Source organism: Rhodoferax sp. GW822-FHT04A08, from assembly GCF_058801025.1.
This window is the reverse complement of sequence record NZ_JBXAMW010000012.1, coordinates 55022-112566: the sequence shown is the minus strand read 5'-3', so window position 1 is coordinate 112566 and position 57545 is coordinate 55022. Positions and strand designations below refer to the sequence as shown.

The 57545-nt window shown below is 61.5% G+C and carries 47 protein-coding genes (1 of these 47 cut by a window edge); 24 read left to right on the top strand and 23 right to left on the bottom strand.

Annotated elements, in window-relative coordinates; translation table 11 throughout:
- The 4 genes from AC1RMF_RS20250 to AC1RMF_RS20235 all read left to right on the top strand — a co-directional run.
- Positions 1-907: the 3' portion of an amino acid ABC transporter permease gene (locus tag AC1RMF_RS20250; protein ID WP_342618272.1), read on the top strand. It extends 269 nt beyond the left edge of the window; 907 of the gene's 1176 nt are visible here — the last part of the coding sequence; the start codon falls outside the window, past its left edge; it ends in the stop codon at positions 905-907.
- 9 nt (positions 908-916) lie between these two features.
- Positions 917-2017, top strand: a complete 1101-nt coding sequence (locus AC1RMF_RS20245) for an amino acid ABC transporter permease (RefSeq protein ID WP_342618273.1) — start codon at positions 917-919, stop codon at positions 2015-2017.
- 9 nt (positions 2018-2026) lie between these two features.
- Complete coding sequence (locus AC1RMF_RS20240; RefSeq protein ID WP_342618274.1) at positions 2027-2770, top strand: amino acid ABC transporter ATP-binding protein; 744 nt, start codon at positions 2027-2029, stop codon at positions 2768-2770.
- A gap of 161 nt (positions 2771-2931) precedes the next feature.
- Positions 2932-3450, top strand: a complete 519-nt coding sequence (locus AC1RMF_RS20235; RefSeq protein ID WP_342618275.1) for a flavin reductase family protein — start codon at positions 2932-2934, stop codon at positions 3448-3450.
- A 24-nt stretch (positions 3451-3474) separates the two neighbouring features.
- Here the strand turns inward: AC1RMF_RS20235 and AC1RMF_RS20230 are convergent, their stop codons facing one another.
- The 8 genes from AC1RMF_RS20230 to AC1RMF_RS20195 form a co-directional block, all read right to left on the bottom strand.
- On the bottom strand, positions 3475-4293 hold the full coding sequence (locus tag AC1RMF_RS20230) for an ABC transporter ATP-binding protein (protein ID WP_493143872.1): 819 nt from the start codon (positions 4291-4293) through the stop codon (positions 3475-3477).
- Between the two features lie 3 nt (positions 4294-4296).
- Positions 4297-5076 (bottom strand): ABC transporter permease, encoded by a 780-nt coding sequence (locus AC1RMF_RS20225; protein ID WP_493143870.1) that lies wholly within the window; start codon positions 5074-5076, stop codon positions 4297-4299.
- 2 nt (positions 5077-5078) lie between these two features.
- Positions 5079-6098: an ABC transporter substrate-binding protein gene (locus AC1RMF_RS20220; RefSeq protein WP_493143868.1), complete on the bottom strand. Its 1020-nt coding sequence runs from the start codon at positions 6096-6098 to the stop codon at positions 5079-5081.
- 199 nt (positions 6099-6297) lie between these two features.
- Positions 6298-6708 carry a response regulator gene (locus AC1RMF_RS20215; RefSeq protein WP_493143866.1) on the bottom strand — a complete coding sequence of 137 codons (411 nt, stop codon included), beginning with the start codon at positions 6706-6708 and terminating at the stop codon, positions 6298-6300.
- Positions 6705-12524 (bottom strand): PAS domain S-box protein, encoded by a 5820-nt coding sequence (locus tag AC1RMF_RS20210; protein WP_493143864.1) that lies wholly within the window; start codon positions 12522-12524, stop codon positions 6705-6707. The genes AC1RMF_RS20215 and AC1RMF_RS20210 overlap by 4 nt, the downstream gene beginning before the upstream one ends.
- 58 nt (positions 12525-12582) lie before the next feature.
- Positions 12583-14943, bottom strand: coding sequence for a DUF1631 family protein (locus AC1RMF_RS20205; RefSeq protein ID WP_493143862.1), 2361 nt, complete (start codon positions 14941-14943; stop codon positions 12583-12585).
- Positions 14944-14960: 17 nt separating this feature from the next.
- Complete coding sequence (gene ettA / locus AC1RMF_RS20200) at positions 14961-16622, bottom strand: energy-dependent translational throttle protein EttA (RefSeq protein WP_493143860.1); 1662 nt, start codon at positions 16620-16622, stop codon at positions 14961-14963.
- Between the two features lie 75 nt (positions 16623-16697).
- Positions 16698-18923, bottom strand: a complete 2226-nt coding sequence (locus tag AC1RMF_RS20195; protein WP_493143858.1) for a DUF1631 family protein — start codon at positions 18921-18923, stop codon at positions 16698-16700.
- A 312-nt stretch (positions 18924-19235) separates the two neighbouring features.
- Between AC1RMF_RS20195 and AC1RMF_RS20190 the strand changes: the two genes are divergently transcribed.
- A complete protein-coding gene (locus AC1RMF_RS20190) occupies positions 19236-20969 on the top strand; it encodes a DEAD/DEAH box helicase (protein ID WP_493143856.1) in 1734 nt (577 codons plus the stop codon).
- 82 nt (positions 20970-21051) lie between these two features.
- Positions 21052-22197, top strand: coding sequence for an HDOD domain-containing protein (locus tag AC1RMF_RS20185; protein WP_493143854.1), 1146 nt, complete (start codon positions 21052-21054; stop codon positions 22195-22197).
- A gap of 27 nt (positions 22198-22224) precedes the next feature.
- Here AC1RMF_RS20185 and AC1RMF_RS20180 read toward each other — a convergent pair whose 3' ends face one another.
- Positions 22225-22608: a cupin domain-containing protein gene (locus tag AC1RMF_RS20180; protein ID WP_342618286.1), complete on the bottom strand. Its 384-nt coding sequence runs from the start codon at positions 22606-22608 to the stop codon at positions 22225-22227.
- Between the two features lie 88 nt (positions 22609-22696).
- Between AC1RMF_RS20180 and gloA the strand changes: the two genes are divergently transcribed.
- Positions 22697-23089, top strand: coding sequence for a lactoylglutathione lyase (gene gloA / locus AC1RMF_RS20175; protein WP_342618287.1), 393 nt, complete (start codon positions 22697-22699; stop codon positions 23087-23089).
- Positions 23090-23105: 16 nt separating this feature from the next.
- On the opposite strand, the gene AC1RMF_RS20170 is transcribed toward gloA, so the two are convergent.
- From AC1RMF_RS20170 to edd, 4 genes are all read right to left on the bottom strand, one after another.
- Positions 23106-23558, bottom strand: a complete 453-nt coding sequence (locus AC1RMF_RS20170) for a bacteriohemerythrin (RefSeq protein WP_342621173.1) — start codon at positions 23556-23558, stop codon at positions 23106-23108.
- A 51-nt stretch (positions 23559-23609) separates the two neighbouring features.
- Positions 23610-24014, bottom strand: coding sequence for a bacteriohemerythrin (locus AC1RMF_RS20165; RefSeq protein WP_493143851.1), 405 nt, complete (start codon positions 24012-24014; stop codon positions 23610-23612).
- 150 nt (positions 24015-24164) lie between these two features.
- Positions 24165-24806, bottom strand: coding sequence for a bifunctional 4-hydroxy-2-oxoglutarate aldolase/2-dehydro-3-deoxy-phosphogluconate aldolase (gene eda, locus AC1RMF_RS20160; RefSeq protein ID WP_342618289.1), 642 nt, complete (start codon positions 24804-24806; stop codon positions 24165-24167).
- A gap of 31 nt (positions 24807-24837) precedes the next feature.
- On the bottom strand, positions 24838-26679 hold the full coding sequence (edd, locus tag AC1RMF_RS20155) for a phosphogluconate dehydratase (RefSeq protein ID WP_493143849.1): 1842 nt from the start codon (positions 26677-26679) through the stop codon (positions 24838-24840).
- A gap of 253 nt (positions 26680-26932) precedes the next feature.
- Between edd and AC1RMF_RS20150 the strand changes: the two genes are divergently transcribed.
- The gene (locus AC1RMF_RS20150; protein WP_342618291.1) at positions 26933-28141 is read left to right on the top strand and encodes a Do family serine endopeptidase; all 1209 of its coding nucleotides are present in this window, start codon (positions 26933-26935) and stop codon (positions 28139-28141) included.
- 139 nt (positions 28142-28280) lie between these two features.
- The gene (locus AC1RMF_RS20145) at positions 28281-31853 is read left to right on the top strand and encodes a DUF6701 domain-containing protein (protein ID WP_493143847.1); all 3573 of its coding nucleotides are present in this window, start codon (positions 28281-28283) and stop codon (positions 31851-31853) included.
- Here the strand turns inward: AC1RMF_RS20145 and AC1RMF_RS20140 are convergent.
- From AC1RMF_RS20140 to AC1RMF_RS20125, 4 genes are read right to left on the bottom strand one after another with little or no spacing between them, the layout of a single operon-like run.
- Complete coding sequence (locus tag AC1RMF_RS20140; RefSeq protein WP_493143904.1) at positions 31850-32410, bottom strand: nucleotidyltransferase family protein; 561 nt, start codon at positions 32408-32410, stop codon at positions 31850-31852. The two genes, AC1RMF_RS20145 and AC1RMF_RS20140, sit on opposite strands and share 4 nt — an antisense overlap.
- A gap of 37 nt (positions 32411-32447) precedes the next feature.
- Positions 32448-33458, bottom strand: a complete 1011-nt coding sequence (locus AC1RMF_RS20135) for an XdhC family protein (protein ID WP_493143845.1) — start codon at positions 33456-33458, stop codon at positions 32448-32450.
- A 19-nt stretch (positions 33459-33477) separates the two neighbouring features.
- Positions 33478-35604, bottom strand: a complete 2127-nt coding sequence (locus tag AC1RMF_RS20130) for a xanthine dehydrogenase family protein molybdopterin-binding subunit (protein ID WP_342618296.1) — start codon at positions 35602-35604, stop codon at positions 33478-33480.
- Between the two features lie 11 nt (positions 35605-35615).
- Positions 35616-36080 carry a (2Fe-2S)-binding protein gene (locus AC1RMF_RS20125; RefSeq protein WP_342618297.1) on the bottom strand — a complete coding sequence of 155 codons (465 nt, stop codon included), beginning with the start codon at positions 36078-36080 and terminating at the stop codon, positions 35616-35618.
- 160 nt (positions 36081-36240) lie between these two features.
- Here AC1RMF_RS20125 and pdxH point away from each other — a divergent pair, with 160 nt between their 5' ends.
- Entirely contained in the window at positions 36241-36879 is a 639-nt protein-coding gene (gene pdxH, locus AC1RMF_RS20120) for a pyridoxamine 5'-phosphate oxidase (RefSeq protein ID WP_493143842.1), read from the top strand.
- Between the two features lie 21 nt (positions 36880-36900).
- On the opposite strand, the gene AC1RMF_RS20115 is transcribed toward pdxH, so the two are convergent.
- Entirely contained in the window at positions 36901-37422 is a 522-nt protein-coding gene (locus tag AC1RMF_RS20115) for a DUF3299 domain-containing protein (protein WP_446737959.1), read from the bottom strand.
- Between the two features lie 92 nt (positions 37423-37514).
- The gene (gene msrA / locus AC1RMF_RS20110; RefSeq protein WP_493143839.1) at positions 37515-38057 is read right to left on the bottom strand and encodes a peptide-methionine (S)-S-oxide reductase MsrA; all 543 of its coding nucleotides are present in this window, start codon (positions 38055-38057) and stop codon (positions 37515-37517) included.
- 130 nt (positions 38058-38187) lie between these two features.
- On the opposite strand from msrA, the gene AC1RMF_RS20105 reads away from it, so the two are divergent.
- From AC1RMF_RS20105 to AC1RMF_RS20080, 6 genes are read left to right on the top strand one after another with little or no spacing between them, the layout of a single operon-like run.
- On the top strand, positions 38188-38886 hold the full coding sequence (locus tag AC1RMF_RS20105) for a TetR/AcrR family transcriptional regulator (RefSeq protein ID WP_493143837.1): 699 nt from the start codon (positions 38188-38190) through the stop codon (positions 38884-38886).
- A complete protein-coding gene (locus AC1RMF_RS20100) occupies positions 38883-40016 on the top strand; it encodes an efflux RND transporter periplasmic adaptor subunit (protein WP_493143835.1) in 1134 nt (377 codons plus the stop codon). Before AC1RMF_RS20105 ends, AC1RMF_RS20100 begins: the two co-directional genes overlap by 4 nt.
- Entirely contained in the window at positions 40016-43198 is a 3183-nt protein-coding gene (locus AC1RMF_RS20095) for an efflux RND transporter permease subunit (RefSeq protein ID WP_493143833.1), read from the top strand. Before AC1RMF_RS20100 ends, AC1RMF_RS20095 begins: the two co-directional genes overlap by 1 nt.
- 31 nt (positions 43199-43229) lie before the next feature.
- Complete coding sequence (locus AC1RMF_RS20090; RefSeq protein WP_493143831.1) at positions 43230-43892, top strand: protein-L-isoaspartate O-methyltransferase family protein; 663 nt, start codon at positions 43230-43232, stop codon at positions 43890-43892.
- Positions 43893-43919: 27 nt separating this feature from the next.
- On the top strand, positions 43920-44261 hold the full coding sequence (locus AC1RMF_RS20085) for a rhodanese-like domain-containing protein (RefSeq protein WP_342618305.1): 342 nt from the start codon (positions 43920-43922) through the stop codon (positions 44259-44261).
- 44 nt (positions 44262-44305) lie between these two features.
- Positions 44306-45646, top strand: a complete 1341-nt coding sequence (locus AC1RMF_RS20080) for a TolC family outer membrane protein (RefSeq protein WP_493143828.1) — start codon at positions 44306-44308, stop codon at positions 45644-45646.
- Here AC1RMF_RS20080 and AC1RMF_RS20075 read toward each other — a convergent pair.
- From AC1RMF_RS20075 to AC1RMF_RS20065, 3 genes are read right to left on the bottom strand one after another with little or no spacing between them, the layout of a single operon-like run.
- Positions 45624-46889, bottom strand: a complete 1266-nt coding sequence (locus tag AC1RMF_RS20075) for a 3-deoxy-D-manno-octulosonic acid transferase (protein ID WP_493143903.1) — start codon at positions 46887-46889, stop codon at positions 45624-45626. The genes AC1RMF_RS20080 and AC1RMF_RS20075 overlap by 23 nt on opposite strands.
- A complete protein-coding gene (waaC, locus tag AC1RMF_RS20070; RefSeq protein WP_493143827.1) occupies positions 46886-47953 on the bottom strand; it encodes a lipopolysaccharide heptosyltransferase I in 1068 nt (355 codons plus the stop codon). Before waaC ends, AC1RMF_RS20075 begins: the two co-directional genes overlap by 4 nt.
- The gene (locus AC1RMF_RS20065) at positions 47950-49332 is read right to left on the bottom strand and encodes a phosphomannomutase/phosphoglucomutase (RefSeq protein ID WP_493143826.1); all 1383 of its coding nucleotides are present in this window, start codon (positions 49330-49332) and stop codon (positions 47950-47952) included. Before AC1RMF_RS20065 ends, waaC begins: the two co-directional genes overlap by 4 nt.
- Before the next feature lie 161 nt (positions 49333-49493).
- Between AC1RMF_RS20065 and AC1RMF_RS20060 the strand changes: the two genes are divergently transcribed.
- From AC1RMF_RS20060 to AC1RMF_RS20045, 4 genes are read left to right on the top strand one after another with little or no spacing between them, the layout of a single operon-like run.
- Positions 49494-51065, top strand: coding sequence for a DNA-3-methyladenine glycosylase 2 family protein (locus AC1RMF_RS20060; RefSeq protein WP_493143824.1), 1572 nt, complete (start codon positions 49494-49496; stop codon positions 51063-51065).
- Complete coding sequence (locus tag AC1RMF_RS20055) at positions 51055-51576, top strand: methylated-DNA--[protein]-cysteine S-methyltransferase (RefSeq protein WP_493143822.1); 522 nt, start codon at positions 51055-51057, stop codon at positions 51574-51576. Before AC1RMF_RS20060 ends, AC1RMF_RS20055 begins: the two co-directional genes overlap by 11 nt.
- Complete coding sequence (locus AC1RMF_RS20050; protein WP_493143820.1) at positions 51573-52475, top strand: DMT family transporter; 903 nt, start codon at positions 51573-51575, stop codon at positions 52473-52475. Before AC1RMF_RS20055 ends, AC1RMF_RS20050 begins: the two co-directional genes overlap by 4 nt.
- Positions 52472-53332: an NAD(P)/FAD-dependent oxidoreductase gene (locus AC1RMF_RS20045; protein WP_493143819.1), complete on the top strand. Its 861-nt coding sequence runs from the start codon at positions 52472-52474 to the stop codon at positions 53330-53332. Before AC1RMF_RS20050 ends, AC1RMF_RS20045 begins: the two co-directional genes overlap by 4 nt.
- Here the strand turns inward: AC1RMF_RS20045 and AC1RMF_RS20040 are convergent.
- Positions 53326-54021 (bottom strand): 2'-5' RNA ligase family protein, encoded by a 696-nt coding sequence (locus AC1RMF_RS20040; RefSeq protein ID WP_493143817.1) that lies wholly within the window; start codon positions 54019-54021, stop codon positions 53326-53328. The two genes, AC1RMF_RS20045 and AC1RMF_RS20040, sit on opposite strands and share 7 nt — an antisense overlap.
- A 143-nt stretch (positions 54022-54164) precedes the next feature.
- On the opposite strand from AC1RMF_RS20040, the gene AC1RMF_RS20035 reads away from it, so the two are divergent.
- The 4 genes from AC1RMF_RS20035 to AC1RMF_RS20020 are packed head-to-tail and all read left to right on the top strand — an operon-like array spanning position 54165 to position 57263.
- Positions 54165-54899: a class II aldolase/adducin family protein gene (locus AC1RMF_RS20035; protein ID WP_493143816.1), complete on the top strand. Its 735-nt coding sequence runs from the start codon at positions 54165-54167 to the stop codon at positions 54897-54899.
- On the top strand, positions 54896-55780 hold the full coding sequence (gene cdhC / locus AC1RMF_RS20030; protein ID WP_493143815.1) for a 3-dehydrocarnitine:acetyl-CoA trimethylamine transferase CdhC: 885 nt from the start codon (positions 54896-54898) through the stop codon (positions 55778-55780). The genes AC1RMF_RS20035 and cdhC overlap by 4 nt, the downstream gene beginning before the upstream one ends.
- A 30-nt stretch (positions 55781-55810) precedes the next feature.
- A complete protein-coding gene (locus AC1RMF_RS20025) occupies positions 55811-56776 on the top strand; it encodes an L-carnitine dehydrogenase (RefSeq protein ID WP_493143814.1) in 966 nt (321 codons plus the stop codon).
- Entirely contained in the window at positions 56769-57263 is a 495-nt protein-coding gene (locus AC1RMF_RS20020; RefSeq protein ID WP_493143813.1) for a thioesterase family protein, read from the top strand. Before AC1RMF_RS20025 ends, AC1RMF_RS20020 begins: the two co-directional genes overlap by 8 nt.
- The last annotated feature ends 282 nt before the right edge of the window (positions 57264-57545 follow it).

The following is a 57545-nucleotide window of genomic DNA, read 5'->3' as shown; positions in this document are numbered from 1 at the left end:
CACGCTCAGGGTTGCCATCCTGGGCATCATCCTGACCACCATTCTGGGTACGCTAATCGGCGTGGGGCGCTTCTCCCGCAATGCGCTGGTACGTGGCATTTGCGTGTGCTACGTGGAGTTCTTCCGCAACATTCCGGTGCTGCTGCAGTTGCTCATGTGGTATCTGATGTTTACCGAAGTGCTACCCGAATCCGCTGAGCCGCTGGTGCTGGGACCGCTTTACTTGAGCAAGGGCGGCCTGAATTTTCCGGTTCCGGTATGGGGTACGGGCCAGTTGTATGCGGTCATCGGCATGGCAGTGGCGATTGTGGTTGCGTTGTTCTACCGAAGTTACGCCATCCGGTCGTTTGAGAAGACCGGTGTGCCCAAGAGCCTGTTCTGGGTGCCCGTAGGTATCGTCATCGGCTTTGGTGTGGTGGGCTGGATCGTAGGCGGTGCGCCCATGGAGTTCAACATGCCGGTCAAGGGCGAATTCGCCATTGAAAACGGTGGAGCGCTGACACCAGAGTTTCTCTCGGTGCTGTTGGGCCTGACCGTCTACACCGCCGCCTTTGTGGCAGAGGTGGTGCGCGGAGGCATCCAGTCGGTGGCCTTGGGCCAGTCGGAAGCAGCGGCAGCATTGGGTCTGAGCCGCGGCCAGACCATGCGACTGGTGACGCTGCCGCAGGCACTGCGCGTGATCATCCCACCGGTAACCAACCAGTTCCTCAACCTGACCAAGAACTCCTCCCTGGCGGTGGCCATTGGCTATCCGGATGTGGTGTCCATTTCCAACACGGCCATCAACCAGACCGGGCGGGCGGTGGAATGCATTGCCGTGATCATGCTGGTGTACTTGAGCACCTCGCTGTTCACATCCATCAGCATGAACTGGTACAACAACCGTTCGGCCATCAGGGAACGCTAGGGGCTCGCCATGACTGCAACCATTTTTCAACCTATTGCACCACGCCCCGCCCCGGTCAAGACCGAGGGGCTGGCCGCCTGGATCAAATTCAACCTGTTTGCCAACCTGCCCACGTCGATAGGCACCATCATCATCGGTCTAGTACTGCTGGCCATCGTGCCCCGCTTCATCAACTGGGCCTTCATCAACGCCGTCTGGGCCAAGGACTACGATGCCTGCCACGCGGCCGCAGGGGCCTGCTGGGGCGTGGTGGCAGAGAAGTACCGCATCATCATCTTCGGCCGTTATCCGTTTGAAGAACAATGGCGGCCACTGGTATCCGCGCTGGCGCTTCTGGGACTGCTGGTGGCCAGTTGCATGCGCGCGTTCTGGAAACCCTGGCTGGCGGCGCTGTGGATTGGCGTGCTGGCCTTCTTCTTCACGGTGATGTATGGCGGCGTTCTGGGCCTCTCACGTGTGGATACGGACCGCTGGGGTGGCTTGCCGCTGACGCTGTTGCTGGCATCCCTGTCGATGTCCATGGCCTTCCCGATTGCGCTGGTGATCGCGCTGGGCCGCCGCTCCAAGCTGCCCGCCATCCGCAGCGTGTGCACCATCTATGTGGAGCTGATTCGCGGCGTGCCGCTGATCTCGGTGCTGTTCATGGCGTCGTTCATGTTCCCCCTGCTCATGCCGCAAGGCTTCAGCATTGATGTGCTGGTGCGGGTGCTGGCCGGCATTACCCTGTTTGCCGCGGCCTACATGGCCGAAGTCATACGCGGTGGCCTGCAGGCGGTGCCCAAGGGGCAGGTGGAGGCAGCGGCCACACTGGGCCTGAGCTACTGGCAGACGCAGCGCAAAATCGTGTTGCCCCAGGCGCTGGCCATGGTGGTGCCCGGCGTCATGAACAACTTCATTTCCACCTTCAAGGACACCTCGCTGGTCACCATCGTGAGCCTGTATGAGCTTACCGGCGCCATGAGCATGGCGCTGAACTCGGATGCCAACTGGCGACCATTCAAGATCGAGGGCTACCTCTTCATCGCCCTGATCTATTTCATTTTCTGCTTCTCCATGTCGCGCTACAGCATCTGGATTGAAAAGCAGGTCAACAAAAGCAAGCTGCGCTAAGGATTCACCATGTCAGAACACATCATTACCTTCGACAAAGTCAACAAATGGTATGGCAACAGTTTTCACGTGCTGCGTGACATCGACCTGCAGGTCAAGACCGGCGAGCGCATCGTGGTTTGCGGCCCATCGGGCTCAGGCAAGTCGACCCTGATCCGCTGCATCAACCGCCTGGAAGAGCACCAGCAAGGCCACCTCACCGTGGACGGTGTGGAGCTCACTGACGACGTCAAGGCCATTGACGATGTGCGCAAGAAAGTCGGCATGGTGTTCCAGCAGTTCAACCTGTTCCCCCATCTCACGGTGCTGGAAAACCTCACGCTGTCCCCGATGTGGGTAGGCAAGATGCCCAAGAAGGAAGCCGAAGAACGCGCCATGGCGCAACTGGAGCGCGTGCGCATTGCCAACCAGGCCAGCAAGTACCCGCTGCAGCTCTCGGGTGGCCAGCAGCAGCGTGTGGCGATTGCCCGCGCGCTGTGCCTCAAGCCCAAGATCATGCTGTTTGACGAGCCCACGTCGGCGCTGGACCCGGAGATGATCAAGGAAGTGCTGGACGTGATGATCGAGATGGCCAACCAGGGCATCACCATGCTATGCGTCACACACGAAATGGGCTTTGCCAAAGCCGTGGCCGACCGTGTGATCTTCATGGACCAGGGCCAGATCGTGGAGCAGAACAACCCGCACGACTTCTTCAACAACCCGCAGAGCGACCGCAGCCGGGACTTTCTCTCCAAGATTTTGGGGCACTGATTCAACGCTTGCGCTTCAACTGCGCCAATCTTGCCCTTACCCCCGTCTGGGTAAGGGCGGGGCAGTGGGAACTTACAAACAGCGCCACAGGGAAGACATCGCAAAGGAGAAGAAAAACCTCTCCGTGGCGTGCCCCAATCAATCTGAGTTAAATTCCCCGCATGTTGTCTTCCGTCCGGCCCCAAAAGGCCAAGCCCCCTACTTTTTCCAAAGCCGAGTTCCGTACCGCCCTGGGCATGTTTGCCACGGGCGTCACAGTAGTAACCGGACGTGCCCCTGACGGCAGTCTGGTGGGCCTGACGGCCAACTCGTTCAACTCGGTTTCGATGTCGCCGCCGCTGGTTTTGTGGAGCCTGTCGCAAACTGCGGGTTCCATGGCCGCCTTCAGCACCGGCTCACATTACGCCATCAACATCCTGAGTGCGGATCAGCAGGAACTGGCGCGCCAGTTCGCCGCAAAAGATGTAGACCGCTTTGCCGGTGTGAAGTACCACCTGGGCGCTGCCGGTGCACCCCTGATCGAAGGCGCGGCAGCCACGTTTGAATGCTTCAACCGCAGCCGCTACGAGGAAGGCGACCACGTGATCTTTGTCGGCGAGGTGGAGCGTTGCACGACGCTGGCCGGTGCATCTCCCCTGCTCTATCACGGCGGCAAGTTCTACGCGGAGCACCCGCTGTAAGCGAGCGGCCTGGCAAGGGCGTAGTCACCGACGCACTTCGCGCTGGAAGATTTCCAGGCTCAGTTTCTTCATGCCCACAAAGCTGGGTTCACTCAATGTGGCCAGCGTACGCGGACGCGGATCGTCGTACCGGAGTATCTCGGCCACCTTGGTCGGTCGTTTGGTCAGCAGCAGCACTTCGTCGGCCAGATACACCGCCTCCTCCAAATCATGCGACACCAGCAGCATGGTGGTGCCAGTCTGCATGAAGACCTCCTGCAATTTCTCCCGGATGAACAAGGTCATCTCGAAGTCCAGTGCGGAGAAAGGCTCGTCCAGAAACAGCACCTCGGGCTTGGGCGCAAGGGCCCGCATGATGGACGCGGTCTGCTGCTGTCCGCCGGAGAGTTCATAAGGGTAGCGGTTCAGATCGAACTTGACGTCGAATGACGCCACCAGCTCGGCCATGCGCCTATCCACTTCCGCCTTGGGCTTGCCTTCGAGTTTGAGCGGATAGGCGATGTTGTCGATGGTGCGCATCCAGGGGAACAGGGCCTCGCGGTAGTTCTGGAAGACGTAGCCGATCTTGGTGTCCTTCAGGCTTTTGCCATCGAAAAGAATTTCGCCGGAGTCCATGGGGATCAAGCCCGCGATCATGTTGATGAGCGTGCTCTTGCCGCAGCCGTTGGGCCCGAAGACCGAAACGATCTTGTGCTTTGGAATGTTCAGATCGAAGTTTTCATACAAGGGCCAGCCGGCAAAATACTTGGTCAGGCCGCGAATCGTGATGTGGGTTCCGGCGGGTCCGGGTTGGAAGGGTGGCGTGGGCACATCGGCGACCACGGCTGCGTTGAGAACTTCCATGGCTTACCTCCCACTCCAGTGCACGATCTTGCGTTCTGCAACCAAGAACAAAATATTCAGGGCGTATCCCAGGGCCCCCGCGGCCAGAATGGCTGCGTACATGCTCTTGACGTTGAGCACCTGCTGCGCATCGATGATGCGGTGGCCCAGCCCCGAGTCGGAACCAATGAACATCTCGGCAACAATGACAATCACCAGCGCCATCGACACTGCCGAGCGCAGGCCTACGAAAGACGGCTGCAGGCTCTCCCATATCAGCACATCCTTGAATACCTGCCAGCGCGAGGCGCCCATGACCTTGGCTGCCATGACGCGCTGTTTGCGTGCATTGATGACGCCGTATGCGCTGTTGAACACCACGATGAGCAGCGCACCAAATGCCGCAATGGCCACTTTGTTGACGTCGGATACGCCAAATATCAGGAGGAACAGCGGGATCAATGCGGAAGACGGCGTTGAACGAAAGAAGTCGATGAGGAACTCCACACTGCGGTAGGCCTTCTCGTTGCTTCCCAGCAAGACACCCAGTGGCATACCGACCACCGCCGCGATCAAAAAAGCTTCCAGTGTTCGCATGACGGTCACACCAAAGTCGGCCAGCAGCGGTCCGCCAGCCAGCCCCGTCACCATGGTGAAAATCGTGGCAAAGGGACTGGGCAATAAGATGGCCTTGATGAGACCGAAGCGCACCACCAGGTCCCAGATGATGAACAACACGATCGGGCCGATGAAGGGAATGAACCCTTCCCATCTGGATGGCTTGGGCAATATCCGGGTAGACATAGTCAGGCCTTGTAGAGCAGACCTTCGACCGCGACCTTTCGCTCGAAGATTCCCTTCTCCGTAAACAGGTCGTAGAACTTCTGGAAGTAGGCCACGTCGGCAGGCTTGAACTCGTTGTAGAGCATGTAGGACGCCAACGGCACCTCGCTGGTGAGCGGGCCTTCGATGGCGGTGTAGCCTTTCATGTATTGGCGCGCTTCATCCGGTTTGGTGCGCACCAATTCAATGCCGCGTGCATAGGCTGCGATGTATTTCTTGGCCACGTCCGGGCTCTTCTTGATGAACTCCGAAGTCAGGCTGGCCGATCCGCCATGCCAGGGAGCCATGGGGTCGCCCAGGATGTAGTGGGCCACTACGCCGGCTTCAATCACCCGCGCGGTGCCATTCATGCGCCCCACCGTACCGGTGGGCTCCAGCGTGTAGCAGGCATCCACCTGACCAGCCACCAGCGCTGCCACATGCTGCCCAATGGGCAACTCCATGACCGTGGCGCCCGAGGCACCGGCGCGCTCCAGCATGGTCTTGCACAGGGTCACATTCTGGATGCCGGGACCGGACGCGACCTTCTTGCCCTTGAGTTCGGACACGGCCTTGACCGGGCTGTCCTTGGGCACGATGAACTCGTCCAGCACATGCTTGGCATTGCTCGGGTTGGTGGCAAAGATCTTGAACAGGCCTGGCTGCGCAATCTCTCCGATGGCCAGGTTGGCGGAACCCGTCCCGTTGGAGCTGCCATCGCTGCGCCCGGACAGCATGGCCTCCATCACCTGCTGCGCACCCGCAAACTTCAGCGCTTCCACATCCAGGCCGGCCTCTCTGAAGTAGCCCTTCTCAATGGCGGCAAAAAAAGGAAGCCCGGCTGCGACCGGCCAGAAGCCAATGCGCACCTTGACGCCCTGCGCCCGCACGATGGCAGGCATACCGAGGGCGCCCAATGCGCCTGCGGTCGCCGCGGTCTTGAGCAGTTTGCGTCTGGAGGTATCCGCGTGAAGGTATTGCTGCGTACCGTTGGCGTGTGACATGAAGAACTCCTACAGTTTGACGATGAGACCGTTAACACAGAGGGAGTTCGGGTTACATGCACCCTGATGCAACGCTATGGCAGCGCAATCCGGGATCACCGGCGTTGCATTGTCTGGTTGCTCACACAAAGGCACCATTTTTGAACACCCCTTCTTGTATCCAAGAAGGAATGCAAACTACGTGCCAAATTGCCTTTGCCTAACGCCTGGACAGCACGCGCGTGATTTCCGCCTGCAGCCGATCCAGGTCCAGCGGCTTGCACAGATAGCCATCGGCTCCTGCCTTCTGGTAGCGCAAGGCCTCGCCCGGCTCATCGTGGGAGGTTGCCATGATGATGGGTAGGTGAGCACCCGTCACGGCCTCCTGCGCACGTATGGCCGCCAGCGCTTCCAGTCCATCCATGACAGGCATCATGACGTCCATCAGCACCACGTCCACCTTCATCTTGGCCAGGCACTTGAGCGCCTTCTCGCCATCCTTCACCACCATGCCGGTATGGCCGAGCTGGGTCAGCAAACCCACCACCACACGCTGGTTGATGATGTTGTCCTCGGCCACCAGTACCTTCAAGGAGCGGGGCGCAACGGTGTGCGGGTTGGGCAGGGTCATGTGGAAGCAGTGTCGGATACGTGGGGGGCAATCTGTTGCAGCAGCGTCTCGCAGGCAGTCGCTGCAGTGTCGAAGTCCAACTCCGCCATGGCTTCATCGAGTGCTGCCAGGGAATCGGCATGGGCTTCATTCAATTGTTGGCGCAACTGGGCATGCAACTCCATGGAGGCCATATCGGATGCCCGCAACGCAAGCAGCAGCTCGCGCAGTTGTGTGAGCGTTGCCTGCTCCCAGGCCGGGGAAGCTGCCGGCGCAGACACAATGGCAGCGGTGTGCCAGAGCGCAATGGCGGCGTCCAGCGCCCCAAGCGTCTGACTTAGCCGTTTCTGCAGGGCGTCACACGCCTGTGCAAAGCCTGGGGCCAGGCTGGTTGGGTACACCTGTTTTTCTGCCGCTGCGGCGAGAGCCGACAGTTCGTCCAGCCCCACCGTCGCCGACAGGCCTTTGAGCGAATGCAGCTCGCGTTTGAGTGCCTTCCAATCCGCCTGCGCCGTCCATTGCTCCAGCCGTTGCGGCAATATCCGGGCGTCGGCCGCAAAGGCGGTCAGCGAGCGTCGCAAAAGATCTGCATTGCCGCCCATACGCACCAGCGCCTTGTCCACATCCATCTCCGACGGCCAGGCGTCGCCGGTAGCACGCCTCTGCACCGGTACAGGTGCGGCCGCGACCGCATGCATGACCGGTGTCCAGAGCGTTTGCGCCACCAGTGTCTGTACCAACTGGTTCAAGTCAAAGGGCTTGCCCACATGGTCATTCATTCCCACTGCAAGACACTCATCGCGGTCCGAGTCCATGGCGTTGGCGGTCATGGCCACGATGGGAAGCTTGGCAAACCGGGCGTCGGCACGCAGAACCCGGGTGGCGGCAAGCCCGTCCATCACCGGCATCTGCAGGTCCATCAGCACGATGTCGAAGCCCGGTTTGGCCTGACGCACCGCGGCCACACCCAATGCGCCGTTGTCGGCCACTTCGACGTGCGCACCTTCGGAGCGCAGGAGCTCCTGCGCCACCTGCTGGTTGATGGCGTTGTCTTCGACCAGCAACACGCGCATGCCAGCCAGTCGGTTGGCGTGCACGGCAGTGGCATCCGAAGAGGCCTCAGGAAGATGACGCGCTCTTGCCAGGGCCTTGGCGAACATGGCGGCCGTCAGCGGCTTGACCAATACACCGTCGGCCAATTGCGATTCGCGGTCACTGCCTTCGTCAAAGGATTCGCGGCTGTGACGCACCATCAACACCATGCGGGGAACCGGGTGCCCCGCACAAAGGCGTCGGGCATTCCTGAGTGTTTCCCATCCATCCATATCCGGCATCTGCGAATCCACCACCATGGCATCCAGGGCGACGGCGCCCTGCTGCAAATGCGCACCCAGCATGCCAATCGCCTCGGCACCGGATGAAGCCTGCTCGACCACCCACCCCAGCGAGCGCATCATCGCGGCGCTGATGGTCAAGGCCATTGGGTTGTCATCGACCAGCAGCACACGCTTGGCATCCGGCGTGATTGCAAGAGCGGCTTGCGGGAGCGCAAGCAGTGCGGGCTCGACCGTTGCGAGCTGCATGACAAAACTGAAGGTACTACCCTTGTTCAGTTCACTCTGGAGCTTCAGCTCACCGCCCATCAGGCGTATCAGTCGGGTGGAGATGACCAGCCCCAGTCCGGTTCCGCCAAAGCGGCGTGTGGTGTCCGATTCGGCCTGCGTAAACGCATCGAAAATGCGCGACTGATTTTCCGGCGCAATGCCGATGCCGGTATCGACCACCTCTATCCCTATGCGAACCGAACCGAGCTCCTGGGTCAGCAACTTCCAGCGGATGACCACCTGACCCTGCTCCGTGAACTTCACCGCATTGCCGCCCAGATTGATGAGAACCTGCTTGAGACGCATGGTGTCGCCAATGAGCTCGTTCGGAATCGTGGGATCGATGTCGAACAGCAGGTCCACCTCTTTGGCCCCCAAATTGGCCGACAGGATGACGGACAGGTCCGACAGCAATTCCTCCAACACGAAGGGCTCCGGGTTGAGCTGCATCTTGCCGGCTTCCACCTTGGAGAAGTCCAGAATGTCGTTCAATAGCCCCAACAGGGAACGTGCGGCCCCGGCGGCCTTTTCGGCGTAGTCCTTCTGCCTGACGCTCAACTCGGTATTGCGCAGCAACTGCAACATGCCCAGGATGGCGTTCATGGGCGTGCGGATTTCGTGGCTCATGTTGGCCAGGAACTGGCTCTTGGCGGTGCTGGACTGCTCCGCCAGCAGCGTAGCCTTGCGCAGGGACGATTCGTATTCCTTCTGCTTGGAGATGTCGTACACCATGGCCAGGTGCCCCACCTGCACGCCCTGGGCATCGCGCATCTGCGAAAAGATCAGACTGGCCTTGAAGCGGGACCCATCTTTGCGCACCAGGGTCCACTCCTGCTCGTCACGGATGTCGAGCACGTGTGCGAACACTTCCACTGCATCAGGCTCGCGACCCCAGATCAACTCCAGGGTTTCACGCAGGGCACTAAGTTCGGCCGCGTCAAAGAAGATGCTTGCACTTTGCAGGTCAATGACCTCCGCCGCAGCAAAACCCAGCAGATTCTCTGCCCCCCGGTTGAACACGCTGATGAGCTGGTCCTGCCCCAGGGCGATCACACCTACGGCCGTGGCCGAGTCCAGCACGTTTTGCAGCATGGCCATGGTGTGCGCCAACTGCCGCTCGGCCAGCTTGCGCTCCGTGATGTCCATATGCGTTCCGTACACCCACAACGGCTTTCCGTCCTCGGATCGGCTGGTGAGTTTGCCCTTGGACAACACCCACACCCAATGTCCCTGTTTGTGGCGCATGCGCAGCTCGGCGTCGTAGCTGGCACGTGCTCCGAGCAGATGCTCCTGCAGTTTTTGCCGAGAAGAAGCCAAGTCGTCGGGATGCACCAGGCGCGACCAGTCATCCCGGATGAGGGGCGGCAATTCCTGCAATGTGTAGCCCAGCATCTGCACATACTGCTCGTTGTAGATGTTCTCGCCGGTCTGGACGTTCCACTCCCAGGTGCCGACCTGGGTGCCTTCCAGAATGCTTTGCATGCGCCTTTGCTCTTCACCACGTTGTGCGCTGGTGAGTTCCGCAGCAGCGGTCGCGAGCTTGAGCTCGGTGATGTCGATACGGAAACCCACATGGTGTCCGTCGGCCATGCGCCGCTCCACCACCTTGAGCCAGCGGCCATCGCTAAGCCTTTGCTCCGAGGTGGAGTGCTCCATCCGATGCAGCGCCATGCGCTCAGCCACCCATTCATCCACGCGACCCACGGCTTCGGTGTTTTGCCCGCGCTCAGCGCCCACACGCACAATGGTTTCGAAGCTGGTGCCCTCCACGATCAAATCCGCCGAAAGGGCGTACAGATCACGGTACTTGTCATTGCAAAGCACCAACCGGTCTTGCGGATCAAAGAGCACAAAGGCTTCGTCAATGGCCTCTATTGCGCCGCGCAGCAAGGCGCCGCTTCTTTCCACTTCCCGCTGAGCCAAATGGTCCTTGGTGACGTCCTGCATCGCGCCCACCAGACGTGCCGGCCCGGTCTCTCCGAACACGACCTCGCCAAAGACGCGCACCCAGCGCTGTTCTCCTTGGGCGGTGCGGAACTCCAGCACCAGGTCCCAGGGTGTGCCGTCGCGTCCGGCCAGCAGCATGACTTCGCGCAGCCGCTGGCGGTCAGCCTCGGGATAGAAGCTCAGTGCAACTTCTTCCGTGGGCTGGAAATCCGCGTCCAGACCATGGATGGCGCAGGTCTGCGGACTGAAGTGCACCTCCCGGGTGGCCAGATCCAGCTGCCAGGCACCCACGTTGGCAATTCGACCAGCCCGGTCCAGAAAGGCTTCGGCATCCCGCAGATTGATTTCCACCTGCTTGATTTCCGTGATGTCCGTGTGGATGCCGCCAATCCATTCGACGCGGCCATTCGGCGAACGGGACATGACCTTGGCGCGGCTGAGTATCCACATCCAGCTGCCGTCTTTGCGCTGCACCCGTACGTCGCACGAGTAGCCGTCCGTAACGCCCAGAATGCAGTCCGCCATGGCGTGATTGATGCGCGCCTGATCCAGGGGGTGCAGGCGCTGCTGCCAGAAGGTGTCGGCGTCGGGTACCACTTCTGCCTTGGAGAAGCCCATCATCGCGCCCCAGCGCTCATTCCATCGCTGCTCGCCGGTCTGCAGATTGCTTTCCCAGGTGCCCACGTTGGTACCCGTCAGGATATTCTCCGCACGCTCCTTTTCCAGTTGCAGATCGGCCTTCGCCAACACCTGCTCGGTAATGTCGCTTTGTACCGACAGGTAACCGGTGATCTTGCCCTGCTCATCCAGCACCGGCATGATTTCCAGATCAATCCAGTAGTCCTGCCCTTGCTTGTTTCGCTGCAGCACCCGGATTTTGGTCCGCTCACCGGACTCCACCAGACTATCGATGATGCCCGGCTTGGATGGGTCTTCCTTCGGGCTGTGCAGCAACTGGCTGGGGCGCTTGCCCAATGCCTCTTCTGGTGCGAAGCCGGTCATGCGGGTAAAGCCCTCGTTGACCCAGGTAATGCGCCACTCGGTGTCGGCAAAGTACACGGCATCAAAAGTCCGCCGGGCAACCATGGCCAGTCGGTCCAGGTCCTGGGTCAGGCTTTGCGCAAGAAGAATTGCACGCGACCGTCCCACCATCAGCAGCCACAGCACCGTGGCCACCAGCACGCTCAGCCCCGACCCCAGCAAGGCTCCGTGCAAAGGTTCTTCCAGATGCAAATTGGCCTCAAAGACTGGCGTGGAGTTGGCACGCAAATAGAACACCTTGTCGGCAATCAGCACCGGGCGTACCACCGAGAACATGCTGTGCATGTGGCGCACCAGACTTTCAGGCAGGTCGACCTGGCCAGAGGGCATTTCGCTGTCATAGACCAACGACTCGGCATTCAACTGGGGGCCGTCGTACAGCTGGAAGTTGGTCATCGATGACGCAGACTCCTGGCCATTGGCCATCAGCTCGGAAAACACCAGAGGCGCATAGGCCCAGCCCCGTAGCGTCTGCACGCGCGTGGCTTCGTCCTTGGGTACATCCGCACTTCCATACACCGGCACCAGGAAAAGAAATGCGGGACGCTTGCGGCCGTCCTGTATCAGGGCAATGCGCGGGGAGAACACTTCGCCGCCCGTGCGCATGGCGGCTTCGGCTGCGGCGCGGCGCCTGGGCTCAAAGCCTATGTCAAATCCAAGTGCACCCTGATTGAGGTCTGCCGGCTCCACCGCTTTGACAACGAAGAGCTCGGCCTGATCACCCGAGGTTTTCACCTCAAAATCGGTCCAACCGGATCTGCGCTGCAAGGCAACGAAGTCGGCCAGGTCTGCGCGCCCTATGCGGGCTATGTAGCCCAGCCCTCGTGCCCCGATATAGCCGCGGCGCAAATCATTGTTGAGTACAAAATTCCGGAATTCCTCCCGGGTGATGTTGTTCCTGGTCAGAAACAGCCCGCGCACGCCATGCAGCATCTGGCTGAGGCTGGCAACCTGGTCCTGGATATTGCCGTCAAGCAACTCGACCTGCTGGCCAAACCGCCGATTCGCCTCGTCCACAATGGAATTGCGGGCATTCATTGCGTAGCGTACCGACAAGCCCACGCCCAGCAGCACGCACACCAGGGTTACCAGCAGGGGACCGCGAAATTGCTCTATCTGCTGGCGTACATCGAACGTCTTGCCGCGTCGGATGTTGCGCACCAGCCATACCAGCGCCAACAGCAAGGCCACGCCAACCGGAGGGATGGCGGCGTACACAAAAATATCTACCAATCGGTAGTCCAAATCAGTGTCCCCACAATGTATTTATCCAATCCCAACGACCCAGGAATCACCAACCCTGCTATTCCACGCTCCCCACACTGTTGCGTATGGCAGTCTGCGCCACGGCGTCCAAAGCACCTTCCACAAACGCCTGCCCCACGAGCAGCCGCATCTTGCCGGATGACAGCAATTTGTCACGCAATCGCCTGGACATGGACTGGGTATTGCCATAGGCACCGGTGAACAAGTACAAGGTGCCATGGGGGCTGGCCCAAGTCAACTGGATGCGGACCCATTCTTCGTTCACCTTCAATTCCACCCATGAACCCAGCGGCATGTCCACCTCTGCCAAAGCAGCCTGTTCCGGCACGATATTCATTTCGGGCAACAGCGGCTCGAAGGACGGCTCCGACGCCAGCGAAATCTCCGTCAGCCCCACAAAATTGGAGGCTTGGGCTTCCTGTGGCGCAATCCAGGGGTCTCCGTCATCTGGCAGCCGGCTGCGCTGGGAGGATGCCTCAGGCTCTGTCACCGGTGCAGTAGAAGCAGGTCGGAATGCCTGCTGATGAATGGTCATCAGCGACTCCAAAAATGCATCGGTACGCGCGTCCGGGTACTGGATGGTCTGCAAGCCTTCGCGCAGCGAAATCACCAGCCGTGGCACCAGACGCGTCAGTTTGGCCGGATTGGCGCGAGCCAGTTCGGGATGCGCGCTCCACAGCATCGCGGGAATCAAGCCCTCGAACTTTTCGGCAGCGGCAGAGCCCGCTCCCTGCTTGATGCGCGCCTGCGCGACCACCTGGGACCATGGGCCGCACAGGAAGTCCATCACGATTGCAGGCACTTGTGCCGCAGCGGAATGGCCTTCAATGCCACGTGCGATCTTTTCGGCCAGCAAATTGCGCGCTTCGGCATGGCTCAGCACCTCGACCGCAGCCAGATGGTCGCGCTCGGTGGTGTGCGCATCTTGTTTCCACTCCTGCTGCAAATCCGCCAACTTGCACTCGAATACTTCGGCGCTCTCTATAGGGGCCAGAAACAGAGGTCCCAAGGTGTCCTGCAGGCCCTTGTAAAAGGTCTCGAAGCCTGGCGCATGGATGGAATCGAAGGCCATGCTGCGCTGGCTCACTTCCTGCAATAGGTGCCGCGCCGGATGGTGCTTGTCGCTGAAGAAGCGCATGTCCACCAAGGCCAGACGTAACAACGCCGGCTCCAGATTGCGAATCACCTCACGTACCGGCTCCAACAAATGCGGATCATGCGCCATGTTGTCCACCATGAGCGTCACGACTTCCAGGCTCAGCGCCTGCGCCAGATCCTTAGCGCTTCTGCGCAACGCCAGCCGTTGACCTTCCAGCGTATGGGCCTGCGGCTGCGGCTGATTGCCGTTGATTTCGCGGCGCTGTTCCAGGCTTTGCACCACCCGCTCGACCTGCTTCATCTCGGTCAGGGCTTCCAGTGCAGCTGGAACGGTGGACTCAAATCCGTTATTCGGGGAATTGGCCGCCGCAAGGTCATCATCTTCGAATTGCCTGGAAAACTGCTCGGCAAACTGCTCCACACGGCCGGCGGGCTGGCTGGATATCGATTCGCCAGCCAGCAGCTTGCGCAACTTGTCCAGCGTCAGCAACGCGGAGTCGCTGCCAACGCCCTGCGCGGAAGGTCCCGAACCACCGGGCTGCGCACCGATGCCAGCCGCAGGCTTCTGGCCGCCATCAACAGCACCGCCCGGCACCGTCGCCGCCCCTCTGCCCCCGGACCGCACATTGGGCACGGCATAGGCCACGGAAACCACGCCTTCCTTGCGCAACTGGGCGCATAGAGCGGTGTAGAGCAAGCGCAGCTCCTGCCCCAGCGCAGCAGCCATTGCGTTGAACCACTGCGCCCGCATGGCCGCAGGAACCCGTGTCTCCTCCACCACCTCCTGCAGCGCCCGCACGTAGGACTCGGGCCGCAGAACGTTGGCCTCGACGCGCACCCGATCCATGCCCAGCACGCTGCAGATCAGCCGATCCAGGTCGGCAAGACTGGTCTCTGCGGCGAGCCTCACAACCTGCAAGACGCGTGCGATTGCCACGGTGCTGAGCACCTGGGTTTCGTCCATCAGCTCCAACTGGTCAAACTGCACCTCGGAGACGGACGTAGCCGATGCCTGTTTGGCGTTGTCCTGCCTGGAAAAGGCCCTGAGCAACGCTCCCGGATAGGCACTGCACAAAGCAGGTTCGTGTTTGCGCAGCATCTGGGCCGATTCGGCAATGGCCTGTCGATCGCCCAGGTCGCGCGATGCCGCTTCCTGCGTCTGCAAGATCTGACGGGCCAGGGCAATGATCTTGCCCAACAGCACCGAACCATCCGCTGAGGCCTGCTGCACCGTCTTGCGATAAATCTCCAGCCCGCGGGCTGCACCACCGCTGGAGACTTGGCTAGGCTCGGCTGGCACGTGTTAGCAGCGCAAGATTATTTGAGCGCCTTGTAGCGCATGCGCTTGGGCTTGGCGCCCTCTTCGCCCAGACGCTTCTTCTTGTCGGCTTCGTACTCCTGGTAGTTGCCGTCGAAGAAGGTCCATTGGCTGTCGCCTTCGGCGGCCAGGATGTGGGTCGCGATACGGTCCAGGAACCAGCGGTCATGGCTGATCACCAGCATGGTGCCGGCGAATTCCAGCAAGGCGTCTTCCAGGGCGCGCAGGGTTTCCACATCCAGATCGTTGGAAGGTTCATCGAGCATCAGCACGTTGCCACCGGCAATCAGCGTCTTGGCCAGATGCAGGCGTCCGCGCTCACCGCCGGAGAGCATGCCCACCTTCTTCTGTTGGTCGGAGCCGTTGAAGTTGAAGCGACCGCAATACGCGCGGCTGGCCATCTGGAACTTGCCCACATTGAGGATGTCCAGACCGCCGGAGACGTCTTCCCACACGGTTTTTTCGTTGGAGAGGTCATCGCGGTGCTGGTCCACGAAGGCCATTTTCACGGTCTGGCCGATCTTGACTTCACCCGAATCGGCCTTTTCCTTGCCGGCAATCAGCTTGAACAAGGTCGACTTGCCGGCGCCGTTGGGGCCGATGATGCCGACGATGGCGCCAGCGGGAATCTTGAAGCTCAGGTTGTCGATCAAAAGCCGGTCGCCAAAGGACTTGGACACGTTCACGAACTCGATCACCTCATGGCCCAGGCGGTCCGCCACGGGGATGAAGATTTCGTTGGTTTCGTTGCGCTTCTGGTATTCGTAGTCGCTTAGTTCCTCAAAGCGGGCCAGACGGGCCTTGCTCTTGGCCTGGCGCGCCTTGGGGTTCTGGCGCGACCATTCCAGTTCCTTCTTCAGGGCCTTGGCACGGGCCTCTTCACCCTTTTGTTCGGCTTCCAGACGGGCTTGCTTCTGTTGCAGCCAGTCGGAATAGTTGCCCTTGTAGGGAATGCCGGAGCCCCGGTCCAGTTCCAGAATCCATTCGGCGGCGTTGTCCAGGAAGTAGCGATCATGGGTGATGGCCACCACCGTGCCGGAGTAGCGCTGCAGGAACTGCTCCAGCCAGTCCACCGATTCGGCGTCCAAGTGGTTGGTCGGTTCGTCGAGCAGCAGCATGTCGGGCTTGGACAGCAGCAGGCGGCACAAGGCGACGCGGCGCTTCTCACCACCGGACAGCACACCAATGTTGGCTTCCCAGGGAGGCAGACGCAATGCGTCGGCGGCGATTTCCAGCTGGTGCTCGGAGTCGGTGCCCGCTGTGGCGATGATGGCTTCGAGCTCGGCCTGTTCGGCGGCCAGCGCGTCAAAGTCCGCATCTTCGGCGCCGTAGGCGGTATAGACCTCCTCCAGGCGTGCCTTGGCGGCAAAGACCTTGCCCATGCCGGATTCCACCGCTTCACGCACGGTCTGGGTCGGGTCCAGTTGCGGCTCCTGCGGCAGGTAGCCGATGTTCAGGCCCGTCATGGGAATGGCTTCGCCTTCGATTTCCTTGTCGATGCCGGCCATGATCTTGAGCAGGGTGGACTTGCCCGAACCGTTGGTTCCCAGCACACCGATCTTGGCACCCGGGAAGAAGGAAAGAGAGATGTCTTTGAGAATGTGGCGCTTGGGCGGCACGATCTTGCCGACGCGGTTCATGGAGAAAACGTATTGGGCCATTGCGATGCAGTGTGTTTGGAGAACGTAAAACCTGCATTATCGACTGCGCGGGGTCAAATGCCCCGCGACGCCCGCTTATTCGCCTTCTTTTCCGGACTTGGTGCGCAGTTCGTTATCCATGGCGGCCTGTGCCACGGCATCCAGTGCGCGGTCCATCACACGGGCATCCGTCACCAGACGGATGCGGCCAGCTTCCTTGAGCTTGTCCAGGGTGTGGCGCGACATGGAATGGGTGGTGCCTTTGCCGGAAATGAACAGGAACAAGGTGCGCTGCGGGCTGGCCCAGGTGAGCTGCGCCCGCACCCAGTCGTCACCCACCATCAAATCGACCCAGGCACCGGTCGTGAGGCGGTCCACCTGCCATACGCGCCGGTCGGCCCCCTCCAGATTTGCGATTGCGCCGTCTGAAGAAGCGGTGCGCAGTGCTGCAGCATCCATGTAGCCGGAGTCGGCCACTTCGGGCGCTGCCATCCAGAAACTGTCGGACACGTCCTCCGGCACCTTCTTGGCCGCCGGCACGGCTGCATCGTCCGAGCCTGCTGCCTTGGCCGCGTCTGCACCGTCCAGAACCTTTTCGTGGAAGGAGATCAACGCGTCGAAGAACGAAGACATGCGCTCCTGCGGAAATGAAATCAGGCCCAGGCCCCTGCGCAAGGTCACCAGCATCTCAGGCACCGTTGCCAGCAATCGCCCGGGGTTGTTCCGTATCAACTGCGGTTGAACACTCCAGAGCAACTCGTCCACCAGGGCCTGATAACCGCCCGGATCGACGGATCCATCGGTGAGATTGAGTTGGGCTTCGGCCACCACCTGCGCCCAGGGTCCGCGCACAAAGGCCGTCACAAAATGCGGCACCTGCATGTTTGCCATGCGCTCGGCAAATTGCTTGCTGTGGTTACGCGCCAGCAAATTGCGCTGCTCCGCTCGCAACAAACCGCGCGCCGCTTCTGCCGCGCGCTGCTGGCGCCCTCCCTCTTCCTGCGACCAGTCCTCTTCGATCTTGCGCAGAATGCGGGCAAAAGAGGCGGCTTCGGCCGCCGCGGTGGAGAGCACACGCACCGCATTGTCGAATGTCTTCTGGAAGGCCGCGTAGCCAGGTGCTACTTCATTGGCGAAGGCCAGGCTGCGATGGGTCATGCGGTCCAGAAATTGGCGTGCCGGATGGTGACGCTCGCTGAAAAAACGGCCGTCGTTCTGCGACAGCTCAATCAGCACCGGCTCCAGTGCCTGCAAGCTGGCACGCACCTGCGGCAACAGGCGGCGGTCCTTCATCAGGTTCTCCAGCATGAGCAACACGACCTCCCGCCCCAGTTGCTCACCCAGATGCCTGCGCTGTGTCTGTTCACTGGCAGGGTCCAACATATCCACCACCGGCATGGGCGCCGCCTTCGTCCGGCTGGCCTGGGTTTTGACGGCGCGATCGGACAGGCGCTTCATCATGGGCTCAACCAGCTTCAGGTCCTGCAGCGCTTCCAGCGAGGCCGGAATGGTGGCCGCGAAATCGACGCGATCATCGGGCACAGGATGGGGATCGAGCTCGCCACAGAGCAGACGCCGCAGTTTGTCCAGCGTCAGCATGGTGCGCGTCACGGTGCTGTCCTGGGATTTTTTCGGGTTCCACAGACCGGCAGTCTTGACCGAAGTCATATGCACCGGCTCCACTCCCTGAGAACGCAGCCACTCGATCACCTCGCGATACAGGCGGCTCAGACTCTGCCCCAGCAGGCCGGATGCGACGCCAATCATGCGCGAGCGGATGGCTGGCTCACCAATGAACTCCTCCAGGCAAGCGCGCAATGCCGCGCTGAAGGCTTCGGGCCTGAGCGGATTGAGCTGGGCCTGCACAGTGGACCACCCCATCAAATTGCTCATCATGGCGTTGAATCTGGGCAGCACCTCCTCCACGGCCATCATCACCGACTGCAGGCTGTGCGCGGCTTCGATGTTGGCATCGAGTTGCGCGGAGTCCAGAAACTGGAAGTCATCGAAATGCATGGCCTGGCGACCGGGCTGCACTTGGCTGCCGCCGCCCATGACCATTTGCCGCAAATGAGCAGCGTAGGAGGGCCGGACTTGCGCGGCCCGCTTGCATAAGGCGGCAATGGCTTCGCGGGTTGCGGCGTCCTTGATGGTGGCTGTCTGGCCCATGACTGGGTTCAGGGAAGCGTCGAGGCCAGTCAGCACATCGTCCATCAACGGCTCACTCTGCTCCAGCACCGCTTCCAGGCAGTCCTGCAATGTGGGCTGGTGAAATCCGGAATCGTGGGAGACGCCCAAACGGCGCAACTTGAATTTGCTCATCGTGAAGACATTTTGTCAGCACGCTGCAGCAGTGACTAGACCAGCCGCTCGGGCTTTCACAATAATTTACAAGCCGGCCCTCTCGCAGCCACAGATGCGCAGGCCGCAAACGTGTTTGCAAGCGCTCGTGCCCGCAACGTGCGACAATACGGGCATTGCGGCGCTTCAGTTGCCCGCAATGCCAGCACCTTGCTGGGGGCTCAACAACACATTGCGCCCCACCTTTTGAATCCATCTGCCTTTGACTGACCGCTTGGCTTTTCGCCAGTGGAACGGCCGGTACCCTGCGCCTGGAAAGGCGCCAAAAAACCAATGAACTTTGAAGAACTGAATCTGGCTGCGGCCATTCTGAAGGCCGTGCGCGAAGAGGGCTATGAAACCCCCACCGCCATTCAGGCACAAGCCATCCCCCTGGTCCTGGCCGGCCACGACCTGCTGGGCGGCGCCCAGACCGGCACCGGCAAGACTGCGGCATTTACCCTGCCCATGCTGCACCGTCTGACCATGAGCCGCAGCGCCCAGAACAAATTCGGCGGCACCGGCATCCGCGCCCTGGTGCTGACCCCCACACGTGAACTGGCGGCCCAAGTGGAAGAGTCGGTCCGCACCTACGGCAAATACCTGCAACTCACCAGTACCGTCATCTTTGGCGGCGTGGGCATGAACCCGCAAATCAGCAAGCTGAAAAAAGGCGTGGACATCCTGGTGGCCACTCCCGGCCGCCTGCTGGACCTGCAACAACAAGGCATGCTGGACCTGGGTCAGGTGCAGATGCTGGTGCTGGACGAGGCCGACCGTATGCTGGACATGGGCTTCATCCATGACGTCAAGAAGGTGCTGGCCCTGGTTCCCAAGGAAAAGCAAAGCCTGCTGTTCTCGGCCACCTTCAGCGACGAAATCCGCGATCTGGCCAACAACCTGCTCAAGAACCCACAGAGCGTGCAGGTCACGCCGCGCAACACCACCGTGCAGCGCATCACCCAGGTGATCCACCCCGTGGGTCGCGGCAAGAAGAAAGCTTTGCTGGCCCACATCATCAACCAGAACAACTGGAGCCAGGTGCTGGTGTTCACCCGCACCAAGTTCGGCGCCAACAACGTGGCCGAGTTCCTGGAGAAGAACGGCATCACCGCCATGGCCCTGCACGGCAACAAGAGCCAGGCCGCCCGTACCCAGGCTTTGTCGGGCTTCAAGACCGGTGCCGTGCGCGCCCTGGTCGCTACCGACATTGCGGCCCGTGGCATCGACATCGACGACCTGCCCCACGTGGTCAATTACGAGATCCCCAACGTCAGCGAAGACTATGTGCACCGCATTGGCCGCACTGGCCGCGCTGGCGCCGATGGTGCCGCCGTCAATCTGGTGTGTCTGGACGAAGAAGGCTTCATGCAGGACATCGAGCGCTTCACCAAGCAGAACATTGAAGTCAAGGTCGTTGAAGGCTTTGCGCCCGAACCGGGTGAAAAGGCCGAACCCATTGCCATGGGCCGCCAGACCATCTGGGGCGGCGCTGGCAAGCCGCCCAGCCGCGACGTCATGCAGGCGGCCGCCAAGGCAGCCCGCACCGAGATGCTGCAACGCGTACGCGACAACAAGGGTGCTGCAGGTGCCGGCAACGGTGGCGGACGTGGCAACAACGGCGGCCAAGGTGCCAGCCGTGGCCGCAACGGTGGCAATGGCGCAGGCCAGGGCGCACCGCGCGGCGACCGCAATGACCGCAATGACCGCAATGGTGAATTCCAACCCCCTCGCCCACAAGGCCAACGCCCGGCGCATGCGCAAGGCCGCGGTGGCCGTCCCGGTGGCGCCATGCCCCAGCCCGCAGGCTTTGCCAATGAACCACGTGAACCGCGCGTACCCGGCGGCCAGCCGGACCCAATGCGTACCAGCGTCGACATGATGGCCGAGCGCGGTGCCCGACGCAGCTATGGCGGTGGCAACCGCAATGGCGGCGGCGGTGGATATGCTGGTGGACGTAGTGACAGCTTCGGTCGCCCCAGCAATGGTCCGCGCGGCCCGCGCGGTCCGGGTTCGTCCAACCGCTAAAGAAGCAAGCTGCCAAAAATAGTCCAAAATCGGTTCCCATAAACGGCGCAATTTGCGCCTCAGGCCTAGGGAGCCGATTGACGTGACATATATAACTTTGGCGTTGGCCGTGCTGGCCGCCGTGGGGATTGTTTTTCTGCTCAAGAAAGGCGGATCCGCGCCCAAGGCGTCTGTACGGCATCCGGTGAGCGGGCCGGCAACGCCGCCGTCCATGCCGACTGCCAAAGTGCCCGCTGCGGCCCAGCCTGCCATGCGCAGCATCGTCCGCGTCGCCAATCCACACATCGAAGCCATGCTCAAAGGCTTTGAGTTCACCCGCAGCGCCGACCTTTCCGAGGAAGAGGCCCAAGCGGTGGTGGACATGCTGGTGCGCATACCGCGGCCGCCGAGCGCGTTGCACAAGCTGGTTTCACCAGAGTTCCTGGCTTCGGCCAACACCTCGGAACTGAGCGAGATCGTGATGGCCGAGCCGCAGATCGCCGCCAAGGTCCTGGTAGTGGTGAACTCCCCCTTCTACGGTCTGAAGTCGCCCTTGAGCAGTATTGGCCAAGCGGTGACCTTCATGGGCATGAACACGGTGCGCAGCATCTGCCTTCAGTACATGCTGGATGAGTCCTTCCAATCCGAGGACCCTGAAGTCAAGAAGATCTTCGATGGGCTCTGGAACGCCAGTGCCTTTGCCAGCGAGCTCTGCTACAAGTTGGCCCAACTGCTGCAGTTGCCCGAACCCGGTACCCTGGTAACCCAGGTCGTTCTGTCCTTTCTGGGCCATGTGGCCAGCCACTCCCTGCTGCCCAAGAGTCTGGTCATGCCCATGATGGCCAAGGGCATGCTGGAGCGCGCCCGCGTGGAGCAGCGTGAACTGGGGCTCAGTGCGGCCGAAATCGGCAGCCTGCTGATGCGCGAATGGGAGCTGCCCGACAGCATCGTGAACAATGTGCGTGACATTGATTCCGTGCTGGTCACACCCTGCGACAGCACCCAGCTGCAGCGCAGCACCCGCATGGCGTTTTGCTACGTGTGCGCAAGGCTGGGCGAACGCTTGGCTTACGGCGAGATCAAGGACCTGTCGACGTTCGATCTATCACAGGAGCACAGCGTGGAGTTTTTCCATGTGCACTCTTACCTGAGCCTGCCCACTCTGACGCGTCTCAATGAGTTCCTGCATTTGCCGGAGGTAGTCGCTTCCATTAACGCCATGGTTTTCAACATGCAATTGCGCAAGTGAGACGCCCTCTGGCATGCCCGTGAGCGGCTAGCCCCTGACGAACAGAGTCTGCAAGGGCTCAGCGCCAACTTGCCGGCTCCAGTGTCCGTGTACCGTCGGGTCGAATACAGCACCCTCGGGCAACACGTCTGCCGAATAGAAATGCTCACCCGGCTTGAAGATGCGAGACTCTCCGCCCTGGATACCAATTTCCATCTGACCGGCCAGGATGAAAACCCATTGGGGTGCTCCGGTGCAATGGAAGGAGCTGCGAAACCCCACCGGACTCACACGCAGCTGAAAGCCGCCGGAAGCAAACACTTCGGTCAACATGGACTGCGGGTTGCCTTGCGTATAAGGTATGCGGTCCTCGCGAAAACGGGCACGTCCATCGACGTCGGTAAACAAAACAACTTGGGTGAAATAGGTCATCGCGTACTCTCAAGAATGGACTGGTCTGGCGTCCGACATTCTGCCGCACGGCATGCGCAGGGCAATGAATTGCGCCACAATCTGCGGCATGCAATTCCTACACACCATGCTGCGCGTTGGCAATCTTCAACGCTCCATCGACTTCTATACCCAGGTGCTGGGCATGAAACTGCTGCGGACTTCGGAGAATCCCGAATATAAGTACACCCTGGCGTTTCTGGGCTTTGAAGCAAACCCGGCACAAGCTGAAATCGAACTCACCTACAACTGGGGCGTGGAACAGTACGAGATGGGCACCGCCTACGGTCACATTGCGCTGGGCGTAGAGGACGCCTATGCGTCCTGCGAAAAGATCAAGGCTGCCGGTGGCAATGTGACGCGTGAAGCCGGGCCAGTCAAGGGTGGCACGACGGTAATCGCATTTGTCACAGACCCGGACGGATACAAGATCGAGTTGATTCAACTGAACTCGAGGAAGTAACTGCGACGCCCGGCGCTCAAGGTTCGCCACCCTGCAAGAGGAACTTTTCGTAAAGGTCCTCGCCAATAGGTCTTTGCAATGACGACTTCACGTAGGTGGCAATTTGCAGGTCTTCATTGATCACGTGCTTTGAAAACCATTCGTGGAGCTCATACAGAACGTCTTCCGGGAACTCGACGCCATGTTGAATTCTTGACAACTGCACCTGGATCTCGATCAGCAGTTCCGTGTGGATTCTTGCGTGCTTCTCCACATCGGGATAGCCGATCTCGTGCATGAGGTTTTGCTCGCTGATGAAGTGGAATTCGGTGAATTTCTTCACCTCCAGCAGCACCCGACGGACGGTGCGTTGCGGTTGCCCCGTCTTGATGGCGATATCCAGCTTTCGACACAGCAACATCAACATGCGGTGCTGCGTGTCTATCAGGGCGTTTCCCAGCGCAAGCTCTTCCTTCCATTGGATAAACATCAAGCCCTTTCGTTGTTCATTCTTGGTGCGGTCAGTGACGCGACTGCCAATTCAGCTCAATTCGCCCCGCATGGTCTCCTGGGTTTCCATATAGTCGGCAAGCTTTGAATCGTCGGCTGGAATATGTTCCAGGGCCCAGTGCCTGATGAACTCCTCCAGCGCTTTCTTGTCCAGAGAATCGTTCAGGATTTGCTCCTTCACTTCCTGCAAGCGGTGGGTCAGCACCTGATGCGAGCGCACATGCTGCGCATATCCGGGGAAGTTCACGGCCCGCATCAGCGACTCTTCGTACACGAAATGGCTTTGCGTATATTCAAATAGGCTTTCCGCACACTGCAACTGCTCTTCCTTTGAACTGGCTCCCAAAAAGCGGTTGGCGATCCTGAAAAGTTGCCGATGCTGGTGGTCAATCTGCTGATTGCCAATGTTGAAAGTGTCATTCCAGTGGATTGTCATGACTGCTCCTGATTCGAATGATTCATCACACTCTACGACATTTGGATGGCAATGACACTTGTTTGACGCCCGGGCGATGAGCCTCAGCTCCTTCTTCAATGAAAAAGGGGCCGCAGCCCCTTTTGAATGGATAGGTGCAGACAGAACCGCCTACTTGCGCAGGCTTTGCGTGTCCTTGGCCAGTTGGGTAATGCGCGCCCACTCGCCCTTTTGTACAGCATCGGCCGGCACCAGCCAGGAGCCGCCCACGCAGACCACATTCGGCAGAGCCAGGAATTCGGGGGCGTTCTGCAGCGTCACACCGCCGGTTGGGCAGAAGCGCACATCAAAGAATGGGCCGCTCCAGGCCTTGAGCATGGCAGGTCCACCAGCTTGCATGGCGGGGAAAAACTTGAGTTCGGTAAAACCGTCTTCCTGCGCCATCATGATTTCGCCGCCAGTCGCCACTCCGGGCAGCAGGGACAAACCGGCGTCGCGACAGGCCTGACCCACGGTGGAGGTGTAGCCGGGGCTGACAGCAAAGCGCGCGCCAGCAGCCGCGGCGGCCTGCGCATCGGCCTTGGAACGCACGGTTCCGGCACCCACCACGGCCTCGGGCACATCTCTGGCAATGGCTTCGATACAGGCCAGCGCCTGCGGCGTGCGCAGCGTCACTTCCAGCATGCGGATGCCACCGGCCACCAGGGCGCGGGCCATGGGAACGGCGTGCGCCACGTCGTTGAGGACGATGACCGGGATCACCGGTGCATCGGTCATCACTTGCAGGGCAGAAAATTTCTCGGAAGTGCTCATCTCGATTCCTTGGTCAAAAAAGTTCGGTGCATCAGAACCAGGTGCAGGCACCCTGCTCCGCTGCCAGCGCGTTGCGGCGCATATTGGCAAACAGTTCGCGGCCCATACCCACACCATTGGCTGCACGCAGCGCTTCGGGCATGGCAGCCAGGGGACGGGCTTCCCATTCGGCCGGGTCCACCAGGGCCTGAACCATCTCTGCATTGGCATCAAGGCGAATCACATCGCCATCGCGCACCTTGGCCAAAGGACCGCCAGCTGCTGCTTCGGGCGACATATGGATGGCTGCAGGTACCTTGCCAGAGGCGCCGCTCATGCGCCCATCCGTTACCAGCGCCACCCGGAAACCCTTGCCCTGCAACACAGCCAACGGTGGTGTGAGCTTGTGCAATTCCGGCATGCCATTGGCCTGGGGCCCTTGCCAGCGCACCACGCACACCACATCGCGGTCCAGCTCGCCCGCCTTGAAGGCTACGTGCAAGGCTTCCTGTGAGTCGAATACCCGACACGGCGCTTCGATAACGTGGCGATCTTCCGGCACCGCCGAAATCTTGATCACGCTACGACCCAGATTGCCCTGCAGCAGCTTGAGTCCGCCGCTGGTGCTGAAAGGTTGAGATGCGGGACGCACCACGCTCTCGTCCTTGCTGGCACCGGCTTCGGTCCATTGCAACTTGCCCTGCGCATCGGCCGCAGGAATGGATGCGAATTCGCGCAAGCCACCGCTGCGCACGGTGAGCACGTCGGCATGCATGAAGCCCGCGTCCAGCAGCTGGCCGATCACGAATCCAGGGCCGCCTGCGGCCTGGAACTGGTTCACATCGGCACTGCCATTGGGATACACGCGGCTGAGCAAAGGCACCACATCGGACAGCGCAGAAAAGTCGTTCCAGTCAATGATGATGCCGGCCGAACGGGCCACGGCCACCCAGTGGATCAGGTGGTTGGTGGAGCCGCCGGTGGCCAGCAAGGCCACCATGGCGTTGACGATGCAGCGCTCGTCCACCAGCTTGCCAATGGGCGCGAAGCGCTTGGCCTTGGTGATGGACAGCACGGTGCGCACGGCCTCGCGGGTCAGCTCTTCGCGCACCGCATTGCCAGGGTTGATGAAGGCAGTGCCAGGCACATGCAAGCCCATGGCTTCGAGCAGCATCTGGTTGCTATTGGCCGTGCCATAGAAGGTGCAGGTGCCGGGGCCATGGTAGGCGGCGGATTCCGCCGCCAGCAACTCCTCGCGGCCCACCAGACCCTGTGCTGCCTTTTCACGCACCTTGGATTTTTCATTGTTGGACAGGCCCGATGTCATCGGCCCGGCAGGGATGAACACGGTCGGCAGGTGACCGAAGTGCAAGGCGCCAATCAGCAGGCCTGGCACGATCTTGTCGCACACACCCAGCATGAGGGCCGCATCAAACACATCGTGGCTGAGCGCAATGGCGGTGGCCATGCCAATGGTGTCGCGGCTGAAGAGGCTGAGCTCCATGCCTTCAAAGCCCTGTGTCACGCCGTCGCACATGGCGGGCACGCCACCTGCCACCTGAGCGGTGGCGCCCAGGTGGCGGGCTTCGGTCTTGATGATGTCGGGATAGTGCTGCAGCGGTGCGTGGGCGGAAAGCAAGTCGTTGTAGGCGGTGACGATGCCGATGTTGGGAGCCTTTTCTGCCACCACCTTGAACTTGTCGTTGCCGGGCAAGGCAGCGAAGGCATGCGCCACATTGGCGCAACCCATGCGCTCGGCGCCGGGCTTGCGCTGGATGGCCGCATCCACTTGCGCGAGGTAGGCACCGCGCGTCGGTGCACTGCGCTCCTGGATGCGGCGGGTCACCGCTTCAACGACGGGGTGGAGTGCGGGTGCGGAGTTGGATGTGGCCATGGCGGGTTTTCCGGAAAGGTTGTAACTAAATTACATGATGGATGGTAACTTGGAAATCCCTGCTTGGGAATGCCTGGAGTTACCAGCGGGGTACAGAACCGTGGGCTCCAGCGGGCCCACGTCCTCGCTTTTTCGTTCACAAAACTTTGCAAAACCCTTGCCAAAGTTTGACGCATTGGCGGCATCTTCAACCGTTGCAAAAACTGAGGCCAGACCCTATCTGATCCGTGTTTTTGGCAAAGGAGCATCCACCATGGAAAGATCACGCACATATCCCTTGTTCCGCATGACCATTGCCGCCCTGCTGGTCGCCACGTCCTTCATTGGCGGTTACGCCTATTCGCAGCGCAGTACCGCCACGGCAACAGTTGCCGCCCCAACTGAGCAGAGCGTTGCGGCAGGCACGCCAACCACGCGTTACGCCATCGGCGCCGACTTTGCCGACCTGGCCGCACAGCAGGGTCCGGCCGTGGTGAACATCAGCGTGTCCGGCAAGGTAAAGACCCGCTTTTCCGGCTGGCAGCGCGGCATTCCCGACGGCGACCCCAATGACCCCTTTGCCGAGCTGTTTCGCCGCTTCCAGGCACCTCAACCCAGCGAGACGCCGGTGCATGCGCTGGGCTCGGGCTTTATCGTGGACCCCAGTGGCTTGATCCTGACGAATGCCCACGTGGTAGCCAACGCCGATGAGGTGACGGTCAAGCTCACCGACACACGCGAATTCAAAGCCAAGGTGGTGGGCAGCGACAAGCTGTCGGACGTTGCCGTGCTCAAGATCGATGCCCGCAACCTGCCCACGGTACGAATCGGCGACCCGCAACGCGCACGCGTAGGTGAATGGGTAGTGGCCATCGGCTCGCCTTTCGGCCTGGAGAACACGGTGACTGCCGGCATCGTGTCGGCCAAGTCGCGCACCCTGCCCGACGAGGGCTATGTGCCATTCCTGCAGACTGATGTGCCCATCAACCCCGGCAATTCCGGCGGTCCGCTGTTCAACATGTCCGGTGAGGTGATTGGCATCAACTCGCAGATCTACAGCCGTAGCGGCGGCTACCAGGGACTGTCGTTTGCCATTCCGATTGATGTAGCGATGAAGGTGGAGCGCCAGCTGGTGGACCATGGCAAGGTCAGCCGCGGCAGATTGGGAATTGGCATTGAGCCGGTCAATGCCGAGCTGGCCAAAACCCTTGGCCTGGACAAACCCACCGGCGCCATGGTCGGCTCAGTGGAGCGCGGCAGCCCAGCGGACAAGGCCGGTGTAACGCCGGGTGACGTGGTGCTGCAATTCAACGGCAAGACCATAGACCGCGCCAACGAACTGCCTCCGATGGTCAGTGACCTGACGCCCGGCTCCAAGGTCAAGGTCCAGGTTTGGCACCAAGGCAAGAGCCGGGAACTGAGCGTCGTGCTGGGCGAGCTCAAGGTGGCCCGCAATGACGCTGCAACAGATTCCGACAACTGACGATCTTTGAGGCTGAGTGGCAGGGCAAAATCCTGCCACTCAGCCGTCGACCGGCCCGAGGAGAGGCATCTCCGAACGGTTTTGGCGAATGGCCCAGCGCATAGAATGACTCGCAAGATCAACCCAGGTATGCGCTGAAGTGAAATTGCAGATCAAGCTCTTCTTATTGGCGATTTGCTTCAGCTTTGCAGGTTCGATCTCTGCCGCCGTCAGCGTGGTGGCAGCGAACTCATCCACCACAGGGGCTACCGCCTCCACCACCTTGAGCATTGCACCGCTTGGCTCCGCCACCCGTGCGGATGTGATGCTGATGCAACTGACGATGGACAACGCAAGCACCAGCGTCACTGGCATAGGCGCTGGCTGGACCGAACTATCGACCATTGCACAGAGCACCACCGGCCTGCAGCAACGCATGTACTACAAGGTGCGCTCCAACACCGAGCCGGCCAGCTACACCTGGACCTTTGCCAGTGCGGTACATGCCACCTTGATACTGCTGGATGCCCGCGGCGTGGATACCAGCGTTCCCGTCAATGCCTACAGCTCGGGTACCAGTTCAGGGACCACCATCACGGCGCCGGAAGTGGCGGCGCAAAGCGCCAATTCACTTCTCGTTGGCTTTTTTGCGAGCGCTTCATCCTCCAGCGCCATTTCCATATCCACCGGGACCATGGTCATCCCCAGCAATGGCAGCGCAACCGCCGGGTCCGGAGTTGCTGCAGCGCTTGCCACCGAAACCTATGGTGCCAGCGGGCTGACCGGCGTCCGATCGGCAAGCGGCGCCAACGCAGCCAATATCGGGCAGATGGTCGCACTGACGGCAGCAAATGCGCCCACCTGCTTTACCGACAACTTCGCCCGCTCTTCGTTGGGCAGTGATTGGGTTACGAGCAACTCCAAAGGCGGGTTCAACCCGCTGATCAATACGAGCAAGAATCGGCTGCAACTGACTCAGAACACCGGCAACCAGGCCACACTGGCCATCCTTCAGCGCCTCTTCCCTGCAGCAGGCAATCTGGTGCAAGTCACGTTTCAGCATTACGCCTATCCCAACAGCAGTGGAGCAGACGGCATCGTCACGATCTTTTCAGACGCCAAGGTCAATCCGGTTGCCGGCGGCAGCGGCGGCTCTTTGGGCTATGCCCAATACAGCAGCCCTGCCAATTCACCGGGCTTTACCGGCGGATGGTTGGGTGTTGGTATTGACGAATTCGGCAACTTCTCCAACCCCACGGAAAACCGCTATCTGGGTCCGGGCGCCAAATCCAATTCGATCACCATCAGAGGACCGTCCAACTCTTTCTACACGTCAGGCACCGCAAGCAACTATGCCAATGGCTATCCGTACCTGACGAGCGCCAACAGCCTCTCCCCCGCCCTCAGCTCGTCCACTGCGAGCGGTGGCCCTGGTGACTATTTCCGCATCTCCATTGATTCGCGGGTTCCTGGTGAGCAATGGATTCAGGTGGAGCGCAGCACAGACGGCACGACGTACTCCACACCAGTCAACTATTTCAATCTGATGGCCGCGCTCCAAAGCGTATTTGGCGCCAGCACACAACTGCCCTCCATTCCAACGAATTTCTGGTTGTCGTTTTCCGGCGGCACGGGTGGCTCCACCAATATCCACGAGCTCACCAATCTGCAGGTCTGCGCCACCAAGATGGTTTCGGCCAGCCCGGTGATCAACCACTTCCGATTCGAGCTGCCCGTCCGGAACGGCGTGGTGGGATCGATGGATACCTGTCAAGCGGCAACCATGAAGGTGACCGCCTGCACGGCTGCCAGCCCGGCCTGCTCCCCGCTTACAGGAACAGATGTCTATGTGACCTTAAAACCGACTGGCTGGGTTGGCGGCGACTCTGTCACCCTGCTCAACGGCCAGGCCACCTTGCAGTTATCCCAGACCAGCAGCGGAACCATCACGCCCGACATCGACCGGACCAAAACCATCTTCCCAGCCATGGTCAACAGCAGTACCGCATCGGATTGCGTAGCACCAGGAGGCACCACTACCAACAACACCATACCCTGCTCCATCACGGTGAGCCAGTCCACTTCTGGATTTGGCGTGACGTTTCCAACCGCTTCGGTTCAGTCATGCGCGGATTCCGGATTGGTAACCATCAAGGCCTGCAGCGCGAGCTACGCCAGCACGACCAAAAACCTGCAGTACTGGTTCAGCTATACCGACCCCTCTTCCGGCACCTTGCCGGTCACACTGAGCACCGACAGTTGGGTGACGACCAAGACCTTGAGCAATGCAACGCCCACCAGCAACACCAGCCCGGCCACCATCAGCGCCACGTTTGACAGCTCGGCACAGGCCAAGGTACGCATCAAATACTCCGACGTGGGCAAGGTCACCCTGAACGTGCGGGACTCTGCGGCGACCACGGTGACGGGCAGCTCATCCGTCATTTTTGCGCCAGCCAGTTTTGCAATCACCGCCATCAAGGACATGGCGGGCAATTCCAACCCTGCTGCCGCCGATGCCAATGGCTCCAGGTTTGTGTCAGCTGGCTCGTCGTTTCGGGTGACGGCCCAGGCACTCAATGGCTGCGCCACACCATCGGTCACACCCAATTTCGGACAGGAGTCCGCCAAGGAAGGTATTGCGCTGGCCCAGTCCCTTCCTTCTGGCCTGAATCTGAACGACAACCCCGCCATCACTGTGGTGAGCGACTTCAGCTTTACCAATGGCGTAGGAACCGCCACTGTGAGCTGGTCGGAGGCCGGGATAGTGCAGCTCACACCCAATCTGAAGTCTGGCAATTACATGGGAACGGTCAATGTCACGGGCACTTCCAGCGGAAATATCGGGCGGTTTTATGCGGATCACTTCGATGTGAGTGCAAGCAACTCCTGCAACAGCTTCACCTATGACAGACAACCGTTCACCAGCGTCACTGTGACAGCCAAGTCCTCTGATGGCAGAACTCTGCTCAACTATGCGGGCAACAGCTCCAATCCGGCACTGAATTTCGCACGCGTGGTTACGCTTACCGACAGCACCGGGTATGGAACCCTGCCGCAGGTGCCCGCCGCCAACTTCAGCGGCAATGGCGTCGCGTCACTCACCGGTGCCGCTGCCGCCTACACCTTCAACGTCAACCCCACCGCGCCGATCACGGCGTCCATAGGTGCTGCAGATACCGACAATCCGACGTCTATCGGAGCGAAAGTCAATATGCCCATTCGCAGCGGCCGTGTGCGCATGTCCAACGCCTATGGTTCCGAGCTGCTGGATCTCGCCTTACCCATGTGGTCCGAGTACTACAGCGGAACCTACTGGACCAAAAATACAGCGGATACCTGCACCACGCTGGTGAGCCCGTACCTGGTTTTTTCAGGGACCAACACCACGCTGCAGGCCAATACCTGCGTATGGGATAGCGGCAGCCCCGGCGCTTCCGGCAAGGGTTGCACTGCTGCTGCAACCGGCTCCAAGGCCAACCGGAAATTTCTGCAAGGCGGTGTCACAGGTACCGACAGCAGTGGAACAGCAGGCTTTGCTGGCAATTTCAATGTCTGGCTCAAGGCGCCAGGCGCTGGCAATACCGGAGGCAGTAACAAGACCATGACGGTGACCGCGACAGTGCCGGACTGGCTGATGTACAACTGGGGCAGTGGCGTGGCCGCGCCTTCAGCGCGGGCCAGCTTCAATGTCTATAGAAACCCGCTGATCTACTCCCGCGAAAACTATTAGGGCTGGCGCAGCGCACCGGATTGCAGCAACTGCGCAGCATCAGCAAGGTCTTGCAGAGTGTCAATATCGGTCACACAACCCCGATCCCGCACCGACAACTCAACCGCATTGAACCGGGACACCAGGGGCGCAGCGCCTCGGCTGCCACTCAAACCCGCCAGTGCATCGCCGCAGGCACGCGCAAAACGCACCGGATGCCCACGCTGCCCTTCAAACAAGGGCACCAGCACCTCGGCGTCCGGATAGGAAGTCGCCAGTTCCAAGAGCGTTTGGGGAGCAATCAGCGGCAGGTCAGCAGGCAATATCAACCAGCCTGCCGCATCACGGGTGGCACGCACGGCGGCGGCAATCGAATCCCCCATGCCGGGGTGACCCGCATCCTCCAGGTGCCAGTGCAAACCGGTGGCGCGCAAGGCGTCCAAGGTGCGTTGCAACACCGTTTTCCCCACCAGGTCTGCCTGCAACTTGTGGACGCGGCCGCCCGACGCGGTGAAGCGCTCGCCCCGGCCGGAGGCAAGCACCAGCACGGTGGGTAGTGATGCACGGTCTACCGGCAAAGACAATGCGGCTCTTTCTTCAACCCTGGCAACAGGTTCACGCAACCGCGCAGGCGGACACACTGGAAGCCGCGGCGGTACTCACCGCGTTCTTCACCTGGACGATCTCGGCCAGGATGGACACGGCAATTTCCGCAGGTGTGCGCGCACCAATGCGCAAACCCACAGGACCATGCAGCCGTTCCAATTGGTGGGCCGTCATATCAAAGTGCTCGGCCAAGCGCTTCTTGCGCGCTTCCTGGTTGCGCCGTGATCCAAGTGCCCCCACGTAGAACGCCTCGCTGTCCAGGGCCTCCAACAGCGCCATGTCGTCAAGCTTGGGATCATGCGTCAGCGCGACGATGGCGGTGTGCGCATCGGGCTGAATTTCGCGCACCACGTCATCGGGCATGCCATGCACGCGGCGCACGTTGGCCATGGGCCGCTCGAACAGCGTGTGGGCATACTCCTCGCGCGGATCGCACACCAGCACCTCGAAGTCCAGCGCACTGGCCATGCTGGCAACCGTCTGCGACAACTGGCCTGCCCCAATGAGCAACAGGCGCCAGCGTGGCCCGAACAAGGTGGTCAGCACCAGGCCGTCGAATCGCATGGCCTGGCCACGCTGTGCCGGTTTCAGGACCACCTCACCGGTGGACAGCGTCAGCGAGCGCGACACCAACTGGTGCTCTGCCGTGCGTTGCAGCACCTCCTCAATCCAGCCAGTAGCCATGAGAGGCTCCTGCACCAGACGCAGGGTGCCGCCGCAGGGCAAACCGAAACGCGCCGCTTCTTCCTTGCTCACACCGTAGGCGATCATGCCGGGCTTGGTGGTGCGCTCGGCTTCAGGCTGGTTCAGCGAGGCCTTGGTCCGGCTGATCAGGTCGTCCTCCACACAGCCGCCGGATACCGAACCACTGACCACACCGTCGTCGCGCACCGCCAATAGCGCCCCGGGCGGGCGCGGCGCGCTGCCCCAGGTTTCCACCACGGTCACCAGCGTGACCGCGTGGCCTGCGCGGCGCCAGGCCAGCGCGTCCTCCAACACCCTCAGGTCAAGACTTTCCATGTCGTGCCTTTACACAGTCTCAGGCGGACTGGATGGCCTGTGCCGTCATAGGCAGCTTGCGCAGACGCTTGCCTGTCAGCGTGGCCAGCGCATTGGCCACTGCCGGTGCCACCAGCGCCGTGGCTGGCTCACCAATGCCGCCGGGCTTCTCGGTACTCTCCACCAGCACGATGTCCACCACCGGGGCTTGCGACATGCGCACGATGGGGAACTGGTGGAAGTTGGACTGCTGCACGCGGCCATCCTTGAGCGTGATCTCCTGCATGGTCGCAGAACCCAGGCCGAACATGACGCTGGACTGGATCTGTGCCTCCACCGTATCAGGGTTGACCATGCGGCCCAGATCAGCAGCGACAGTGACCTTGTGAACCTTGATTGCACCGTGCTCCAGGCTGATCTCGGCAACCTGGGCCATGTAGGTGTCATACCCTTCCATCAGGGCGATGCCACGGGCATGCCCCTGTGGCAGGGGTGTTCCCCAACCGGCCTTGTCGGCAGCCAGCTTGAGCACATTGGCAAAGCGCGGCTTGTCCGCCAGCAGGCTCATGCGGTAGGCGTACGGATCCTGGCCAGCTGCAAGAGCCAGCTCATCCACAAAGCTCTCATTGGCAAAGGCATTGAGCGCATGGCTCACCGAGCGCCAGTAGCCCACGCGCAAACCGGCGTCGTGTTTGACCACGTCATGGCGCGAGGCAGGGATGTTGTAGGCAGCAACCGCGGCCTCGGTCATCAACGGGTCTTGCACCGGTGCGGGCAGGCCGAAGACGCGGCCGGTAACCGACTGCGAGGTCAGGCGGAAAGTCATGGCGGTGGGCTTGCCGTCTGCTCCCAGGGCTGCGGCCATGGTGTGGATGGCCTGCGGGCGATAGAAGTCGTGGGTCATATCGTCTTCGCGCGACCACACCAGCTTGACCGGTTTGCCCACAGCCTTGGATATCTGTGCGGCCTGGATGATGAAGTCGATGTCGATACGCCGGCCAAAGCCGCCGCCCAGGAAGGTGGTTTCCACCGACACGTCCTCGGTATTGAGGCCTACGGCCTTGGCGATCTGGCTCTGCGCCGCGTCCTGCCACTGGGTGGGGCCGATCAGGCGCATCTTGCCGTTCTCGTAGTGCGCGGTGAAGTTCATGGGCTCCAGCGGCGAGTGCGACAGCAGCTGGCTGGCATATTCGGCGCGAATCACTTTGGAGGAAGCGGCAATCACAGCCTCCGGATCGCCTACAGCCTTGAGCGGAATAGGCGTTCCGGTCTTGGATGCTGCACGCAAGCCGTCCAGCATCGCCTTTTCATTCAGGCTGGCGCCAGGGCCCTCATCCCAATTGATGCTCAGCGCCTTGCGCGCCATATTGGCGCGCCACCAGCTGTTGGCCACCACCGCCACGCCGTCCGGGATCTCCACCACCGCCAGCACGCCGGGCATGCTCTTGGCCTTGGAGTCGTCATAGCTCTTGACCTTGCCGCCAATCACCGGGCACTGTTCCAGCGCTGCGTAGACCATGCCAGGCAAGGTGACATCGATGCCAAACTGGGCCTGGCCATTGACCTTGTCGGGCGTATCCAGGCGCTTGGTGCGCTTGCCCACAATGGTGAAGTCCTTGGGGTCCTTGATGGCCACGTTTTCCGGGACCGGCAGCTTGGAGGCCGCCGCAGCCAGCGAGCCATAGCTGGACTTCTTGCCATTGGCGCCCAGGATGAAACCGTCGGCAGCCGTCAGGGTGCTGCGGTCCACCTTCCAGGCATTTGCGGCGGCGGTGATCAGCATTTCGCGCACTTGCGCGCCACCGATACGCAGCTTTTCCCAGCCGTCACGCACCGAGGTGGAGCCGCCCGTAAGCTGCGGACCACCCAGCAGCGGGTTGCCGTACAGCTTGGCGTTGGGCGGCGCAATGCGCACCTTCACTTTGCGCAGGTCCACATGCAGCTCTTCGGCGATCAGCATGGGCATGGAGGTGTAAACGCCCTGCCCCATCTCAGATCTGGCCGAGATCAGCGTGATGGTGTTGTCATCGGCGATATGCACCCAGGCATTGGGAGTATGCACAGTGCCTGCCGCTTGCAGGGCGGTGGGAATGGAGATACCCATGAGCAGGCCGCTGCCAGCCAGCACGGCGGAGTTCTTGAGGAAGGTACGACGGGATGTAGTCATGTTGGTACTCCTCAGGCGCTGCGCATCATGGAAGCTGCGTCCTTGATGGCAGCCTTGATACGGGGATAGGTGCCGCAGCGGCAGATGTTGCCGCTCATGGCGTTGTCAATGTCGGTGTCGCTGGGGTTCTTGTTGGAAGCCAGCAGGGCCGCCGCACTCATCAGCTGACCTGACTGGCAGTAGCCGCACTGGGGAACATCGTGCTTGATCCACGCCACCTGCAGGGGGTGGTTGTTATCGGTGGACAGGCCTTCGACGGTGGACACCTTGGCGCCAGCCACTGAAGACAGGGGCGCCTGGCAGGAGCGTGCCGGCTTGCCATCGATGTGCACGGTACAGGCGCCGCACAATGCAGCACCACAACCAAACTTGGTGCCGGTCATTCCCAGCTCGTCGCGGATGACCCACAGCAGCGGGGTATCGGGCTCGGCGTTGGCGGTCACCGCCTTGCCATTGACTTGAAACGCAGTACTCATCGGCTTGTCTCCTGAATTTTTGTTACGTTACAGAGCGGGTCGTCGTCCGCTAGGAAGAGAATACGAGCCGGTGCTTGAAATTTCCCGAGGGTATGCCCTAGCCCATCGCATAAATTTCTCAAACAGTTGCTTCTTTTTTTCACAAAACCTCACACAACCTATGAAATCGATTGCAGAACTTCGCAAGAGTTATGAGCGCGCCGAGCTCGACGAGAACGCGTCGCATGCGGCCCCCCTGCAGCAGTTTGAGCAGTGGCTGCAGGAAGCCATTCACAGCGAGGTGCCCGAACCCAATGCCATGACGCTGGCCACCGTCGGTAGCGACCTGCGGCCATCCACGCGCGTGGTACTGATCAAGGGCTATGACGAGCGCGGCATCGTCTGGTACACCAACTACGAAAGCCGCAAAGGCCGCGAACTGGCGGGCAACCCATTTGCTGCACTGCAGTTTCATTGGGTGGAGCTGGAGCGCGTGGTGCGCATCGAAGGAGTGGTCGAGCGTGTGAGCGCAGAAGAAAGCGACGCCTACTTTCACAGCCGTCCGCTGGACTCCCGCATAGGCGCCTGGGCATCGCCACAAAGCGAGGTGATTGCGGGGCGCACCGTCCTGATGACCAACGCGGCCAAGTACGCTGCGCAATTCATGTTGCAGCCGCCACGTCCGCCGCATTGGGGTGGTTACCGTCTCAAACCGGATAACTGGCAGTTCTGGCAGGGGCGCAAGAGCCGCCTGCATGACCGGCTACGCTACACCTTGCAGGCCGACGGAGGGTGGTTGCGTGAACGCTTGGCTCCCTGAGCGGAGCCGGTCGGAGGCTGATTACTTGACCGCCACCGCATCCGTGATGCGGTAGAACAGCCCGTAGGGGTCGTCATTCAACACGGCAAACTGCCCTTCCACGACGACGGCTTCCAGGGAGTACTTCACCGGTGTCTTGGTCTTGACCTCCACCATGCTCTCAGGACCGCCGGGCACACAGAATGCGCAGGTCAGCGGCACAGAACTCAGCAGGAAGTGTTTCTGCTTCTCTCCCGGGTCCAGCGGCATCATGAAACCCTGGATGCGCTGGCTTTTCTGATTCAGCGCCTGAATATTGCCGGGAAACACCGGCAACACACGGTTCTTCTCAACCTTGGTCTTGACCGCAGTGAGTACCGACCAGGGCAGCACGTCAGCACGATCCTGCAAGGGCGCGAACGGACTGTTGGGGCTGTGCACGCCCGCCCCGGTACCCATGGGGATGCCTGTGTTTCCCAAGGGTGAACTAAGTTGCGCCATGGCAACAACACACGACAACGACACAGCGGCGGTCAGAAATGAGGTGCGAACAATATTTTTCATGGCTTCGTCCTGTCTACAAAAAAACGCATTCCATCTTATAACCGCCGCATATTAAGCACATATGAAGGCGCAGCGCCAGCCACCAGCCGCCCTCAGCTTTTTTGCAGGCGGGCAAAGGTCTTACGAAACTTGGCCACCTTGGGGGCGGCAACCGCCATGCAGTAGCCCTGGTTGGGGTTGCGTTCGAAAAAGTCCTGATGATATTCCTCGGCCGCTGCATAGCGCTGCAGCGGTTTGAGTTCGGTCACCACCGGGCTGCTGTAGACGCCACTGGCAGCCAGCTCGGCCAGGACTTCCCGCGCGACCTGCTCCTGCTCATCCGTAGTGAAGTAGATGCCGCTGCGGTACTGTGTGCCGACGTCATTGCCCTGACGATTGAGCGTGGTCGGGTCGTGGATGACTAAGAAGATTTCCAGCAGTTCGCGGGTGCTGACCTGGGCGGGGTCATACACCAGCTTGACCACTTCGCAGTAGCCGGAACGACCGGTACCCACCATTTCATAGGTCGGATTGGGGAGGTCTCCGTTGCAATAGCCGGACTCCACGTCCTGCACCCCACGCACCTGAACGTAGACCGCTTCCACACACCAGAAACAGCCACCGCCCAGCACCAGTGTTTGCAATGTATTCGACATCTTCTGATCGCTCTCATGTGAATTGCCAAGCGGGGATGGTACGCCGTACCTCTTGCCCTTGGGCCCAGCCATGGATTGACACCTGCAGGGGCGCAAAGCTACACTAATAACCCATCAGTCAGTAATTTTCATGTCAACCAACTGCCCCATCCGCAAGATCGCAAACACCGTGCGCGCCAAACGTGAGCGCCGCAAGGATGCCCGTCCGGGGGAACTGCTGACCGCCGCACTCGACCTGTTTCTGGAAAAAGGCTATGCCGCCACCCGCGTGGAGGAAGTGGCGCAGCGTGCGGGTGTGTCCAAGGGCACCCTGTTTCTGTACTTCAGCAGCAAGGCCGAGTTGTTCAAGGCGGTTGTGCGGGAGAACATCAGTGGGCGCTTTACCGAATGGGGTGAGGAGCTCAACACCTTCGAGGGCAGCAGCGAGGAACTCTTGAACTACTGCATGAACAGCTGGTGGGAACGGGTGGGTGCCACGCGCGCCTCCGGCCTGCCCAAGCTGATGATGAGTGAGGCCGGCAATTTCCCGGAACTGGTCCAGTTCTTCCAGCAGGAAGTGGTGCAGCCTGGCAACGACCTGGTCAAGCGCATCCTGCAGCGTGGAGTGGAGCGCGGCGAGTTCCGCGCCATCGATCCGGATTACAGCGTCTTCAGCGTCATTGCACCCCTGATGTTTCTGAACCTGTGGAAGCATGGTCGCGGCAGCTGCGGCGACGCGCGTCTGGAACTGGACCCGTCGCGCTATATCGCGTCGCAACTGCATATTCTTCTGCATGGACTGAGCTCGAACACGGGCGCCGACTCGACCGACAAGAAAATCAAGCAATGAAAATCTCCTTGAAATGGGTCGTGGCGGGAGTGGTCACGGCCTTGCTGGCGGCCGGTGTGCTGCGTGCCCTGTCTTCACGCGAGGCTGCCAAGCAGGCGCTGCAGGCGCAACAGACTGCGCAAAAGCAGCAAACCTTCGTAGAAATAGCGCCCAGCGACATGCTGCAGGCGCAGACGGTCGAGCTGACGCAAACGCTGCACATATCCGGCTCACTCAAGGCCGTGAATTCCGCCTTTGTCAAAGCCAAGGTGGCGGGCGAGCTGCTGGGGCTTAACGTTCGTGAAGGCGACTACGTCAAGGCGGGCCAGGTCATTGCCCGTGTGGACACCTCCGAATACCAGACCCGCCTACACCAGGCGCAGCAACAGGCCGAATCGGCCAAAGGCCAGCTCGACATTGCGCAGCGCACACTGGACAACAACAAGTCCCTGGTGGACCAGGGCTTCATCTCTCGCACCGCACTGGACAACTCGCTCAACAACCTGGCCTCCGCGCAAGCCACTTACAAGGCGGCGCAGGCCGGAGCCGATCTGGCTCTCAAATCGTTGGACGACACCATTCTGAAATCACCCATCAACGGTCAGATATCACAGCGTCTGGTGCAGAACGGTGAGCGTGTGGCCATCGACGCCCGCGTGGTGGAAGTGGTGGACCTGGGGTCGCTCGAACTGGAAGCGGCGCTGGGTGCGGCTGATTCGGTGCGGGTACAGACGGGGCAGACTGCACAGCTCGTGGTGGAAGGTCTGTCGCAACCTGTTACCGCCAAGGTCGCACGCGTCAACCCCAGCACGGTTGCCGGCAGCCGGTCGGTCATGGTGTATTTCTCCGTGAGCAACACACCGGGCCTGCGCCAAGGCCTGTTCGCACAAGGCACGTTGGCCATAGGAAATGCGAAAGTACTGGCTGTGCCCCTGGACGCGGTACGTACCGACAAGCCACAACCCTATGTCCAGTACATCGCCGATGGCAAAGTCGCCCACCAGAGCGTCAGGCTAGGCGCTGCCGGTGAACACGCCGGCATTGCCATGGTTGAAATCCAGGGACTGCCCGAAGGTGCCGCGGTACTGGCGGGCAATGCCGGTGCCCTGCTGGCAGGCACCCCGGTCAAGCGTTTGGCGGGAACTCCCTGATGTGGTTTACCCGCGTCAGCCTGAAGAACCCGGTCTTTGCCACCATGGTCATGCTGGCCCTGGTGGTGTTGGGCCTGTTTTCCCTGCAGCGCCTGCAGGTGGACCAATTCCCCAACGTCGACTTTCCGGTAGTGGTAGTTACAGCGGACTACCCTGGCGCTTCGCCCGAAGTGGTGGAAAGTGAAGTCTCCAAGAAGATCGAGGAAGGCGTCAATTCCATCGCCGGCATCAAGGCACTGACTTCGCGCAGTTACGAAGGCCAGTCGGTAGTGATACTGGAGTTCGACCTGTCGATCGATGGGCGCAAGGCGGCCGAAGACGTACGCGAAAAGGTCGCAGCAATCAAACCCCTGCTGCGCACCGAGGTCAAGGAGCCGCGTGTGCTGCGGTTCGATCCGGCTGCGCGTGCCGTCTGGTCAGTCGCCGTGTTGCCGGACGCATCCACTGCCAAGGGCAAGGTGCCGGATGCGGTGGAACTCAGCAACTGGGCCGAGCAGGTATTGCAGAAGCGCCTGGAAAACGTGCGCGGCGTGGGTTCGGTCACCACCGTGGGCAGCACCCACCGCGAGATCAATATCTACCTCAACCCACAGGCACTGGAGTCCTTGTCCATCACGCCCGATCAGGTGGAGGCGGCCGTGGCCAGCGAGAACCAGGAAATTCCCATTGGCACCATCAACAACGCGCAGCAGGAAAAAGTCATCCAGATCCAGGCGCGCATGAAGCGGCCGGAGGACTTCGGCCGCATCATCGTGACGCGCCGAAACGGCGTTCCAGTGCGGGTGGACCAGATTGCCCGGGTCGCCGACGGCGCTCAGGAAGTGGAAAGTCTGGCGCTCTACAACGGCCAGCGCACCCTGCTGATGAACGTGCAGAAGTCGCAGGATGAAAACACCATTGCCGTGGTCGATGGCCTGCAACGCACGCTGGCAGAAATGCAGCAGCAGTTGCCACCCGGCGTACGCCTGGAGCAGATCACTGACGGCTCGCGCCAGATCCGCGTCTCGGTGGAAAACGTACGGCGTACGCTGATTGAAGGCGCGGCGCTGACGGTGCTCATCGTGTTCCTGTTCCTGAATTCCTGGCGCTCCACCGTCATCACCGGGCTGACGCTGCCGATTGCGCTGATCGGCACTTTCTTCTTCATGAACATGCTGGGTTTCACCATCAACATGATCACGCTCATGGCCCTGAGCCTGTGTGTGGGCCTGCTGATAGACGATGCCATCGTGGTGCGGGAAAACATCGTGCGCCATGTGGCCATGGGCAAGCATGCTTACCAGGCCGCAATGGATGGCACTGAGGAAATCGGTCTGGCCGTGCTGGCAACCACCCTGTCCATCGTGGCGGTGTTCATGCCCATCGGGTTCATGGGCGGCATCATCGGCAAGTTCTTCCACGAGTTCGGCCTGACCATCGTGGCGGCCGTAGCCATTTCCATGTTCGTGAGCTTCACCCTCGACCCCATGTTGTCCAGCGTCTGGGAAGATCCAGACATCAACCATCCCGATGGCCCCAAAAACTGGTACGACAAGACCATTGGCCGTGTGACCGGCTGGTTTGACTCCGCCACCGAGCAAATGGCCCATGCGTACCAAGGCATCCTGCGCTGGGCCCTCTTGCACAAGCTGGCAACCGTGCTGCTCGCGCTGGCGGTCTTTGCCACCAGCATCCTGATGGTGCCGCTGCTGGGTACCGAATTCGTGCCCAAGTCCGACTTCTCTGAAATGTCGGTCAATTTCTACACGCCGGTAGGCTCCTCGCTGGAGGCAACGGAATCACGCAGCAAACAGGTGGAAGCCATACTGCGCGAGTTCCCCGAGGTGCGCTACACGCTCACCACCATCAACACAGGTACCGCACAGGGCAAGATGTACGCCAGCGTCTACGTGCGGCTGGTGGACCGCAAGGCGCGCAGCCGCAGCGTGGACCAGATGTCGGTGGTGCTGCGCAACCGGCTTTCCAGCGTGGCGGGCATCACGGTCACGCATGTGGGCCTGCTGGACCCCATAGGCGGTAACAAGCCGGTGACCTTCTCCATCCTGGGCTCCGACACCGCCGAGCTGGAACGCCTGACCTTGCTGGCCATGGGCAAGATACGCAATATCCCCGGGCTGGTGGACCTGGACTCCAGCGTGAAGCCCAACAAGCCTACGCTCGATGTACAGGTGCAACGCGATGCGGCCTCCGATCTGGGACTCTCCATTGGGCAAATCGGCAACGCATTGCGCACACTCGTGGCAGGCACCACGGTGGGCAACTGGCGCGCGCCGGATGACCAGACCTACGACGTCAATGTGCGCCTGGCGCCCGAGGCACGCAACAGCGCGCAGGACATGGAACTGCTGCCCTTTGCACTCACCAACCCGGATGGCAGCACCCGCATCGTCCGGCTCAACCAAGTGGCGCACGTGGTGCCTTCTACCGGCCCCAACCAGATCAACCGGCGCGACCTGACACGCGAGGTGTCCATCAATGCCAACGTCTCGGGCCGCTCCGCTGGCGAGGTGTCCGCCGACATCAAGACCGCGATGGATACCATCGCCATGCCGCCCGGCTACCGCTACCAGTTCAGCGGCTCCACCAAGGACATGGCCGAATCGTTTGCTTATGCGGTCTCGGCTCTGGCCATGGCCGTCATCTTCATCTACATGATCCTGGCCAGCCAGTTCAAGAGCTTCGTACAGCCGTTGGCACTGATGACCGCGCTACCACTCACTCTGATCGGCGTGGTGCTGGCGCTGCTGATGTTCAACTCCACCCTGTCCATGTTCTCGGTGATCGGTGTGGTGATGCTGATGGGTCTGGTCACCAAAAATGCCATCCTGCTGGTGGACTTTGCCATCCGCGCCCGCGACGAGCGGGTGGACGACACGGGTCAAACTGTCCCAGGCCTGCCACGCAACGAGGCATTGCTGATGGCCGCCCGGGTCCGGTTGCGCCCCATCCTCATGACCACGCTGGCCATGGTGTTTGGCATGGTGCCCCTGGCATTTGCGTTGACCGAAGGCGCCGAGCAGCGCGCACCGATGGGTCAGGCGGTAATAGGCGGGGTAATCACGTCTTCTTTGCTGACTTTGGTCGTCGTACCCGTGGTGTACTGCTACATGGATGATTTGGCGCAATGGGCCAAACGCATTCTGGGTGGGAGATCAGGTCCGCAGTCCCCTAGAATTGATTAGAATTCACCAATATACCCCCTAGGAGTATTTTATGCCTGCTTTTGACATCCAAACCGCCCGCTTCAACATGATTGAACAGCAGATCCGCCCTTGGAATGTGCTGGACTCCGGCGTTCTGGACCTTTTGGCATCGGTTCGTCGTGACGAGTTTGTACCGCCGGAACACAAGGCACTGGCTTACGCCGATCTGGAAATTCCACTGCCTGGCGGACAGTACATGCTGACTCCTCGTGTGGAAGCTCGTCTGCTGCAGGACGCAGCCGTGCAAAAGACCGACAGCGTGCTGGAAATCGGCACCGGCTCCGGTTTTTTGACCGCCCTGCTGGCCCGCCGTGCAGCGCGCGTGCTGTCACTGGAACTCTCGCCCGAACTGGTGGCATTCGCCAAGAGCAACCTGCAAAAGGCCGGCATTACCAACGCCGACGTGCGCCAGGGTGACGGCTCGCAAGGTGCTGCGGCACAAGGCCCCTTCGATGTCATCGTGCTGGGTGGCTCGGTGGCGGATGTGCCCCACAAATTGCTCGATCAACTCAAGATCGGTGGCCGCCTGGCAGCCATCGTGGGAGATGACCCGATCATGCGCGCCACCATCGTCACGCGCACCAGTGCCACCGACTTCCGTACCAGCCAGCCTTGGGATTGCGACGCACCGCGTCTGCAGAACTTTGCGCAGGTGTCACGCTTCACGTTCTGATCCGAACGTCTTATTCAGGCATATCCCATGATTTCTCAATTCCGTCCCAAGGACTTGTCCGCCTGGCTGGAACAGGCACGCGCACATGGCGAACCCGTCGTGCTGGATGTGCGCGAACCGGCGGAGCTGCAGATCGCCAGCGTCAAGCCCGACGGTTTTACATTGCTGACCATCCCCATGGGCACGATCCCGCTGCGCCTGGCCGAGTTGGACCCGCAGCAGCCGGTCGCCTGCCTGTGTCACCACGGCGGACGCAGCATGCAGGTCGCCCAGTTTCTGGCCAGCCGTGGTTTTGAGAATGTGGCCAATATTGCCGGGGGTATCCATGCGTGGGCAGCCGAAGTGGACCCCAGTCTGAATACCTACTGACATCCATTGCCTTAGCCTGAAATCCGCTCCATCGAAAGCACTCCATGAACCGTACTCGCAACCCACTCTCCACGAATCTCCTGCCACTGCTGGTAGCCCTGGGAGCCGGCCTTTCCGGCATGGCGCAGGCACAGAGCCTGGTTGACTTGTACGCGGCCGCCAAGAGCTATGACGCTACTTACCTGTCGGCTAAGGCGCAGGCTGATGCCAACATCGCCAAGGGTGATCAGGCCAAGGCGGGCATCCTGCCCACGGTGGGACTGGGCGCTAGTGCAAGCCAGACCAATCAGACCAGTAGCCTGGCATCGCTGGACGGCCGCAACTACAACACGCAGTCAGCAGCGCTGTCCGCAACGCAGCCCCTGTACCGCCCCGGCAACTGGGCTACCTATGAGCAAGGCAAGAAGCAGGCAGAAATTTCGCAGGCACAACTACAAGCCGCCGAGCAGGATCTGATCGTGCGGGTCAGCCAGGCCTACTTCGACGTATTGGCCGCCACAGACAACCTGACCTTTGTGCGCAGCCAGAAGGCCGCCACCGCCGAGCAATTGGCGTCTGCCAAGCGCAACTTCCAGGTGGGCACCTCCACCGTCGTGGACACCCGCGATGCACAAGCCCGCTACGACCTGGTCGTGGCCCAGGAGCTGGCAGCGGAAAACGACCTGCGTGTCAAATCCGTGGCGCTGGATCAGTTGGTGGGCAGAAGCGGCACGGCACCGAAGCCGCTGCGCGCCCCGGTCAAACTCAGCGATGTACAGCCAGCGGATGTGGAACCTTGGGTGCAGCAGTCCGAAGCCAACAACCCGGTGATCAAGCAGGCTCAGATCGCTCTGGATGTGGCTAAGCTGGAGACCGAGAAGGCACAAGACGGTCACAAGCCCACCCTGGATCTGGTCGGCAGCTACAGCGCTGCCAACAACAACGGCAGTTCCACCTCCAATACGTCCTACACCGCCAATGTCGCCAGCGTGGGCCTGAACTTCAACCTGCCGCTGTTTGCCGGTTACTCCATCCAGAACCGGGTCAAGGAGACCTTGGCCCTGGAGGAAAAGGCCCGCAACGACCTGGACGCAGCCAAGCGCTCCGTGGCACAGGGAACCCGCACGGCGTTCCTGGGTCTGCAATCCGGTCTGTCCCAGGTAAAGGCCTATGAGGCGGCTGAAATCTCCACGCAAAGCGCGCTGGACGCCAACAAGCTGGGCTACCAGGTGGGCGTGAAGATCAACATCGATGTGCTCAATGCGCAAAGCCAGCTCTACTCCACCAAGGCCACGCTGGCCAAGGCCCGTTACGACGTGCTGGTGGGCGGCCTCAAGCTGCGTCAGGCGACCGGTCTGCTCAACGAAGACGACCTGCAGCCCATCAACACCCAATTAGCGCCCTGAGCGCCTCCAGCGTTCGCCGCGTGGCTCCCCGGTGGGCCTGGCTCCAGGCAAGGGCCGTGTGACGCACGCGCTCCAGAGCCGGCCCATCGCTCACGATAGGCAGCGCCTTGCGTAACGCGTCTTCCATATCCGCGCAGCGCAGCGCAGCGCCCGCTTCCTCAGCCATTTCCGCAGCTTGCGCAAAATTGAAGGTGTGTGGCCCCATCACGATCGGGCAGCCACAGGCCGCCGCCTCAATCAGGTTCTGCCCGCCCAGAGGCGCAAAGCTGCCGCCCAACAAAGCCATGTCGGCCAGACCGAAATACAGCGGCATTTCTCCCAGTGAATCACCCAGCCATACATCGGCAGTCTGCGGTGCATCGGCCCAGGTTGAGCGGCGCGAGACGCTGAAACCTACAGACTGAAATAACTCCGCCACCGCGTCAAAGCGTTGCGGATGGCGCGGCACGACAAGCCACTGCACGGGCAGTGCGGGCTGGCGGCGCAGCGCATCGATAAGCATCTGCTCCTCGCCTTCACGCGAGCTGGCAAACATCAGCACGGGCTTGTCACTGCCTGCGCGCCAGCGGCGGCCGCGCAAGAGCTTGTCCGCATCGGGAGTGGCATCAAACTTCAGATTGCCAGTCACAGCCTGCACCGTGGCACCCAAGGCACGCAGCCGTGCCGCGTCTTCTTCGGTCTGCGCCAGAACCAGATGCAGCCCGGCAAAGGCCGACCCGGACAACCAGCTCAGCTGCCGCGCCTTGCGCTGGGACTGTTCACTCATGCGCGCATTGACCAGACACAGCGGCACCTTGGCCCGCACGCAGGCAGCCACCATATTCGGCCAGACTTCGGTTTCCATCAACAACCCGACGTGCGGCTGGAAGTGCCGCAGAAAACGGTGCACCGCTGCAGGCGTATCCCACGGCTGCCAGACCTGTACATCACCCGCTTTCAGCAGGCTGCTGCCCTGCTCCCATCCAGTAGCCGTGCCGTGCGTCAGCAGCAAACGCATACCGGGGTTATCTTGGCGCAAGGCCTCAATCAGTACGGCGGCGGCACGCGTTTCGCCAAGCGATACCGCATGCACCCATATCAACGGACCTCCCCCGGAGGCAGGTCGCGGCACCCCTTCGTAATGGCCGAAACGCTGCTCCACCGCATGACCGTATCGTGGCTCATCCACTGCACGCCGGCGCAGCTTGCGTCGCACCAGCGGCTGCACCATCCACATGGCCAGGGAGTAGAGCGAAAGAATCATTGGCACAGCACCGGGGTGTCCAGTGCATCCCATGCCCGCCACACGCTGTCCACGTCGGGCGTGGGCTGGGCATAGACGCTGACCTGGTGCGCGTTGTTCACACCGGTGCGCCAGGCGGTATCAAAGTTGTAGATCTGCACATGCTGCAGCCCCAGGGCCACCGCGATATGGCTCAGACCGCTGTCTACGCCAATCACACCGGCGCAATGGGCCATGGTATCGGTGAGCGCATCCAGTGGCATGCTGGGCCAGACCCAGGCATCCGCCAACTCCGCTGCGATCTTTTCGCTCACGGCCTTTTCTGCCGGGTTGCCATGGGCCAGGGCCACGCAGAAGCCGCTGTGGTTGAGCCGCTTGCCAAGCTCTATCCAGGACTGCAGCGGCCACTCCTTGTCGGCGCGGGAAGTGCCATGCACCAGCGTCACCACCGACTTGCGCGGCGCAAACGGGTTGACCGCCGCGCCCGGCTGGGCCAGCAAAGAGTTTTGAGCCCGCGCCTGCGGTTGCGCTGCGCCCATTGACCCGGCGCGCAATCCGAACACCGGCTCACCTTGCAGCTCATACCCCAGGGCCTGCGCGCACAGAAGGCGTGAGCGCTGCACCACGTGCACATGCGGCTCCAGCGTGATGGCTCGGTCCGCCACCCAGCGGGCTGGCGCTTCAAAGCTGGAACCATCGGTGCGGTTGGCCAGCCCAAAGCGCAAGCCACCCACCTTGATGCGGGTGAGCCAGGAAACCAATGCGGATTTGGTCAGGCCTTGCAGATCAATGACCGCGTCGTAAGCCTGTGCCTGCAGCTCGGTCTTGAAAGACCGCCATTCCTTGCGCGTCTGCACAGAAAAAAGAGCCTTGCGCCAGCGCCGGATTTCGCAGGGGATGACCCGCTGCACACCTTCGCAGCGCGCCACCAGGGGTGCAAAACCCCGTTCAACCACCCAGTCAATCTGCGCGCGCGGCAGCGCGCGCCGGATGTCCTGCACCGCCGCCATGGCGTGCACCACATCTCCCAAGGAAGACAGCTTGACGATGAGAATGCGCGGCGCCGAATTCGGATCCAGGCTCAATGCGCTGCTTCCTCGATTTTTGCGTCAGGCTTGACCGAGCGCAGCAGCTCCAGCATGGCGCTCTGGATGCGCTCCAGCGCGGCAGCCGTGTGGCCTTCAAAACGCAGCACCAGCACCGGCGTGGTGTTGGAGGCGCGCACCAGGCCAAAGCCATCGGGCCAGTCCACGCGCAGGCCGTCAATGGTGTTCACAACGGCCGGAGTCGGGAAATTCACCTTGGCCACCAGTTGGTCCACCAAGCCATGGGCCTGGCCTTCGGCGCAGGACACATTGAGTTCCGGCGTGGAGAAGCTGGTGGGCAAAGCGTCCAGCACCGCGCCCACATCGGCAGCGCGGCTGACGATTTCCAGCAGACGGCAACCCGCATAGGTGCCGTCATCGAAGCCGTACCAGCGCTCCTTGAAGAAGATGTGGCCGCTCATCTCGCCGCCCAGCGGGGAGCCGATCTCGCGCATCTTGGCCTTGATCAGGGAATGGCCGGTCTTGAACATCAGCGCCTTGCCGCCAGCCGCCTCAATGGCGGGCGCCAGACGTTGCGAGCACTTCACGTCAAAGATGATGGTGCCGCCCGGCACGCGCGAAAGCACGTCCTGTGCGAACAACATCATCTGGCGGTCCGGGTAGATGTTGTTGCCTTCGCGGGTGACTATCCCTAAGCGGTCACCGTCGCCGTCAAAGGCCAGCCCCAGGTCGGCGCCGCTGGTCTTGAGCGCGGCAATCAGGTCGCGCAGGTTTTCGGGCTTACTGGGGTCGGGATGGTGGTTGGGGAAATTGCCATCCACTTCGCTGAAGAGTTCGGTGACTTCACAGCCGATGGCGCGCAGAATGCCGGGCGCAGACGCACCGGCCACACCGTTGCCCGAGTCGACCACGATCTTGAGCGGGCGCGCAAGCTTGATGTCACCGACGATGCGTGCGGTGTAGTCGGCCAGCACGTTTACCTGCTTGCAGGAACCACCTGCCTGCAAGGTCCAGCCATCGCTTTCGATCATGCGGCGCAGCGCCTGGATCTCGTCGCCATAGATGGCCTTGCCACCCAGGACCATCTTGAAGCCGTTGTAGTCGCGCGGATTGTGGCTGCCGGTGACCTGGATGCCGCTGGCACACAGGGTATTGGCTGCGAAGTACAGCATGGGCGTGGTGACCATGCCCACATCAATGACCTGCACACCCGCTTCCACCAGACCACGGATCAATGCGGCGGACAGCATGGGGCCGCTCAGGCGCCCGTCGCGGCCCACGGCCACGGTGGTTTGGCCTTGTGCCATGGCAATGCTGCCAAAGGCACGTCCCAGGCCCAGGGCAACGTCTTCGGTGAGGGTGGAGGGGACAATGCCCCGGATGTCGTAGGCCTTGAAAATGCCGGCGCTGATTTGCATGAAGTTCCCTTGTAACGATGCTTTGGAGCTGTGGTCTTGATCGTCCCGCATTGTAGGTGCAGGGGACCTTGACATACCGCAGGACAAGGTAGGGGCAGACTGTGACAGGCACATGTCCGTAAACGGCGAGTTTTGTGACATGCCGTGCGTATCATGCAGCCATGTCCACCGCTTCCTCTACCCTTGATGACGATGCCTGCTACCTGGCCCTCAAGACCCGGGATGCGCGTTTTGACGGACGCTTCTTCACCGGGGTGCGCAGCACCGGCGTCTATTGCCGACCAGTCTGCAAAGTGCGCACCCCCAAGGCCGAGAACTGCCAGTTCTTCACCCTGGCTGCGCAGGCCGAATCAGCAGGGTTCCGCCCCTGCCTGCGCTGCCGGCCGGAGATCGCTCCGCACATGTCCCACGCCACCTGGTCCACACAGGACGCCTCCGGCATCCTGGCGCAGCAGGCTGCTGGCTTGCTGGACCAGTTGGCGCGCTCCGCGCAAGCCAGCAGCATGGCCGATGTGGCCGCCAAGCTGGGCGTGAGCGACCGGCATCTGCGCCGCATCTTTGAAGCGCAGTGGGGCGTGTCGCCATTGCAGTATCTGCAGACGCGGCGCCTGCTGAGCGCCAAGCAGTTGCTGACCGACACGCAGCTTCCCGTCACCCAGGTGGCAGCACTGAGCGGCTTTGCCAGCCTGCGACGCTTCAACGCTGCGTTTGTGGCGCACTACCGGCTGCAACCCAGTGCCCTGCGCAAAACCAGCAGGGCCATGACCCTGGACGTGGCAACCGGCAAGGCCACTGCGCGGGCCAAGACGGAGTCTCTTGGCGCTGCGGCGCATGGCATCTATCTCAAGGCCAGCTACCGCCCACCTTATGACGTTGACGCCATGCTGGCTTTTCTGCAAACGCGTGCCATACCCGGCGTCGAAATGGTGGACCGTGCCGCCCTCACCTACCAGCGCACCATAGCCGTGGATTGCAATGGCAACACGCTTGCGGGATGGGTGCAGGCGCACTTTGTGCCCGCGCAATGTGCCGTCGAATTTCTGCTCAGTGAATCCCTGGCGCCGGCCCTGCCCCGGCTGATGGCCGAGCTGCGCGACCTGCTGGACCTGGACGCCGAACCGCAGGCCATTGCCGCCATTCTGGGGGAGCGCTTTGCTGGCATGGAAGGGTTGCGCGTACCTGGCACGCTCAACGGACTGGAACTCGCCGTGCGTGGAATTCTGGGGCAGCAAATCACCGTGGCTGCCGCACGCACGCTCAGCAGCCGCCTAGTGCAGGCGCTGGGTGCGCCACTTGCAACACCCTTTGTTGCGCTCTCCCACCTCTTCCCCGATGCCCTTCGTTTGGCACATGCCAGCGGCGACACCTTAGGTGCACTGGGCATCGTCAAGCAGCGCCAGGCCGCCATCACCGCGCTGGCCCAGGCTGTGGCCAGCGGCCAGATTCTCTTGCAGCCGGGCGGCGACGTGGCCCGCACCATGGCCGCGCTGCAGGACTTGCCCGGCATCGGCCCCTGGACCGCCAGCTACATCGCCATGCGTGCATTGCGCTGGCCCGATGCCTTCCCTGCCGGTGACGTGGCTTTGCAGACCGCTTTGGACGTGCGCCAGCACGCCCATCCGGCGCGGGAAGCGGAGCGTCTGTCGCAAGCATGGCGCCCCTGGCGCAGCTATGCGGTGGTGCGCGCCTGGCATTCCCTATCCCAACAAGGAGACACACACCATGACCAGTAGAAACAACCCAACCGGCCTGGTGCGTTGCACCTTCGAGAGCCCACTGGGCCGCATGACGCTGGCGGCCAGCGACGCCGGGCTGGCCGGCGTCTGGTTCGATGGCCAGAAGCACATGCCCGACATCAGCAACTGGCCGGTGCAGGACGACCACCCCGTGCTGCAGCAGACCGCCGCGCAATTGCGCCAGTACTTTGCCGGTTCGCGCCAGCGCTTTGACCTGCCGCTGGACACATGCCAAGGCACTGCGTTTCAGCAACAGGTCTGGCAGGCGCTGCTGGATATTCCTGCGGGGCAAACCATTTCCTACGGAACGCTGAGCCAGCGCATCGGCAAGAGCAGCGCTGTGCGCGCCGTCGGTGCCGCGGTAGGTCGCAACCCGATCAGCATCGTGGTGCCCTGCCACCGCGTGGTCGGCGCCGATGGCTCGCTAACCGGCTATGCCGGTGGACTGGACCGCAAAACAACCTTGCTCCAGCTGGAAAAATCACAGCCAAAGACAATAGCCGCATGACAACCAACAACAACAAACCATGGGTGGTGGACTTCGTGCTCCTGGCCGCCATCTGGGGAGCATCCTTCATGTTCATGCGGGTGGCGTCCAAAGAGTTCGGCGTCTTTCCTGCGGCGGGTCTGCGCGTGTGCGTGGCCACCTTGTTCCTGGTGCCCTTGCTGCTGTTCAAAGGTCTGGGGAATTCTTTGCGCCAGCACTGGAAGCTCACCTGTGCCGTGGGTGTCATGAATTCGGCCATTCCCTTTGCCTGCTTCAGTTTTGCGTTGCTGTCCATCACCTCGGGCCTGTCTGCCATATTGAACGCCACCGTGCCGCTGTTCGGCGCGTTGATAGCCTGGATATGGCTGGGCGAGCGCCCCACCAAATCCCGCATGCTGGGCTTGGCCATCGGATTTGCGGGCGTGACCATGCTGGCCTGGGACAAGGCCAGCTTCAAACCCGATGCCAGCGGCCAGTCCACCGGTTGGGCCATCCTGGCCTGCCTGCTGGCGACCCTGTGCTATGGCCTGTCGGCCAGCGTGGCCAAACGCTGGATGGGTGGCCTGCCTTCATTGGTGTCTGCGACCGGTAGCCAGATTGGAGCCTCGTTGTTTCTCATTCCGTTGATGCTGACAACCTGGCCTGCGCAAACGCCCAGCCTGCAGGCCTGGATGGCAGTCGGCGTGGTGGGCGTACTCTGCACCGGGCTGGCCTATGTGCTGTATTTCCGCCTGATTGAGCGGGCCGGCCCCTCACGCGCCCTAGCGGTGACCTTTGCCATTCCGGCGTTTGCCGTGTTCTATGGTGTGCTGCTGTTGGGCGAGACTGTGACTGGATGGATGGTGGTGTGCGCGCTGGTCATCATCGCCGGAACATCCCTCTCCACCGGCCTGGTGGCTTTGGGCAGACGCAAGACATGAACCCGGCTGCGACCCTGGTCATAGGTGCCGGCCCCGCCGGATGCGCCTGCGCCATGTGGTTGCACCAGCTGGGTTGCCCGGTCACGCTGCTGGAGCGCTGTGCACAGGCCGGCGGCCTGCAGACTTTCAGCCCCTATGAAAACCGCTGGCTGCCGTCTTTGATGGACGCCACCGGCCAGGAGATTGCCGCGCGACTCGATGCACAGCTGCGGTTCGCAGGTGTGGACCTGCGAACCGGCGTTGGCGTGCGTGCAGTATCACCCAGCGCGACCGGCTTTGCCGTCGAGCTTGAAGATGGCGGCATCTTGCAGGCCCCGCAAGTGGTGCTGGCCACTGGCGCGCGCTTTCGTAGCGGCGGTTTCCACAACGCGGGCGCTGTGGCCATAGGACCTGGCCACAACACCGAGGCACTCGAGGTTCAAGGCAAGCGGGTTGCCATCCTGGGCGGTGGCGACAACGCCTTTGACCAATATGGCTTCATCATGCGGCGCGGTGCGCAGTCCGTCACCCTCTTTGCTCGGGCCGTGCGCGCCCAACATGTGCTGCGCGCAGCGGTGCCAGCCAGCGATGTGGTGGTGGGCCCGTTTGAAGCGCGCCAGAGCGACATGACGGTCAACGGACAAGCCTTTGATGCCATCAGCGTGCAGTTCGGTTTCGAGGCCGTGGTCCCCGATGGTCTGCAAGCACTGCAGCGCACACCGCTTGGTTTTGTGGCGGCCAACCTCTGGGGCGAAACCTCGGTGCCACACCTTTATGCAGCGGGTGAGATCAGCCAGACCTTTCACCCCTGTGTGGCCACGTCCTTTGCCCACGGCATCCAGGTGGCCAAACACATCCATCGCCAGCACAGTTACTGAAGCAGCAGACTCTCGTCCAGCGCAAACCAGGGCACGCCGTGCCACTGCAGCGCCTGATCTGCAAAGGCATAGCTGGCCACACAGTGCAGCGGCCCGCCAATGTGCGCGGCCTCGTAGCCCAGCAAGGACAGGCCTGTCACCGGCAGATGCAGGTCTGCAGGCAGCGCCACTGCCAGCAAGCGTTGCAGCACGTGCTGCATGGGAAAGACGTCGGCATACAGGCCGATGGTCACATGCGGCGTGTAATCGCCGTGGGCGGCAATGGCGGGCGTTTGCTGCAGACAATGGCGCAGGGCCTGCAGCTGTCCGGCCGTGTCGCGCACGGTGAAGTACGGCACGCTGGTAAAGCTGTCCAGGCCGCCTATGGCGATCTCGAAACCCGTAGGGTTTGTCTGCTGCAAGGCGCGCAACTGGGCTTGCACCAAGGCCGGTCCGAAATCATCGTCGAATTGCGGCTGGGCGCTGGGAAAGCCGCACAGGCTGAGCGTGACATGCGGCTGTCTTTCGTAGCCCGGCAACAGAAGATCGGCCAACGCCTCTTGCGCGGCCTGCATGCGTGGCTGCAAGGGCGTGGTGTCGAACTGCAGTGCCCATAGCGCGTAGATAGATCGGCCCCGATGCCATTCGGGGAAGTCGCGGCGCTCGTTGCGAATGGTGCTGTCTGCGGAAAAGGTGTGGTCGGTAGCCATGGGGCGCGATGCTACAGGCTGTGCTGCCTGCCCTCATCGCGTCTCCCCATGGAAAACCCCGATTCAAGTCTGTCGCTTTTCGTCAACAACAAGTCGTTGCACACGGAGACGGCACCCCGCGTCCGCCCTACGATGCCAGAACGATGACACACATTCACACCTTGCGACAAGACCTGGCAGCAGCCTTCCGCTGGGCAGCGCGGCTGAACATGCATGAGTCGATTGCCAACCACTTCAGCGTGGCCACCGACGACACAGGCCGGGAATTCCTGCTCAACCCGGTGGGCGCGCATTTCTCGCTGGTGCGCGCCAGCGAGCTGCTGTTGCTCAACGTGGACAAGCCCGATACCTACCTGGGCCCCAATGCCCCCGACCCCACGGCCTGGACGCTGCATGCAGCCCTGCACCAGAAGCTGCCACAAGCGCGCTGCATCCTGCACACGCACATGCACAGCGCCACCACGCTGTGCTGCCTCAAAGACTTCGAGTTCCTGATACTGGACCAGAACGCCTGCCGCTTCCACAAGCGCATTGCCTACGACCGCGGCTATGCCGGCATGGCGCTGCACACGGACGAAGGTGCCCGCGTGGCCGCCCTGATGGAGCACGGCAAGAGCGTGCTGTTCATGGGCAACCACGGCGTGATCGTGGTCGCTCCCACCGTGGCCCAGGCCTTTGACGAGCTGTACTACCTGGAGAAGGCCTGCGCCCTGCAACTGGCGGCCTTGGCCACCGGACGCGAACTGGCGCTGATCCCCGACGACGTGGCCGCTGTGGCCTGCAGCCAGTGGAACGACTACCCCACCGAGTTTTCCAACCTGCATTTCAACGCCCTCAAAACCATCCTCAACCAACAAGAACCGGACTACGCCCTATGAACCAGAACATCATCATTACCTGCGCCGTGACCGGCGCTGGCGACACCGTTGGCAAGAACCCCCACGTGCCGGTCACTCCGCGCCAGATTGCCGATGCCGCCATCGAGGCTGCCAACGCCGGTGCCACCGTGGTGCACTGCCATGTGCGCGACCCCCAAACCGGCAAGGGCAGCCGTGATCCGGCGCTGTACCGCGAGCTGATGGAGCACATCAAGGCCTCGGGCGTGGACGTCATCGTCAACCTGACCGCCGGCATGGGTGGCGACTTGGAAATCGGCCCGGGCGAAACCCCCACGCAATACGGCCCCGGCACCGACCTGGTTGGTCCGCTGACCCGCCTAGTGCATGTGGAAGAGCTGCTGCCCGACATCTGCACCCTGGACTGCGGCACGCTCAACTTTGGCGACGGCGACACCATCTACGTGTCCACGCCTGCTGCCCTGCGTGTGGGCGCCAAGCGCATCACCGAGCTGGGTGTGAAGGCCGAGCTGGAAATCTTTGACACCGGCCACCTGTGGTTCTCCAAGCAGATGATGAAGGAAGGCCTGCTGTTCGACCCGTTGTTCCAGCTCTGCCTGGGCATTCCATGGGGCGCACCCGCCGACACCACCACCATGAAGGCCATGGTGGACAACCTGCCCGCAGGCGTCACATGGGCCGGCTTTGGTATCGGCCGCCTGCAGATGCCCATGGCAGCACAGGCCATTCTGCTGGGCGGCAATGTGCGCGTGGGTCTGGAAGACAACCTGTGGCTGGACAAGGGTGTGCCCGCCAGCAACGGAACACTGGTGGAGCGCGTGATCAAGCTGATCGAATGCATGGGAGCCAAGCCCATGACGCCCGCCGAAGGCCGCGCCAAGATGAACCTCAAGAAACGCTAAAGCCCTCTTCACCGAACCACTGGACAACACATGACATTCAAGACCGACATCAAGACTTTTGCAGCACTGGGCACCGGCGTGATCGGCAGCGGCTGGATCGCACGCGCACTGGCCAACGGCCTGGACGTGATCGCCTGGGACCCGGCGCCCAATGCCGAAGCCAATCTGCGCGACCGCATCAAGAAATGCTGGCCAGCCCTGGTGGCCAACGGCCTCAAGCCTGGCGCCTCGCCGGAGCGTCTGCGCTTTGTGGCCACCGTGGAAGAGTGCGTGAAGGATGCCGACTTCATCCAGGAGAGCGCACCTGAGACGCTGTCGCTCAAGATCGACCTGCACGCCAAGATCAGCGCTGCAGCCAAGCCCGACGTGATCATCGGCTCCAGCACCTCCGGCCTGCTGCCCACCGAGTTCTATGCCAAGGCTGTAGCCCCCGAGCGCTGCCTGGTCGGCCACCCGTTCAACCCGGTCTACCTGCTGCCGCTGGTGGAAGTGGTGGGCGGTGAAAAGACATCCGAAGCAGCCAAGCAGGCCGCCATCACCGTCTACAAAAACCTGGGCATGAAGCCCCTGCATGTGCGCAAGGAAGTGCCCGGTTTCATCGCCGACCGCCTGCTCGAAGCCCAGTGGCGCGAAGCGCTGCACTTGGTTGACGAAGGCGTGGCCAGCACGGGCGAGATCGACGACGCCATCCGCTATGGCGCGGGCATACGCTGGTCCTTCATGGGCAGCTTCCTGATCTACACCCTGGCCGGCGGCGACGCCGGCATGCGCCACTTCATGGCGCAGTTTGGCCCAGCACTCAAGCTGCCCTGGACCAAGCTAGTGGCGCCCGAGCTGACCGACGCGCTGATCGACAAGGTGGTGGACGGCACCAAGGACCAGTTGGGCAGCCACAGCATTGCCGACCTGGAGCGCTACCGCGACGACTGCCTGATGGCCGTGCAAGCCGCCATCCGCGCCACCAAGATCAAGCACGGCATTTCGCTCGATGAGTAATCTGTTGATCAGTTGGCAAGGCCCGGTGCAGCCGGCCTGGGTGGACTACAACGGCCATCTGAACGACGCCTACTACCTGGTGATCTTCAGCCTGGCCACCGACGGGCTGATGGAGCGCATCGGGCTGGATGCGGCAGGCCGCAAGGCAACCGGCCACACCATGTACACGCTGGAAGTGCATCTGAACTACATCCAGGAGGTGCACGAGGGCGTGGCGGTGGAGGTGCGCACACAGATCCTGGGTGTGGATGCCAAGCGCGTGCATCTGTTTCACAGCCTGCACCGCCAGGACGACGGAACGCTACTGGCCACCAACGAGCAGATGCTCTCCAACATCGATGCGTCCAACGCCGAGACTGGCCCCAAGACGGCGCCATTTGCGCCGCAGGTTGCCGCCCAGTTGTTGCCGCTGGCACAGGCGCATGCGACGCTGCCTCGGCCTGCCAATGCCGGGCGCAGCATTGCGTTGCCTGTGCCGCGCAAGTGAGCATGGTGTACGGAATGCAGATCTGGCATGGGTGCGCAAACAGCGTTGGCAGACTCAGGCCGACGTGGCACTCCGCTCCGTCCGTGTCCCCCGCCCACTGCGTGGGCTCCTCCTTTACCTCCCGGATCGGAGCGCCACGCCGACCTGAGTCCTCCAGCATGGTTTGCGCACCAAGGATGTTGAATACAACGCGCGAACATCCCCGGCGCTCGCTGACAGCGGGGTGGCTGTTTCCGGTAGGTAAAGGAGGAGCCCGCAGGGCGGGGGACATGGACGGAAACA

What these genes read in the sequence shown, in the direction of transcription:
- AC1RMF_RS20065 (WP_493143826.1), bottom strand. Translation starts at nt 49,332, where the DNA reads ATGCAAATCAGCGCCGGCATTTTCAAGGCCTACGACATCCGGGGCATT.
- AC1RMF_RS20115 (WP_446737959.1), bottom strand. Translation starts at nt 37,422, where the DNA reads ATGAAAAATATTGTTCGCACCTCATTTCTGACCGCCGCTGTGTCGTTG.
- gloA (WP_342618287.1), top strand. Translation starts at nt 22,697, where the DNA reads ATGCAATTCCTACACACCATGCTGCGCGTTGGCAATCTTCAACGCTCC.
- AC1RMF_RS20025 (WP_493143814.1), top strand. Translation starts at nt 55,811, where the DNA reads ATGACATTCAAGACCGACATCAAGACTTTTGCAGCACTGGGCACCGGC.
- AC1RMF_RS20080 (WP_493143828.1), top strand. Translation starts at nt 44,306, where the DNA reads ATGAACCGTACTCGCAACCCACTCTCCACGAATCTCCTGCCACTGCTG.
- AC1RMF_RS20230 (WP_493143872.1), bottom strand. Translation starts at nt 4,293, where the DNA reads ATGGAAGTTCTCAACGCAGCCGTGGTCGCCGATGTGCCCACGCCACCC.
- cdhC (WP_493143815.1), top strand. Translation starts at nt 54,896, where the DNA reads ATGAACCAGAACATCATCATTACCTGCGCCGTGACCGGCGCTGGCGAC.
- AC1RMF_RS20240 (WP_342618274.1), top strand. Translation starts at nt 2,027, where the DNA reads ATGTCAGAACACATCATTACCTTCGACAAAGTCAACAAATGGTATGGC.
- AC1RMF_RS20035 (WP_493143816.1), top strand. Translation starts at nt 54,165, where the DNA reads ATGACACACATTCACACCTTGCGACAAGACCTGGCAGCAGCCTTCCGC.
- AC1RMF_RS20020 (WP_493143813.1), top strand. Translation starts at nt 56,769, where the DNA reads ATGAGTAATCTGTTGATCAGTTGGCAAGGCCCGGTGCAGCCGGCCTGG.
- AC1RMF_RS20220 (WP_493143868.1), bottom strand. Translation starts at nt 6,098, where the DNA reads ATGTCACACGCCAACGGTACGCAGCAATACCTTCACGCGGATACCTCC.
- AC1RMF_RS20100 (WP_493143835.1), top strand. Translation starts at nt 38,883, where the DNA reads ATGAAAATCTCCTTGAAATGGGTCGTGGCGGGAGTGGTCACGGCCTTG.
- AC1RMF_RS20085 (WP_342618305.1), top strand. Translation starts at nt 43,920, where the DNA reads ATGATTTCTCAATTCCGTCCCAAGGACTTGTCCGCCTGGCTGGAACAG.
- AC1RMF_RS20105 (WP_493143837.1), top strand. Translation starts at nt 38,188, where the DNA reads ATGTCAACCAACTGCCCCATCCGCAAGATCGCAAACACCGTGCGCGCC.
- AC1RMF_RS20190 (WP_493143856.1), top strand. Translation starts at nt 19,236, where the DNA reads ATGAACTTTGAAGAACTGAATCTGGCTGCGGCCATTCTGAAGGCCGTG.
- eda (WP_342618289.1), bottom strand. Translation starts at nt 24,806, where the DNA reads ATGAGCACTTCCGAGAAATTTTCTGCCCTGCAAGTGATGACCGATGCA.
- AC1RMF_RS20090 (WP_493143831.1), top strand. Translation starts at nt 43,230, where the DNA reads ATGCCTGCTTTTGACATCCAAACCGCCCGCTTCAACATGATTGAACAG.
- AC1RMF_RS20095 (WP_493143833.1), top strand. Translation starts at nt 40,016, where the DNA reads ATGTGGTTTACCCGCGTCAGCCTGAAGAACCCGGTCTTTGCCACCATG.
- pdxH (WP_493143842.1), top strand. Translation starts at nt 36,241, where the DNA reads ATGAAATCGATTGCAGAACTTCGCAAGAGTTATGAGCGCGCCGAGCTC.
- AC1RMF_RS20045 (WP_493143819.1), top strand. Translation starts at nt 52,472, where the DNA reads ATGAACCCGGCTGCGACCCTGGTCATAGGTGCCGGCCCCGCCGGATGC.
- AC1RMF_RS20245 (WP_342618273.1), top strand. Translation starts at nt 917, where the DNA reads ATGACTGCAACCATTTTTCAACCTATTGCACCACGCCCCGCCCCGGTC.
- AC1RMF_RS20150 (WP_342618291.1), top strand. Translation starts at nt 26,933, where the DNA reads ATGGAAAGATCACGCACATATCCCTTGTTCCGCATGACCATTGCCGCC.
- AC1RMF_RS20135 (WP_493143845.1), bottom strand. Translation starts at nt 33,458, where the DNA reads ATGGAAAGTCTTGACCTGAGGGTGTTGGAGGACGCGCTGGCCTGGCGC.
- AC1RMF_RS20060 (WP_493143824.1), top strand. Translation starts at nt 49,494, where the DNA reads ATGTCCACCGCTTCCTCTACCCTTGATGACGATGCCTGCTACCTGGCC.
- ettA (WP_493143860.1), bottom strand. Translation starts at nt 16,622, where the DNA reads ATGGCCCAATACGTTTTCTCCATGAACCGCGTCGGCAAGATCGTGCCG.
- msrA (WP_493143839.1), bottom strand. Translation starts at nt 38,057, where the DNA reads ATGTCGAATACATTGCAAACACTGGTGCTGGGCGGTGGCTGTTTCTGG.
- edd (WP_493143849.1), bottom strand. Translation starts at nt 26,679, where the DNA reads ATGGCCACATCCAACTCCGCACCCGCACTCCACCCCGTCGTTGAAGCG.
- AC1RMF_RS20130 (WP_342618296.1), bottom strand. Translation starts at nt 35,604, where the DNA reads ATGACTACATCCCGTCGTACCTTCCTCAAGAACTCCGCCGTGCTGGCT.
- AC1RMF_RS20180 (WP_342618286.1), bottom strand. Translation starts at nt 22,608, where the DNA reads ATGACCTATTTCACCCAAGTTGTTTTGTTTACCGACGTCGATGGACGT.
- AC1RMF_RS20040 (WP_493143817.1), bottom strand. Translation starts at nt 54,021, where the DNA reads ATGGCTACCGACCACACCTTTTCCGCAGACAGCACCATTCGCAACGAG.
- AC1RMF_RS20195 (WP_493143858.1), bottom strand. Translation starts at nt 18,923, where the DNA reads ATGAGCAAATTCAAGTTGCGCCGTTTGGGCGTCTCCCACGATTCCGGA.
- AC1RMF_RS20235 (WP_342618275.1), top strand. Translation starts at nt 2,932, where the DNA reads ATGTTGTCTTCCGTCCGGCCCCAAAAGGCCAAGCCCCCTACTTTTTCC.
- AC1RMF_RS20125 (WP_342618297.1), bottom strand. Translation starts at nt 36,080, where the DNA reads ATGAGTACTGCGTTTCAAGTCAATGGCAAGGCGGTGACCGCCAACGCC.
- AC1RMF_RS20075 (WP_493143903.1), bottom strand. Translation starts at nt 46,889, where the DNA reads ATGATTCTTTCGCTCTACTCCCTGGCCATGTGGATGGTGCAGCCGCTG.
- AC1RMF_RS20165 (WP_493143851.1), bottom strand. Translation starts at nt 24,014, where the DNA reads ATGACAATCCACTGGAATGACACTTTCAACATTGGCAATCAGCAGATT.
- AC1RMF_RS20050 (WP_493143820.1), top strand. Translation starts at nt 51,573, where the DNA reads ATGACAACCAACAACAACAAACCATGGGTGGTGGACTTCGTGCTCCTG.
- AC1RMF_RS20055 (WP_493143822.1), top strand. Translation starts at nt 51,055, where the DNA reads ATGACCAGTAGAAACAACCCAACCGGCCTGGTGCGTTGCACCTTCGAG.
- AC1RMF_RS20215 (WP_493143866.1), bottom strand. Translation starts at nt 6,708, where the DNA reads ATGACCCTGCCCAACCCGCACACCGTTGCGCCCCGCTCCTTGAAGGTA.
- AC1RMF_RS20170 (WP_342621173.1), bottom strand. Translation starts at nt 23,558, where the DNA reads ATGTTTATCCAATGGAAGGAAGAGCTTGCGCTGGGAAACGCCCTGATA.
- AC1RMF_RS20225 (WP_493143870.1), bottom strand. Translation starts at nt 5,076, where the DNA reads ATGTCTACCCGGATATTGCCCAAGCCATCCAGATGGGAAGGGTTCATT.